The 54,981-nt window shown below is 55.4% G+C and carries 61 protein-coding genes, 1 pseudogene and 1 riboswitch (1 of these 63 only partly in view); of the genes and pseudogenes, 30 read left to right on the top strand and 32 right to left on the bottom strand.

The window, feature by feature from the left end; all coding sequences use genetic code 11:
• Positions 1-675: the 3' portion of a YitT family protein gene (locus tag AC27IT_RS14450; RefSeq protein WP_005830053.1), read on the top strand. It extends 207 nt beyond the left edge of the window; the window shows 675 of its 882 coding nt (coding positions 208-882); its start codon lies off the left edge, out of view; the stop codon is at positions 673-675.
• 71 nt (positions 676-746) lie between these two features.
• Here AC27IT_RS14450 and AC27IT_RS14445 read toward each other — a convergent pair whose 3' ends face one another.
• Together AC27IT_RS14445 and AC27IT_RS14440 are read right to left on the bottom strand one after the other, a co-directional pair.
• Positions 747-2,504, bottom strand: coding sequence for a sensor histidine kinase (locus tag AC27IT_RS14445; RefSeq protein ID WP_340673591.1), 1,758 nt, complete (start codon positions 2,502-2,504; stop codon positions 747-749).
• Positions 2,501-3,223: a response regulator transcription factor gene (locus tag AC27IT_RS14440; RefSeq protein WP_005830049.1), complete on the bottom strand. Its 723-nt coding sequence runs from the start codon at positions 3,221-3,223 to the stop codon at positions 2,501-2,503. Before AC27IT_RS14440 ends, AC27IT_RS14445 begins: the two co-directional genes overlap by 4 nt.
• 137 nt (positions 3,224-3,360) lie before the next feature.
• Between AC27IT_RS14440 and AC27IT_RS14435 the strand changes: the two genes are divergently transcribed.
• Genes AC27IT_RS14435 through AC27IT_RS14425 form a run of 3 tightly spaced genes read left to right on the top strand, consistent with a single transcriptional unit; the run spans position 3,361 to position 5,127 of the window.
• Entirely contained in the window at positions 3,361-4,044 is a 684-nt protein-coding gene (locus AC27IT_RS14435; protein ID WP_007779505.1) for an ABC transporter permease, read from the top strand.
• The gene (locus AC27IT_RS14430; RefSeq protein WP_005830045.1) at positions 4,044-4,961 is read left to right on the top strand and encodes an ABC transporter ATP-binding protein; all 918 of its coding nucleotides are present in this window, start codon (positions 4,044-4,046) and stop codon (positions 4,959-4,961) included. Before AC27IT_RS14435 ends, AC27IT_RS14430 begins: the two co-directional genes overlap by 1 nt.
• Positions 4,954-5,127, top strand: coding sequence for a hypothetical protein (locus AC27IT_RS14425; RefSeq protein WP_309478855.1), 174 nt, complete (start codon positions 4,954-4,956; stop codon positions 5,125-5,127). Before AC27IT_RS14430 ends, AC27IT_RS14425 begins: the two co-directional genes overlap by 8 nt.
• 313 nt (positions 5,128-5,440) lie before the next feature.
• Here AC27IT_RS14425 and AC27IT_RS14420 read toward each other — a convergent pair whose 3' ends face one another.
• Positions 5,441-6,154: an HAD family hydrolase gene (locus AC27IT_RS14420; protein ID WP_487091878.1), complete on the bottom strand. Its 714-nt coding sequence runs from the start codon at positions 6,152-6,154 to the stop codon at positions 5,441-5,443.
• A gap of 139 nt (positions 6,155-6,293) precedes the next feature.
• Between AC27IT_RS14420 and AC27IT_RS14415 the strand changes: the two genes are divergently transcribed.
• Positions 6,294-6,794, top strand: a complete 501-nt coding sequence (locus tag AC27IT_RS14415) for a hypothetical protein (protein WP_025845431.1) — start codon at positions 6,294-6,296, stop codon at positions 6,792-6,794.
• A 59-nt stretch (positions 6,795-6,853) separates the two neighbouring features.
• On the opposite strand, the gene AC27IT_RS14410 is transcribed toward AC27IT_RS14415, so the two are convergent.
• Entirely contained in the window at positions 6,854-7,264 is a 411-nt protein-coding gene (locus AC27IT_RS14410; protein ID WP_005830039.1) for an acyl-CoA thioesterase, read from the bottom strand.
• Between the two features lie 153 nt (positions 7,265-7,417).
• Between AC27IT_RS14410 and AC27IT_RS14405 the strand changes: the two genes are divergently transcribed.
• The 3 genes from AC27IT_RS14405 to AC27IT_RS14395 all read left to right on the top strand — a co-directional run bounded on the left by AC27IT_RS14405 (position 7,418) and on the right by AC27IT_RS14395 (position 9,446).
• On the top strand, positions 7,418-7,873 hold the full coding sequence (locus AC27IT_RS14405) for a DinB family protein (protein WP_431809392.1): 456 nt from the start codon (positions 7,418-7,420) through the stop codon (positions 7,871-7,873).
• Positions 7,870-8,394 carry a GNAT family N-acetyltransferase gene (locus AC27IT_RS14400; protein WP_283858735.1) on the top strand — a complete coding sequence of 175 codons (525 nt, stop codon included), beginning with the start codon at positions 7,870-7,872 and terminating at the stop codon, positions 8,392-8,394. The genes AC27IT_RS14405 and AC27IT_RS14400 overlap by 4 nt, the downstream gene beginning before the upstream one ends.
• Positions 8,395-8,537: 143 nt before the next feature.
• A complete protein-coding gene (locus AC27IT_RS14395) occupies positions 8,538-9,446 on the top strand; it encodes a DMT family transporter (protein WP_283858734.1) in 909 nt (302 codons plus the stop codon).
• A gap of 188 nt (positions 9,447-9,634) precedes the next feature.
• Here the strand turns inward: AC27IT_RS14395 and AC27IT_RS14390 are convergent, their stop codons facing one another.
• From AC27IT_RS14390 to AC27IT_RS14360, 7 genes are all read right to left on the bottom strand, one after another.
• A complete protein-coding gene (locus AC27IT_RS14390) occupies positions 9,635-10,651 on the bottom strand; it encodes a S66 family peptidase (protein ID WP_005830033.1) in 1,017 nt (338 codons plus the stop codon).
• 579 nt (positions 10,652-11,230) lie between these two features.
• Complete coding sequence (locus AC27IT_RS14385) at positions 11,231-11,626, bottom strand: hypothetical protein (RefSeq protein ID WP_487091862.1); 396 nt, start codon at positions 11,624-11,626, stop codon at positions 11,231-11,233.
• A 152-nt stretch (positions 11,627-11,778) separates the two neighbouring features.
• Positions 11,779-13,230 (bottom strand): sensor histidine kinase, encoded by a 1,452-nt coding sequence (locus AC27IT_RS14380; RefSeq protein WP_007779486.1) that lies wholly within the window; start codon positions 13,228-13,230, stop codon positions 11,779-11,781.
• Positions 13,230-13,925 carry a response regulator transcription factor gene (locus AC27IT_RS14375; protein ID WP_005830029.1) on the bottom strand — a complete coding sequence of 232 codons (696 nt, stop codon included), beginning with the start codon at positions 13,923-13,925 and terminating at the stop codon, positions 13,230-13,232. The genes AC27IT_RS14380 and AC27IT_RS14375 overlap by 1 nt, the downstream gene beginning before the upstream one ends.
• 222 nt (positions 13,926-14,147) lie before the next feature.
• Positions 14,148-15,503 (bottom strand): branched-chain amino acid transport system II carrier protein, encoded by a 1,356-nt coding sequence (gene brnQ, locus AC27IT_RS14370; RefSeq protein ID WP_005830027.1) that lies wholly within the window; start codon positions 15,501-15,503, stop codon positions 14,148-14,150.
• A gap of 117 nt (positions 15,504-15,620) precedes the next feature.
• Entirely contained in the window at positions 15,621-16,550 is a 930-nt protein-coding gene (locus AC27IT_RS14365) for a DNA-3-methyladenine glycosylase family protein (protein WP_283858733.1), read from the bottom strand.
• Positions 16,551-16,651: 101 nt separating this feature from the next.
• On the bottom strand, positions 16,652-17,572 hold the full coding sequence (locus AC27IT_RS14360) for a proline dehydrogenase family protein (protein ID WP_005830024.1): 921 nt from the start codon (positions 17,570-17,572) through the stop codon (positions 16,652-16,654).
• Between the two features lie 237 nt (positions 17,573-17,809).
• Between AC27IT_RS14360 and AC27IT_RS14355 the strand changes: the two genes are divergently transcribed.
• The 3 genes from AC27IT_RS14355 to AC27IT_RS14345 are packed head-to-tail and all read left to right on the top strand — an operon-like array spanning position 17,810 to position 21,980.
• Positions 17,810-19,540 carry a sigma-54 interaction domain-containing protein gene (locus tag AC27IT_RS14355; protein WP_283858732.1) on the top strand — a complete coding sequence of 577 codons (1,731 nt, stop codon included), beginning with the start codon at positions 17,810-17,812 and terminating at the stop codon, positions 19,538-19,540.
• The gene (locus AC27IT_RS14350; RefSeq protein WP_025845416.1) at positions 19,531-20,673 is read left to right on the top strand and encodes a winged helix-turn-helix domain-containing protein; all 1,143 of its coding nucleotides are present in this window, start codon (positions 19,531-19,533) and stop codon (positions 20,671-20,673) included. The genes AC27IT_RS14355 and AC27IT_RS14350 overlap by 10 nt, the downstream gene beginning before the upstream one ends.
• A gap of 59 nt (positions 20,674-20,732) precedes the next feature.
• On the top strand, positions 20,733-21,980 hold the full coding sequence (locus tag AC27IT_RS14345; RefSeq protein ID WP_025845414.1) for an MFS transporter: 1,248 nt from the start codon (positions 20,733-20,735) through the stop codon (positions 21,978-21,980).
• Here AC27IT_RS14345 and AC27IT_RS14340 read toward each other — a convergent pair.
• Both AC27IT_RS14340 and AC27IT_RS14335 read right to left on the bottom strand, forming a co-directional pair.
• Complete coding sequence (locus AC27IT_RS14340; RefSeq protein ID WP_005830018.1) at positions 21,952-22,398, bottom strand: PQQ-dependent sugar dehydrogenase; 447 nt, start codon at positions 22,396-22,398, stop codon at positions 21,952-21,954. The genes AC27IT_RS14345 and AC27IT_RS14340 overlap by 29 nt on opposite strands.
• Before the next feature lie 443 nt (positions 22,399-22,841).
• Entirely contained in the window at positions 22,842-23,462 is a 621-nt protein-coding gene (locus AC27IT_RS14335) for a PilZ domain-containing protein (protein ID WP_005830015.1), read from the bottom strand.
• A gap of 118 nt (positions 23,463-23,580) precedes the next feature.
• Between AC27IT_RS14335 and AC27IT_RS14330 the strand changes: the two genes are divergently transcribed.
• Entirely contained in the window at positions 23,581-23,754 is a 174-nt protein-coding gene (locus AC27IT_RS14330; RefSeq protein WP_005830013.1) for a DUF5325 family protein, read from the top strand.
• Positions 23,755-23,765: 11 nt separating this feature from the next.
• On the opposite strand, the gene AC27IT_RS14325 is transcribed toward AC27IT_RS14330, so the two are convergent.
• Positions 23,766-24,821 (bottom strand): tetraprenyl-beta-curcumene synthase family protein, encoded by a 1,056-nt coding sequence (locus AC27IT_RS14325; protein ID WP_025845411.1) that lies wholly within the window; start codon positions 24,819-24,821, stop codon positions 23,766-23,768.
• A 62-nt stretch (positions 24,822-24,883) separates the two neighbouring features.
• The gene (locus AC27IT_RS14320; RefSeq protein ID WP_005830010.1) at positions 24,884-25,816 is read right to left on the bottom strand and encodes a response regulator; all 933 of its coding nucleotides are present in this window, start codon (positions 25,814-25,816) and stop codon (positions 24,884-24,886) included.
• 344 nt (positions 25,817-26,160) lie between these two features.
• On the opposite strand from AC27IT_RS14320, the gene AC27IT_RS14315 reads away from it, so the two are divergent.
• From AC27IT_RS14315 to AC27IT_RS14305, 3 genes are read left to right on the top strand one after another with little or no spacing between them, the layout of a single operon-like run.
• Positions 26,161-27,108, top strand: a complete 948-nt coding sequence (locus AC27IT_RS14315) for a TAXI family TRAP transporter solute-binding subunit (RefSeq protein WP_005830008.1) — start codon at positions 26,161-26,163, stop codon at positions 27,106-27,108.
• Positions 27,109-27,114: 6 nt separating this feature from the next.
• Positions 27,115-27,648: a DUF1850 domain-containing protein gene (locus AC27IT_RS14310; protein WP_005830006.1), complete on the top strand. Its 534-nt coding sequence runs from the start codon at positions 27,115-27,117 to the stop codon at positions 27,646-27,648.
• On the top strand, positions 27,645-29,588 hold the full coding sequence (locus tag AC27IT_RS14305) for a TRAP transporter permease (RefSeq protein WP_025845407.1): 1,944 nt from the start codon (positions 27,645-27,647) through the stop codon (positions 29,586-29,588). Before AC27IT_RS14310 ends, AC27IT_RS14305 begins: the two co-directional genes overlap by 4 nt.
• Positions 29,589-29,688: 100 nt before the next feature.
• Here AC27IT_RS14305 and AC27IT_RS14300 read toward each other — a convergent pair whose 3' ends face one another.
• Positions 29,689-30,600, bottom strand: coding sequence for a CvfB family protein (locus AC27IT_RS14300; RefSeq protein WP_005830003.1), 912 nt, complete (start codon positions 30,598-30,600; stop codon positions 29,689-29,691).
• A gap of 191 nt (positions 30,601-30,791) precedes the next feature.
• Here AC27IT_RS14300 and AC27IT_RS14295 point away from each other — a divergent pair, with 191 nt between their 5' ends.
• Positions 30,792-31,571 (top strand): undecaprenyl-diphosphate phosphatase, encoded by a 780-nt coding sequence (locus AC27IT_RS14295; protein ID WP_005830002.1) that lies wholly within the window; start codon positions 30,792-30,794, stop codon positions 31,569-31,571.
• A gap of 51 nt (positions 31,572-31,622) precedes the next feature.
• Here the strand turns inward: AC27IT_RS14295 and AC27IT_RS14290 are convergent, their stop codons facing one another.
• Together AC27IT_RS14290 and AC27IT_RS14285 are read right to left on the bottom strand one after the other, a co-directional pair.
• Positions 31,623-31,829, bottom strand: a complete 207-nt coding sequence (locus AC27IT_RS14290) for a hypothetical protein (protein WP_005830001.1) — start codon at positions 31,827-31,829, stop codon at positions 31,623-31,625.
• 80 nt (positions 31,830-31,909) lie between these two features.
• Positions 31,910-32,248 carry a toprim domain-containing protein gene (locus tag AC27IT_RS14285; RefSeq protein WP_005829999.1) on the bottom strand — a complete coding sequence of 113 codons (339 nt, stop codon included), beginning with the start codon at positions 32,246-32,248 and terminating at the stop codon, positions 31,910-31,912.
• Between the two features lie 154 nt (positions 32,249-32,402).
• On the opposite strand from AC27IT_RS14285, the gene AC27IT_RS14280 reads away from it, so the two are divergent.
• The 6 genes from AC27IT_RS14280 to AC27IT_RS14255 all read left to right on the top strand — a co-directional run bounded on the left by AC27IT_RS14280 (position 32,403) and on the right by AC27IT_RS14255 (position 37,788).
• Complete coding sequence (locus AC27IT_RS14280; RefSeq protein ID WP_007783398.1) at positions 32,403-32,561, top strand: hypothetical protein; 159 nt, start codon at positions 32,403-32,405, stop codon at positions 32,559-32,561.
• Positions 32,562-32,724: 163 nt separating this feature from the next.
• A complete protein-coding gene (locus AC27IT_RS14275; protein ID WP_007783400.1) occupies positions 32,725-33,972 on the top strand; it encodes an MFS transporter in 1,248 nt (415 codons plus the stop codon).
• A 123-nt stretch (positions 33,973-34,095) separates the two neighbouring features.
• Entirely contained in the window at positions 34,096-35,430 is a 1,335-nt protein-coding gene (locus AC27IT_RS14270; RefSeq protein WP_007783402.1) for an ammonium transporter, read from the top strand.
• A gap of 22 nt (positions 35,431-35,452) precedes the next feature.
• Complete coding sequence (locus tag AC27IT_RS14265) at positions 35,453-36,493, top strand: DUF294 nucleotidyltransferase-like domain-containing protein (RefSeq protein ID WP_007783404.1); 1,041 nt, start codon at positions 35,453-35,455, stop codon at positions 36,491-36,493.
• Positions 36,494-36,505: 12 nt separating this feature from the next.
• A complete protein-coding gene (locus tag AC27IT_RS14260; RefSeq protein ID WP_005829991.1) occupies positions 36,506-37,240 on the top strand; it encodes an exonuclease domain-containing protein in 735 nt (244 codons plus the stop codon).
• A gap of 44 nt (positions 37,241-37,284) precedes the next feature.
• Entirely contained in the window at positions 37,285-37,788 is a 504-nt protein-coding gene (locus AC27IT_RS14255; protein ID WP_007783406.1) for a GNAT family N-acetyltransferase, read from the top strand.
• Positions 37,789-37,933: 145 nt separating this feature from the next.
• On the opposite strand, the gene AC27IT_RS14250 is transcribed toward AC27IT_RS14255, so the two are convergent.
• The 10 genes and pseudogenes from AC27IT_RS14250 to AC27IT_RS14205 all read right to left on the bottom strand — a co-directional run.
• On the bottom strand, positions 37,934-38,419 hold the full coding sequence (locus AC27IT_RS14250; RefSeq protein WP_025845401.1) for a YbaK/EbsC family protein: 486 nt from the start codon (positions 38,417-38,419) through the stop codon (positions 37,934-37,936).
• Positions 38,420-38,477: 58 nt separating this feature from the next.
• A complete protein-coding gene (locus AC27IT_RS14245) occupies positions 38,478-39,197 on the bottom strand; it encodes an MOSC domain-containing protein (protein WP_026558228.1) in 720 nt (239 codons plus the stop codon).
• 24 nt (positions 39,198-39,221) lie between these two features.
• Positions 39,222-40,019 carry an NAD kinase gene (locus AC27IT_RS14240; RefSeq protein ID WP_007783411.1) on the bottom strand — a complete coding sequence of 266 codons (798 nt, stop codon included), beginning with the start codon at positions 40,017-40,019 and terminating at the stop codon, positions 39,222-39,224.
• A gap of 104 nt (positions 40,020-40,123) precedes the next feature.
• Positions 40,124-40,573: an NUDIX domain-containing protein gene (locus tag AC27IT_RS14235; protein WP_005829984.1), complete on the bottom strand. Its 450-nt coding sequence runs from the start codon at positions 40,571-40,573 to the stop codon at positions 40,124-40,126.
• Between the two features lie 78 nt (positions 40,574-40,651).
• Positions 40,652-41,263 carry a hypothetical protein gene (locus tag AC27IT_RS14230; protein WP_487091861.1) on the bottom strand — a complete coding sequence of 204 codons (612 nt, stop codon included), beginning with the start codon at positions 41,261-41,263 and terminating at the stop codon, positions 40,652-40,654.
• A gap of 77 nt (positions 41,264-41,340) precedes the next feature.
• A complete protein-coding gene (locus tag AC27IT_RS14225; protein ID WP_005829981.1) occupies positions 41,341-41,739 on the bottom strand; it encodes a YugN family protein in 399 nt (132 codons plus the stop codon).
• A gap of 149 nt (positions 41,740-41,888) precedes the next feature.
• A complete protein-coding gene (locus tag AC27IT_RS14220) occupies positions 41,889-42,737 on the bottom strand; it encodes an LSm family protein (protein WP_487091860.1) in 849 nt (282 codons plus the stop codon).
• A gap of 80 nt (positions 42,738-42,817) precedes the next feature.
• Positions 42,818-43,954: a glycine oxidase ThiO gene (thiO, locus tag AC27IT_RS14215; protein WP_005829978.1), complete on the bottom strand. Its 1,137-nt coding sequence runs from the start codon at positions 43,952-43,954 to the stop codon at positions 42,818-42,820.
• Between the two features lie 156 nt (positions 43,955-44,110).
• Positions 44,111-44,226, bottom strand: a riboswitch (TPP riboswitch).
• Between the two features lie 79 nt (positions 44,227-44,305).
• Positions 44,306-44,524 carry an excisionase family DNA-binding protein gene (locus tag AC27IT_RS14210; protein WP_307723519.1) on the bottom strand — a complete coding sequence of 73 codons (219 nt, stop codon included), beginning with the start codon at positions 44,522-44,524 and terminating at the stop codon, positions 44,306-44,308.
• Between the two features lie 21 nt (positions 44,525-44,545).
• Positions 44,546-45,895 (bottom strand): annotated as a pseudogene (locus AC27IT_RS14205) (glucose-6-phosphate isomerase); the annotation flags it as partial.
• Between the two features lie 197 nt (positions 45,896-46,092).
• Here AC27IT_RS14205 and AC27IT_RS14200 point away from each other — a divergent pair.
• Genes AC27IT_RS14200 through AC27IT_RS14190 form a run of 3 tightly spaced genes read left to right on the top strand, consistent with a single transcriptional unit; the run spans position 46,093 to position 49,317 of the window.
• A complete protein-coding gene (locus tag AC27IT_RS14200) occupies positions 46,093-47,370 on the top strand; it encodes an efflux RND transporter periplasmic adaptor subunit (protein ID WP_005829973.1) in 1,278 nt (425 codons plus the stop codon).
• Between the two features lie 40 nt (positions 47,371-47,410).
• Positions 47,411-48,130 carry an ABC transporter ATP-binding protein gene (locus AC27IT_RS14195; RefSeq protein ID WP_327920758.1) on the top strand — a complete coding sequence of 240 codons (720 nt, stop codon included), beginning with the start codon at positions 47,411-47,413 and terminating at the stop codon, positions 48,128-48,130.
• Positions 48,127-49,317, top strand: coding sequence for an ABC transporter permease (locus AC27IT_RS14190; protein ID WP_487091859.1), 1,191 nt, complete (start codon positions 48,127-48,129; stop codon positions 49,315-49,317). The genes AC27IT_RS14195 and AC27IT_RS14190 overlap by 4 nt, the downstream gene beginning before the upstream one ends.
• Positions 49,318-49,368: 51 nt before the next feature.
• Here the strand turns inward: AC27IT_RS14190 and AC27IT_RS14185 are convergent, their stop codons facing one another.
• The 3 genes from AC27IT_RS14185 to AC27IT_RS14175 are packed head-to-tail and all read right to left on the bottom strand — an operon-like array spanning position 49,369 to position 50,018.
• A complete protein-coding gene (locus AC27IT_RS14185) occupies positions 49,369-49,545 on the bottom strand; it encodes a hypothetical protein (RefSeq protein WP_007783427.1) in 177 nt (58 codons plus the stop codon).
• Positions 49,546-49,596: 51 nt separating this feature from the next.
• Positions 49,597-49,746 carry a hypothetical protein gene (locus tag AC27IT_RS14180; RefSeq protein WP_155808584.1) on the bottom strand — a complete coding sequence of 50 codons (150 nt, stop codon included), beginning with the start codon at positions 49,744-49,746 and terminating at the stop codon, positions 49,597-49,599.
• A complete protein-coding gene (locus AC27IT_RS14175; RefSeq protein WP_007783428.1) occupies positions 49,743-50,018 on the bottom strand; it encodes a YqkE family protein in 276 nt (91 codons plus the stop codon). Before AC27IT_RS14175 ends, AC27IT_RS14180 begins: the two co-directional genes overlap by 4 nt.
• A 97-nt stretch (positions 50,019-50,115) precedes the next feature.
• Between AC27IT_RS14175 and sspK the strand changes: the two genes are divergently transcribed.
• Complete coding sequence (sspK, locus tag AC27IT_RS14170) at positions 50,116-50,247, top strand: small acid-soluble spore protein K (RefSeq protein WP_007783429.1); 132 nt, start codon at positions 50,116-50,118, stop codon at positions 50,245-50,247.
• A gap of 27 nt (positions 50,248-50,274) precedes the next feature.
• Here sspK and AC27IT_RS14165 read toward each other — a convergent pair whose 3' ends face one another.
• A complete protein-coding gene (locus AC27IT_RS14165; RefSeq protein WP_327944560.1) occupies positions 50,275-51,111 on the bottom strand; it encodes a glycosyltransferase family 2 protein in 837 nt (278 codons plus the stop codon).
• 173 nt (positions 51,112-51,284) lie between these two features.
• Between AC27IT_RS14165 and AC27IT_RS14160 the strand changes: the two genes are divergently transcribed.
• From AC27IT_RS14160 to AC27IT_RS14145, 4 genes are all read left to right on the top strand, one after another.
• A complete protein-coding gene (locus tag AC27IT_RS14160) occupies positions 51,285-51,638 on the top strand; it encodes a DUF3905 domain-containing protein (RefSeq protein WP_026558224.1) in 354 nt (117 codons plus the stop codon).
• A 108-nt stretch (positions 51,639-51,746) separates the two neighbouring features.
• Positions 51,747-52,049: an iron-sulfur cluster biosynthesis family protein gene (locus AC27IT_RS14155; RefSeq protein ID WP_005829958.1), complete on the top strand. Its 303-nt coding sequence runs from the start codon at positions 51,747-51,749 to the stop codon at positions 52,047-52,049.
• Positions 52,050-52,112: 63 nt separating this feature from the next.
• Complete coding sequence (locus tag AC27IT_RS14150) at positions 52,113-53,228, top strand: site-2 protease family protein (protein ID WP_005829956.1); 1,116 nt, start codon at positions 52,113-52,115, stop codon at positions 53,226-53,228.
• A gap of 235 nt (positions 53,229-53,463) precedes the next feature.
• Positions 53,464-54,804 (top strand): hemolysin family protein, encoded by a 1,341-nt coding sequence (locus AC27IT_RS14145; protein ID WP_487091858.1) that lies wholly within the window; start codon positions 53,464-53,466, stop codon positions 54,802-54,804.
• The last annotated feature ends 177 nt before the right edge of the window (positions 54,805-54,981 follow it).

The raw sequence follows: 54,981 nt of genomic DNA, 5'->3' as shown, positions 1-54,981 counted from the left end.
TTCTTGCTTAATCTGCCTTTTCTCATAATCGGATATAAGCAAATCGGAAAGACGTTCGCTATTTCCACGCTGTTTGGGGTCAGTGTCATGTCCGTGGGTACGATGCTGTTGCACGAAGTCCCTGGCTTGACGGATGATCCGCTGTTGGCAGCCGTGTTTGGCGGCATTATTTTGGGAATTGGCGTAGGGCTCGTCCTGCGTTACGGCGGCTCTCTGGATGGTACGGAAATCATTGCGGTACTGTTTAACAAAAAGTCTCCGTTCTCCGTTGGTGAGATCGTCATGTTTATCAACCTATTCATTTTGAGCAGTGCCGGATTCGTATTCGGTTGGGATCGCGCGATGTACTCGCTGATCGCCTATTACATTGCTTTCAAAATGATCGATCTGACCATCGAAGGCTTCCAGGAATCCAAGTCGGTCTGGATTATTAGCGACAATCACAAGGCATTGGGAGACGCCATCGTTGCCCGTCTGGGACGCGGTGTCACCTATTTGAAAGGTGAGGGTGGCTACACCGGCGATGACAAGAAAGTCATTTTCTGCATCATCACCCGTCTGGAAGAGGCCAAGCTGAAGCTGATCGTGGAAGAAATCGACCCGAGTGCCTTCCTCGCAGTCGGCAACATCCACGACGTGCGCGGCGGACAATTCAAGAAAAACGCCATTCACTAGGCAAATAAAAAAGGTGTCGTCTGCACGGGCAGCGGCACCTTTTTTGTATTCGCGCTCCGACTTAGAACAGCTCACTGTCCGGCTGGCTGGCACGGAAAGGTCATGACAACCTCCGTTCCTTTTCCCGGCTGGCTTTTGACGTCGATTTGCCCTCCGTGCGCGATGACGAGCTGCTTCGCAATCGCCATTCCCAATCCTGTCCCGCTCGTGTCCTCCTCGGTATGGCCTCCGCGGTAATAGCGCTCGAACAAATTTGCCAACGTTTTTTCATCCATCCCCGGGCCGTTGTCCGCAATCCGGACAACAAAGCTGTCTGGTGCTGCCAGGCTAACCTCTACGCGCACAGCCGTCCCTTTCGGCGTATGCCGGATCGCATTCGTCAAGATGTTGATGATGATTCGCGAAAACCATTTCGGATCGACCATCGCGACTATTTTTTCCTCGCGCGCCTCAAACCCGATATCGTGCCCGGCTGCGTCCGGCTCGTTGACCAGGTCAGCCGTAATGCGACGGATCGCCTCCACGACCGGGACGGGTTCCTTGACCATGGACAGCGCATGGTTTTTCAGGCGGTACGTCAGGTTCAAGTCTTCAATCAGGCCGTTCATGTAGTCTGCCTTTTCCCGGATCGTCCGGCCAAACTGGCTGACTTCCCCTCTGCCCCACTCGTACTGCTCCGACTCCAGCATCGTCGCATAGCCGAAAATCGAGCTGAGCGGCGTCTTCAGGTCGTGGGAAAGCCCGGATATCCATTCCTCGCGCGTCCTCTCCACGTCCTTTTGCCGTTCCTTATTCGCCTGCAGCGTATGGCTGAGCTTCGCCAGCGCGTCAAAAATGTCCTGAAAGACGGCAAACGACTTCTTGCGCTTCCCTTTTCGCGTCGTCCCGACACGCCGTCCGTTTTTTCCTGTCGGCTCTGCATAGCGCCCCTGCGCCAGATTGCCCAGCCAGTTCACCATGTGCAACAGCGGCTTCCCGATGCGCAGCGCATACCAACTGCCTGCGAACAGCACGGACACGATCAGGATAATCCCCACCTGCCAAAAGGTGTCCGCGATCATGCTGTCGACAGACTCTGCGGCAGCTCCGGGACGGTACCACGGATTCGCCATACCGACTACGTACGTAAGCCCGCTCTCCTTGTCGTAACGGCTGACGGTAAAGTCCGGAGTATTTCTGTTTTCGTTTTCCATCTGCAACAGTTGGATCAAGTCGAGTTGCTCGGCCATCTGTGGCGCGTTGTACTGTCCGCTGAGCCGCCCTTGCCGATCATAGACGGCGTACCACGCCTTTTCCCGGGAAAAGCTCTGCGCCAGCTCGGCCGGGACAGCCGCACCGTTGGCAGGCTTCGCTGCGAGCAGTTTTGCCATCAAGGCATTTTCCGGCGCGGGTGCTCCGTACAACACGATTGCTTTTTTGTTTGTGTTTGCCTCCGGCAGATCCACTACCCAATGCTTCACGTGGTAGAGAGCGCTCTCGTCATTTTGCGCCTGCGCGATCCACTCTCCAGGCTCGTACTCCTGCGGAACATTGTCCGGCGTGCGGTACGCGTACAGCAGCTTGCCGTTGCGGTCGATGATTTGCAGCCAGCCGTTGTGGCTGTCGACACTTTTTCGTACCCGGTCGTTGACGCTGACTTTTCCCTGCTCGTATTCAAGCTGCATTTGCAGGTCGGAAGCCACCAGGCGCGACAAGTCTGCCTCCATCTCCTCGTTCATCAGCCGAATGCCCAAAAGAACCAGCGACACGATCAGGCACAGGAGCAGCACCAGCAAAAAGCCGAAAAACTGGCGGACGTATTGCAGAATCAGTTTTTTGCGCAGGTTCATGCCTGTCTCCCTGGCGTCACCAGCTTGTAGCCCAACCCTCTTACAGTAAGCAAATACTTGGGCTGTCCCGGATTTTCCTCGATTCGCTGGCGGAGCTTGTGGATGTGCACCATCACTGTATTTTCATCAAACAATCCGTACTCGTCCTTCCAGACGTGATCGTATATTTGCTCTTTGGTGAACACGCGGTTTGGATGCTGGCAAAAAAACACGAGCAAGGAAAACACCTGCGCCGGGCAGTCCACCTGCTCGCCGCCTACGATCAGCTCGGCAGCATCCGCATTGACCTGGAAACGGCCGAAGTCGTAAATTTTTGGCTCCGGGGGTGCGGCAGGAGCGGCCATTCCCATTGTCCGGCGCAGGTGGGCCTTCATCCGGGCGACGACCTCAAGCGGGTGAAACGGCTTCGTAATATAATCGTCAGCCCCGTGGGCAAAGCCGCTCAGCTTGTCAAAATCCGTTCCTTTCGCCGTCAGGAAAAAAATCGGCGCCTTCGTGCGCTGGCGAACGGCGGAGCATAGCTCGAAGCCGTTTTTGTCCGGCAGCATCACATCGAGAATCAGCAAATCATAGCGGCGCTCCTCTACCAATCGCAACGCCTGCTCTGCTCGCGTGCACGTATCTATGTAAACGAAGCCTTCTTTTTGCAGCACCGTTTTCAGCATGTGCAAAATCGCTTCCTCGTCGTCTACCAGCAAGATTTTCGCTTCTTTTTCCACGTTCTCACTCCCTTTTTCTCCTTCATCATATCACGGGCGAGGGGCGGCTACGAAAAAGATAAGGTAATGGTAAGGTTGCGGTTTCGTACAGGAAAGATTCGTCGCTTATGCTGAAAGGGAAAGGAGCGATCACGCTTATGTGGGCTATTTGCAGGCACGAATATGTTCGATTGTTTAAAAGCATCAAGTCATTGATTACGATCGCCTTTATCGTCGGCGTATCGTATTGGGTTTCCGATCTGGTCAATCGGGCGGCGGCTTTTGTCCCGGCACAGGATCTGGCGCAGGGGCACGCCCTCGGTATTTTTACACTGATTATGCTCCTTGGACCGCTGTTCGTATTCAGCTTGTCCCATGACGTCATCAACCGCGAGCTGGCGGGGCGGACGATGCGGTTTCTCGTCACGCGCACGTCCCGGAACCAGATTGTCCTCGGGAAATTTCTCGGGGTCGTCTGCTTCTGGCTGAGCTGTCTTGCGATTACGTTCGGCGTGGTGCTGGTCACTGTCCATACGTTTGACGGCAAAACCTTTTGGCAGTGCCTGTCGCTGCTCGTCTATTGCATCTCGCTGGCGCTTTTGCTCTCGCTTGTGGTCCCTCGGCCGAGCTACACAATGTTTCTCGGCATCGTCGCAGCGATGCTTCTGCCTGGACTCGGATTGTGGAGCACCTTCTCCGACCATCCGGCCGCTCAGTGGATCGCCTATTTGACCCCGTTTGTGTTTATGGAAAAAGGCGGCGCCTGGATCGGGTTTATCTGGCTCTATGCCGCTCTGTTTCTCGGCGCTTCCATGTACTTGTTCCAAAGGAGGGATTGTTGATGGCCGTCATTGAAACGCTGCAATTGAGCAAACGCTTCGGCGATCGCACCGTTGTCGATCAGGTGAGCTTATCCGTGCGAGGCGGAGAAATTTTCGGGTTTCTGGGGAGAAACGGGGCGGGGAAGTCTACGTTTATCAACATGCTGACAGGCATCATCCGCCCGAGCTCGGGCCGTATCCGGATGTTCGGCCACGATGTCCAGACGGAAGACTGGAAGCGACGCATTGGCGTGTTGCCCGATTATTCCACCTTTTACGACTCTCTGTCTGCTGCGGATCACCTGCGCTATTTCGCCCGCGTCAAAAAAGTTGGACTGACGCATGAGGACTGCATGCGCATCCTCGACGCCGTAGAGCTTGGCGAACACGCTGCGCGCAAAGCCAAAACGTTTTCCTTCGGGATGAAAAAGAAGCTGGGCATTGCCCAGGCAATGGTCGGCGACCCGGAGATTTTGTTCCTCGACGAGCCGACCTCCGGCGTTGACGTCGAGTCAGCCCTGCACATTCAGGAGCTGCTGTTGCGCTTGCATCAGCAAGGCAAAACGATTTTCATGACCTCGCACAACTTGCACGAGGTAGAGAAAATTTGCACCCGCATCGCGATTATGAAAAGCGGCAAGATCGCTTCAGAAGGCAGCCTCACCGAACTGCAGGCAGCCCAGCAAGCCTGGCGGCAGGTCCAGGTGCGCCACTCCGCCTTTTCCGCAGAAGAACAAGCCGCGCTGCGCGCCTTTGTCGAGTCGCTGGGCCGCAACATCCGTTGGGGAGAAGGCCGCTTCCAGCTTCAGGTAGATGAGGAGCAAAAGGTGGCCGCATTGGTGCGCGCCCTCGTGCAAGCGCGTGTGGACATTTACGGCGTGAACGTCGATGTGCCCTCTCTGGAAAAAATATTTATGCAGGAGGATGGGGATGTCTAGTGGATTTTTTACGTTGATTCTGGCGACAGTGTTGGCGTATCGGCTGATATTTGGAAATGGCGAGTGGACTGTTTCGATGTATATCGTCTGCGGGCTGCTCGCGGTCAATCTGGCCTGGGCGGCAAAGCGGTGGAGCGAGCGGAAAGCTGCGCGGCGAGGGGAATAGAAAAAGACAGCTCTTGACCCGGCTGTAGCGAAAACACGCGCAAGCTGCGGTTGGCAGGGTGGCGATTTCGTTGGCGGAAGGAAAGAGCTGTCTTTTTGGGGGAGGTTGTTGATGGGGGGTGTAAATGCTGGCTACGAGTGAGTATAGCTACTGTTGTGGGCCGTCGATCTGTCGTAAGTTTTACTACAGGCTACTGCTGCAGCCCGTCGCTGCTGTCGCAAGTTTACTACTGGCTACTGCTGTGGCTGGCGCTGCTGGCACAAGTTTACTACTGGCTACTGCTGCGGTCCGACGCTACTGTCACAACTCCACACTACAAATACGCTGGCAACTGCTCCAGCCGTTCGATAACGGCCAGCGGCTGATGAGCAGAAGTGGCCTTTTTCCCACGTGGATTCAGCCAGACAGCGGAAAACCCCGCATCAATAGCTCCTGCCACATCCGCTTCCCATGTATCGCCAACAAACAGCACCTCGCTGCTCGCCACGTCGAATCGCTCTTGCGCCGCCGCATAAATCCGCGGGTCCGGCTTATGGTAGCCGAGCAGCTCGGAAATCACCACCCGCTCTTGCGGGAAGTAAGCAGACAGCCCCAAACGCTCCAGCTTGATAAACGCCATGTCTACCGGACCATTGGTGACGATGCCAAGCTTATGCTCCTCTGCCAGCTTCGCGATGACAGCCTGCACAGCCGGATCAGGCTGGACGGCCTCGAGGCAAGCCGCCTGGTAAGTCCGCTGGAAATCGTCAGCCTCTTCTACTGCGATCATGCGGTTTAAGTCGGCCATGGCCCTCTGCAGGCGCAACTGGCGATACTGCGTAAAATCGTACTTTTTCGCTATAACATCCACCCACAGATCGTCTCCGTGGCGGCGCAACGCCGCAAGCAGCTCCGCGCCGTCCAGGTCAGTCGTGAGTGCATGTGTGGCAATCGTCTGCTGCATCCCTTTTTCCCAGCAAGCAGAAAAATCAAACAGCGTATCGTCGAGATCAAACAATATCGTGCTGAATCGAGACAAGATGGTCACTTCCTCTTCCCTGTTTTCCTCCATTTTTCCTCTAAAAAATATCTGCGTGAGCCGCTGTCTTTTGCTAAGATCATTGTAACGGATTATCGGCGTCACCATAACAATTTTGGCACATTTTACGAAAAAGGAGGCTGACGGTATGTCAGAAGAAAAAATCGACCAACTGCTGGAAGGAATGAATGAGCTTCGTTTGGTTACGCGCGCCATTTTGGACAGGCAGGACGAGACAGACGCCAAGCTGGAAGCTTTAACGATGGAGGTGCATCAGCTTAAAGGTGAGGTCGCTGAGCTGAAGCATGATGTAGCTGTGCTCAAGCAGGACGTGGCTGAGTTGAAGCATGATGTAGCTGTGCTCAAGCAGGACGTGGCTGAGCTGAAGCATGATGTAGCTGTGCTCAAGCAGGACGTGGCTGAGTTGAAGCATGAGGTGGCCGTACTCAAGCAGGATGTTGCCGAGTTAAAGCAAGATGTCAACGTGCTCAAACAGGACGTGGCTGAACTAAAACAAGACGTCGCCCTGCTCAAACAGGACATGGCAGATGTCAAAGACGGCCAGGACCGCCACGAACGCGTGCTGGAAACGCTTGCCCTGCGTGCGCTGGAGTGGAATGCGTTTCGCCTCGACCAACTGCGCAAGTAAGCGTGCAGGCAAGGCAGGAGGCAAGTGACCATCGTCCATTGCCCCCATTGCATCGAAGGTTATGTGGCTGCCAGCTCTTTTTCCAACGCGGCTTTCAATTCATCCGGCAGCGCGACCGACCGTCTCGTGTTCGCATCGATCATGACCATTGTGACATCGGCGTCTGCGGCCAGCACGTCCTCGCTGTTGTACAGCTCATGGCGAATCACGAAGCTTTTTTCTCCAACCCGCAGCGCAGTCGTAAGCGCGTACACCTCTTCGCGCATATGCAACTCTTTTCGATAGTTGATATTGATATTGACAACCACAGGCATTACGGCCCGCCGCTTCAATTCATCGAGCGTAAATCCCAGTTGCCAGATCCAGTCAAACCTCGCCCACTCCATGTACTCCAAATATTTGGCATTGTTCACATGACCGATGACATCAATATCCGTAGATTGCACGGTAAACGCAAAGCGATGGGCCATCTCTCTCACTCCTTGGACTGTTTCTTCCAGTATAACGAATATCAGTAACTGAGTGAATATTCATTCAAAATATTCCGAACGATTCTGCTGGTCTTTCCCTCTGTTTCTCCTATAATAAAAGAAAAGAACAAGCGATCTGGAAAGGATGGTTGGATGTTTGAGCAGGAACTGCTGCCTTCGCTGCAAACGGCCCGCTCCCGTTACATGGACGCGCTGGCCAATCTGCAGGCTGACGAGCTTCCCTTAAAGCTCGCCCCGGGCTCTAATTCCATCGGCTTTTTGATTCGCCATATCGCCGAAGTCGAGTATCGGTTCTGTCTGATGTTTTTTCAGCGTCCACTCCCTTCCGACGTCTCGTTGAGCACCATCGGCCCGGTCAAAGACGAAGGGAACTTCACCGATCTGGCTGCGCTTCTCGCCATCTGTGAAGCCTCGTACCGCCATCTGGTCGACTCTCTCGCTGCGCTGCCGCCCGAAGCATGGGATGTTCCGTGCGAAGCTCCAATCGGCATCCTGACTCCCCGTCAGGCACTCGGACGCCTGATCTACCACATGGGCTATCACGGCGGACAGATCGGGCTGATTCGCAAATACGGAGGGACCAAATGACACTGAAGCTCACCGGGGAAAGGCTCGCCATCCGCGAATTGCAGCGCGCAGAGCTGCCGTTTGTGCTGGAGTTGTACAACAGCAACCCCGGGTACAACCTGCTGCGCCACAACGTCAGCACCATGACTCTCAGCGAGCTGGAAGCGGAGTACGATTCGACGCTTGCCATTCCCCAGGGATATTGGCTGCTTTTGGCCGTAGAAGGGACACCCGTTGGCGTGATGCACGTCGTCCTCGCAAGCGATAGCGAGCCGAAAAGCTGGATCAGCCTGCTCGTCTTGCACGCTTCCTGGCAGAAAAAAGGACTGGGTAAAGAAGCGGTGAAGCTGTTCGAGAGCTTCTGCGCCGTACACGGCACCCGGCACATCCATCATGGAGTCATCGCGCATAATGAGTCCGCTCTGCGCTTTTGGGGCAGGCTCGGCTACGAACAGTATCGCCAGGTGGAAGCGCCCGTTGGACTGCTGACGCAGCCAGTGCTTTTGGTCGCAAAATGGCTTGACTCCCCATCTGAGCCATAAGGAGGTGAACCGCAATGAAGCGTCGCCTGTTCGAATGTGATGTACCTGTCCTCGCCTAGTCGGTGAGGAAGCGGTTTTTCTAACGGCCTCCCGGCTAACAAGCCTGACTGTACCATTCAGATTCATTCCGGGAGGGACTATTCATGTCGCATTCACAATGGAAGCAATCGTTACTCGGCGCCATTTGCCTGACTCTCGCTGCCGCAATTTGGGGTGGCGTCTACGTCGTGAGCAAAGTCGTGCTGGACGTCATTCCGCCGTTTACGCTTTTGATCTTGCGCTTCGGCATCGCGCTGATCGTTTTGGGGGCTTTCGCTCTCGCTCGCAGAGAAACCGTCCTGAAAAAAGATTATCCGCTGCTGATGACCATTGCCTTTGTCGGGGTCACCATCTCAATCGCGGCGCAATTTCTCGGCACGAAGCTCTCGACCGCGCATATGGGCGCGCTGATTACTTCCGCTTCCCCTGCTTTTATCGCCATTTTCGCGGTTTGGCTGCTCAAAGAGAAAATCCACTTCAATCAGGCAACAGGCATTTTGCTTGCAACCGTGGGCGTCATCATCGTCATCGGCGTGCCGGACCAGGCGGACGCCCAGTCGTCTCTGACAGGCAACCTGATTCTGCTCGTGGCAGCGGTAAGCTGGGGGCTTTACACCGTCCTCAGCAAAAAAGCGACGCAGCGTTATTCCTCTCTGCTCGTCACAACGTACGTGGCCTTGTTTGGTCTCGTCTTCACCAGCCCTGTCATGGTCTGGGAACTGTCTGTCACGCCTGTCTCCTGGCAGTTTGGCTGGGAGATTTGGGCCGGTGTGCTGTACATCGGACTCATCTCGACAGCCGGGGCGTTTTACCTGTGGAACAAAGGCTTCGAACTGATGCAGGCGGGCAGTGGGGCAGGTTTCTTCTTCGTCCAGCCGATCGTCGGCGCATTTCTGGGCTGGCTTCTGCTGCACGAGCACCTGGGCGTCAGCTTTTTCGTCGGAGCGGCCTTTATTTTTCTCGGCGTAGCCCTGTCGAATCTGCACAAGCGCGAATCGTCGGAAAGCAATTGACGTTTTCAGACGGGTAAGACCGTTACGAGCTTGAGTAAACATGGCTTCATCCATTTTTACGCGAAGCCCTTCGTCCCCCTTGTCCCTACACAGCGCGAACGAACGTTTACAAACTCGTATCGCCTACTCGAAAAAAGGACAGCAGACTTCCTGCTGTCCTTCTCTATATGCCACTATCTAGCCCACCACTACGGACAAAAAGTCTGCGTCACCCGCGGCCTTTCCCCGGTCATGTCGATCTCGGCGCGCGCTCCGTTTACAAACGTCATCTGCGGAGGCACATGCCCACAGTCGATGTCGTACAGGATCGGTACCCGCAGCTCTGCGGCCAGCTCCTGATATACATCTTCTGCTGTATAGCCGTCTACGGGTTGATTCGCTGCGCTGCGCCCAAACATGATCCCGGCGCAATGCTCGAACCAGCCTGCCAACTTCATCTGTACAAGCGACCTGCGCAAATCGGCAGTCGACAGCTCGCAATTTTCCAGGTACCAGACGATCGGTTCGTTCTGAATCCGCTCTCGTTGAAACCGCCGGACATCTCCGTAAGGCGTCCCGACGACGTGGCGGATGACGTCAATGCAGCCGCCAAGCAGCCGTCCTGTCAGTTTTAGCGGTGCGGCTTCAGTCGATTTCCAGCGGGTCGGCTCTGTGAGGTGAAAAACAACCGGAGTGGGCTTGTCATGCTGCCATTGCGCCTGGTAGAGAGCCGATGCCTCCTGCACAACCTGCTCGCCTGCCCCAGTCGAAAGCACCGCCTCCCACTTGGCTGTCGTCTCATCCATGGACGTTCCGCGCAAATCGATCAGGTTGGCTCCGTGCGCGGTTGCCAGGCCCGTTTTCAGTGTAATGACAAAAAGCAGCAGGCTGACATCGGAGTAGCCGAGCACCCATTTGGCAGGTAAGGCTTCGAAATCAAGGTACTCAAGAATTTCAATCAGCAGCTCGCCGCCCCACGGCGGGATAATCAGATCAATGCTGTCGTCGCGGAGCAATGCGTTAAACTCGGCCGCACGGACTTTTGCCTCCGCAGACTTGGCTTTTTGCTGCGTCCAGGCTGTGTCCTTGCACACGGTCTGGTAGCCGCGCTCCTCCATCCGCCTGCAGGCGAGCTTGAGCAGCTCATGCAATTCGCCCGGCACCCCTGAGGACGGAGCAGTAACCCCGATCGTACTTCCTTTTTTCAAAGACGGATATGTAATCACGACAGTTTCCTCCCGCCAAACCGTTTTTTGTCTTGCTTGTCAGCCGCGCTATTGCAAAAGCGCATTGCTCGATGAGAAGCCAGAGAGTAGGCATGGGCCTACGCCAACATCACTTGAGCTTGCGTTGCCTAACTTGGGCTTGCGTAACCTTACTTGGACTCACGTTGCCTGACTCGGGCTTGCGTAACCTGACAGGCGTTTACGTTGCCTGACTTGGGCTAGCGTAGCCTGACTAGAGCTTGTGGGCCTGCGAAACATGACATGACCCGCCAAACATAACCCGGGCAACGTAGCAAAACCCGGCCTTCCCCAACATTCCATGCATTTGAAACCGAAAATCACGAAGCTTACATCCCATGCGCTCACAGCACCAACGCATTCCCCGCCCCCTGTTGAAAACTACCCCCACTTTACAATAAATTCAACAAAAATTCCAATTGCAACATCTTTTCACACAAACGCCCCGATCAGAAAAAAGCAAAAAAAAGACGGCCTATAGCCGCCAAATATATATAAAACGGGAGGGAAGTAGAGGAGTTTCAACAAACGTTAACAAACGTGTTTCCAGTTGGCGAATCGTTACTGCTTGCTCGCGTCAGTCGAAGTCGACTGATCGGCAGATCCGCTGTTTTCCGTTCCAGTCGAACCAGTTGTGCCAGACGATGCGTCAGACTTGCTGTCTGAACTGCTGTCACTGGCTGGTGCATCAGCGCTTGCCGGGGCATCAGAAGAGGTGCCTGTGCTGTCCGAACCGCCTGTGGTATCGGAGCTGTTTGCCGATGCATCTGGCGTCGATTGATCTTGCGAAACCGAGCTGTCGGTTGATTGTCCATTATCAGAAGAAGCCGGTGTCGTTTGGCTTGTGCCCTCTTGCTGCGTCGCTGGTTCAGGCGTCCCTGTTGTGCTGGAGCAGGCTACCAGGCTTCCAGACAGGAGCAATGCGACAGTTGCAATGGAAAACCATTTTTTATTCATGTTCATTCTCCTTTCATCCTTGGCTTTCGTGACCTTCTCGCCGTCACAAGTACATCGTAACGGGCAAAGATAACCATTCTGTAAGGAGAATAGGAGAATTTCATGATCCAATTATGAAAAAAGTATGACCATGACGCCAGCCAAGCTTTGGGTCATGACGATTGTTTCGCGGGCGGCGCCGTCATTTTCGGCAGCAGGATGGTAAATGTGCTTCCTTGTCCCGGCACGCTTTCCACGCTGCACTTGCCATCGTGCAGCTCGACCAACTCTTTGACGATGGCAAGGCCAAGACCTGTGCCTTTGTTGTTTTTCGAGCGGCCGCGATCCACCTTGAAAAACCGCTCCCAAATCCGGTTCAGATCGTCTGCGCCAATGCCCATGCCCGTATCCTGCACCTGGATGCACACCCATGGGTCCTGCAGTTTGGCCGTCATCCGGATTTCGCCTGCTGCCGTGAACTTGAGCGCATTTTTCACCAGGTTTTTCAAAATTTGCGCCACCCGATCCTTGTCCGCATAAATGCGCGGCAGTTCCTCCTCGACCTCGACTGTGAGCTGAAGCCCTTTTTCCTCGGCCTCCTGGCGGAAGGAAAAAGCGACCCGATTCATCACCTCTGCGACATCGACAGGGAACTTCGCGAGATTGACCTCGTTGTTTTCCAGCTTCATCAAATCCATCAGGTCATCGACCAGCCGATTGACCTGCATCGTCTCCGAATACATGACGGCGTAATATTTTTGCCGGGCCTCTTCGTCCTCTACCAGCCCGTCCTGCAGCGCCTCCAAAAAGCCTTGTATCGCTGTGAGCGGCGTGCGCAGCTCGTGGGACACATTGGCGAGAAAATCGTTGCGCACCTGCTCCAGATGGTGCCGTTCCTGCTCCACCTTTTCCAGCTTTTCTGCCATCGTGTTGATCGTCTGCGCCAAATCGGCAATTTCATCGTGCGTGTCTACCTGGACACGCTCCGCGTAGTTGCCCCTGCCGATCTCCGCCGCCGTCCGCTCGATCGTGCGCAGCGGCCGCGAGATCGACCAGGACAGGTAGGAAACCATCGCGGTAGACAGCACAACGCCAAACAGCGTCGCCCACAAAATCGACTCGCGCATTTGTCCGAATGTTTTTTCGATCCCTTCGATGGGAGCGTGCAGGATGATTCCTCCGTACACATTTTCGCCCTCGCCCCATGGAACGGAAACCGAGAGCATCGGGTCTTCCAGCCCTTCGATTTTCAGCTCGGAAATCGCATTTTTGCCTTTTAGCACGTTGTCGGCAATCGAAACTGCCACCGACTTTCCGGTGAACACCTCGTCCTTCATGGAGGTCGCGACAATTTTTCCTTCTTTATTGAACAGCCAGATTCGCGTGTCGAACGACTCATCGAGCATCGCCAGCTTGTCCAGGAGCGCCTTGTTCACTTTATTGCTGTTGTGAATCGCGACGTTGACCTTCTTCGCCATCCGCAACAGCTCTTCTTCCTTGGAGTTGTAAATATACTCCCGTGCGAAAAACGACAGCAAAATGCCGGAAATGCCCAGACCGACCAGAACAGTCGCCAAAAAGCTGAACAGCAGGCGGCGGAAAATGCTTTTGGAAGTACCGAGCATCAGGATTCCACCCCAAACTTGTAGCCGATCCCCCATACCGTGTGGATGCACTCGTAAGGAAGCTTATCCAGGCGTTGTCTGATCTTTTTGATATGAACATCAATCGTCCGGACATCTCCGAAGTAGTCGAATCCCCATACCTGCTCCAGCAACTGCTCGCGCGACCAGACGCTGCCCGGCGATTTCACCAGTTGCACGAGCAAATCAAATTCCTTCGGGCGAAAGCTGACCTTTTCTCCCGCGACGATCACCTCGCGCTTGTCGAGATCGATCGTGAGCTGATCGAAGCTGAAAATGCGCGGCGCGTCTTCCTCCACCTTTGGCTTCGGCTGCAGGCGGCGCATGATCGCCCTGATTCGCGCTACCAGCTCGCGCGGGCTGAACGGCTTGGTTACATAGTCATCCGCTCCCAGCTCCAGGCCGAGCACGCGGTCAAATTCCTCATCTTTTGCGGTTAGCATAATAATCGGTGTATCCCATTTTTTGCGAATTTCCCGACAAGCCTCAAAGCCGTCCATTTGCGGCATCATTACATCGAGAATCAGCACATCCGGCTGTTCGGTCTCTACAAGAGCAAGAGCTTCCCTCCCATCCTTGGCGACGACAAGCTCAATCTGTTGTTTTTCAAAATAAAGGCGAATAATTTCGCGTACATTTGGATCGTCATCAGCAACGAGGACCTTCATCTGGGTCATGGCTAACAACCTCCCTTCCTTTGAACGGCATGGGAAAATAGTGCCGTTTTTGCGACGCTACAGCTTTTTCCCATGGTAACACAGATCGCAAAAGTTGTGGACGGATAGAAGTCCTAACTGGCAGGGAATAGCAGGAAGTCTGCAAGAAAAACACGCCAAAAAACGCGCCAAACCTCAAGCGAGGCGGCGCGTTTTTTCCTTGTTTTTATGAATCTGCCAATGTTACACCTTGCCGAGCTTTTGCTCCAGCACTTCCTGCTTTGCTTTTCGTTCAGGGCGCAAGCTGCCCCAGAGGAAGCCGAGCAACGCGCCAGCAATTGCCGGAAGCAGCCAGCCGATGCCTTCCTTGTGCAGCGGCAAATGGTCCAGGATCGGAGCGAGCGCTGCGATCTTGATGCCCGCCGTCGCGAGTCCATCCAGCAGGCTGATGACCGCCGTTGCGATGATAGCGCCGCGATAGACTGCGGAGTATCCTTTGAACCATTGATGGAAAAAGGACACGAGCATCAGCACGATCGCCAGCGGGTAAATCGCCATCAGCACCGGAACGGAAATGGCAATCAGTTGCGTAAGCCCTACGTTAGCGACAGCCGCACTGAACACGCTCAAAATCACCGCCATCATCTTGTAGGAAGCGCCCGGAATACGCTCGGAGAAAAAGCGGCTGCATGCGGTAACCAGACCGACAGAGGTCGTCAGGCAAGCGAGCGTGACCGCCCCGCCAAGCAGCAGCGTGCCGAGCGGACCAAACAGATGCAGGACTGCGCCAGTCAAAATTTGTCCGCCGTTAGCGGACTGTCCCAGCGAGTGGCTCGTTGCTCCCATATAGCCGAGCGCCAAATAGACAAGCCCCAGGCCGATTGCCGCAATCACCGCTGCCTTGATCGTCGACCAGGTCAGCTTTCTCGGATCGGTAATGCCTTTTTCCCGCACGGCGGCAGTCACGACGATCCCGAACACCATCGCGGCGAGCGCATCCAAGGTCAGGTAGCCTTCGACAAACCCTTTGAAAAACGCTGCGTGCTGGTAGTCGCCTGTCGGCGGTCCAACCTCGCCAATCGGCTGAGCCAGGGATGTGAAAAACATGACGCCGATAATGACAAGCAGGGCAGGAGTCAATACTTTGCCGATCCGGTCGACCAGCTTGCTCGGATTGAGCGCCAGCCAGAAAGTGAGGGCAAAGTAAACAATCGTTGTAACGAACAGAGGAAGCGAGCTGTCCTTCATCGTCTCAGACAAAAACGGCAGGACACCCATTTCATACGTAACGGTACCCGTGCGCGGAATCGCCATGAACGGCCCGATCGACAAGTACACGATAAACGTAAACACCGTGGCAAAAACGGGATGCACTCTCCCCGCCAACGTTTGCAAATTGCCGCCGCCCAACCCGACGGCGATGACGCCAAGAAGCGGCAAGCCTACGCCCGTGACGATAAAACCGAGCATCGCGATCCACACATTTTCACCCGCTGCCTGTCCCAGCGCTGGCGGGAAAATCATGTTTCCTGCTCCGAAGAACAGGGCAAAAAGCATAAGACCGACAGTAATGATTTCTCTCGTTGAAAGCTCTCTCATGTTGTCCCTCTCTATATTTATTATTTTAATAAAATTTCCATTAGTATAACTTAATATTTCTTCACTTTTCAACAGTCGATTTGTTGAAAAGTAAAGAATTTTTGGCAAACAAGGGAGCTACTCCTCCCAAACCTCTTTTCGCTTCACCGCTCCCACCGCTTCCCAAATGTAGAGAGAGTAAATGCTGCGCCATGGCGCCCAGCGCTCTCCTATCCGGCGAATTTCTCGCTCGTCCGGCTTGTTGTCCATTTTGTACACGAGCGCGATCCCGTTGCGCAGCCCGATGTCCGCTGCCGGCAGCAAATTAGGGCGGCCCATTCCGAACATCAGCAGGCACTCGACCGTCCAGCGGCCAATGCCGCGCAGGGTAGTCAAATGCGCGATAATCTCCTCGTCCTCCATCGCCCACAGCCGCTCCAAATCAACCTTTCCGTCCACAATCGCACGCGCGTAGTCAATGATATACTCGGCTTTTCGCTGGCTGAACTGCAACGGGCGCAAGTCTTCGGTCGACAGCCGCGCGACGTCCTCCGCAGTCGGAAACGCGAGAAATTTCACGCCTTGCTCGTCTGCCACCTCTTCGCCAGCCAGCGTCAGCAAACGCTGGGTCAGATTCGCCGCAAAGGTTAAATTAATTTGCTGACCAATTATCGTCTTGACCATCGACTGAAACAGATCAGAGTCGTGCATCAGCCGCAGGCCGGAAAAGCGATCGACAAGCACAGCCAGCTCCGGCTCTTCTCTCATCTGCTCGTAAATCGGCAAAAGGTCGAGGTCTGCGCTGAAAACGTGACGAATCGTCCGTTCCAGCTCGCGCTGCTCCGCCGCAGACAAGGCAGAGGCCGTCTCGATTTTCAGGGCAGGCTGTTCAAGCTCGCCGACAAATTGTACGCGCGTCAACACCGGGCGCGTCCCGACCCGAAAAATGCGCCGCAGCATGTTGTGTTCCGGCTGTACTTCCAGTTGCGGATCAGGATGGGTTTGCAGGCGCTGCAGCAGACGCTCGAAAGAATACGGAGGTGTCAGTGGAATGGTGAATGTACGCACGAAAAACGGCCCCTTTCTCCCTAAAGGAAAATTCTTGCTCCATCCTAACACAAAACACCTCCGAAAGCTCTTTCGGAGGTGTCTTCTTTAGCATGCCCGCCTTACTTCGTAAACATTCCTTTGAGCACGAACTTCACGTTTGCCGGGCTTTCTGCCAGACGACGCATGAAGTAGCCGTACCAGTCGTTGCCGTATGGGACGTAGACGCGCATTTTGTACCCTTCACGAGCGAGGTCGATTTGGGATTGGGTGCGAATGCCGTACAACATCTGGAATTCAAACTGGGTGCGCGGAATGTTGTATTCTTTTTCCAACTGCTTCACATAGGCGATAATGTTGTCGTCGTGGGTTGCCACCGCAGCGTATCCGCCGTTCAGCAAATGCTGCTTGATGATTTTTTTGTAGTTTTCGTCTACATCGGCCTTGTTCGGGTACGCTACTTCCGGCGACTCCTTGTAAGCGCCTTTTACCAGACGGAAGTTCACTTTTTTGTCCTTCAGGCTGTCGATGTCGTCGGATGCCTTGTACAAATACGCCTGAATCACGGTTCCCACGTTTTCGTATTCTTCCAGCAGCTCGTTCAAAATTTCCATCGTTACATGGTTGTGCGCGTAGTCTTCCATGTCGATCCGCACGAAAATGTTGCCGTTTTTCTTCGCCGAGTCGAGAATGCGGCGCATGTTGGTCATGCACAGCTCACGGCTGATGTCCAGGCCGAGCGAGGTCATTTTCAGCGACAGGTTGCAGTCTACGCCGGACTGGTGAATCGCTTCCAACGTTTTGATGCAGTAGTCAGCAGACTCGTTTGCTTCTTCCAGGCTGAAAACAAATTCCCCCAGATGGTCGAGCGTGCACACAAGACCTTGCTGGTTCAGTTTGCGAACGGCGGCGATGGCTTCTGCAATCGTGACACCGGATACAAAGCGGCCGGCCCCGAAGCGCAGGCCCCATTTTTTAGCAGCCGCGTTCAGTGCTTTGTTTTTGGATAAAAATAAGAAAAAATCTTTCATGGCTTGTTCCATCGTTGACTGTCTCCTCCTCAACGTACTCTGCGTCATTTGTACTAGCATGAACCATGCCAACGCATCCTGGTAAGCTATATTTGACTCTGCCAATGGTTACGGAACACGAATGCTGTACATACTTTTCAACACATATGTACATTTCGTGTCTATCCTTGTACACTTCTGATTAGATACGATTCGCAGCAGGCAAGAGCCAGTTCCTTTTACCTGTTAGTGTGGATAGGAAGTGACGATTTGAAACCTCTCTTTTCAATGGATAGTGTTGTCTCTGACTTGGCCGCTCCCGTGAATCCTGTCGATGTCAAAATACGCGAAGGCGAAAAAGAAGGTGTGTGGCAAGAAGGCGAGCGTGCCGTAAAGGTGCTTGCCGTCCCCCGGACAGCTACGCTTGAGCAATGCCTGGGGCAAATCCGTCAGGCGCTCGCTTCCGCCCATTTGCCCACGCTGGCAGTTGTCGATGAAGCAGGACGTGCAACAGGGATTGTTTTGCCCCAGCAACTGCTGGAGGCATTTGCCAACCTGGCCCAAAACCAGTCTGTTTTGCTCAGCACCTTGATGGATACGATGAGCGAAGCGATTACGATTGTGGACTCCAACAACATCGTCCAGTACTGGAACCGGGCAGCGGAAACGATTTATGAGATCGACCGGGAGCAAGTGCTGGGCACTTCACTCGACGAGCATTTTGCCAGCGAGTCCATCCGGCTCCTCGACGCCTTGCGCCAAGGCACGTCAGTCCAACGGGTTTACCACATTCCCCGTCCAGACAGCCACGTCCTGATTAACGCCGCCCCGATTCGCCAGGGGGGGCAGATCATCGGGGCGATCTCCATCGAGCAAGATATTACGGAGCTTGTCCGCCTGAATGAAGAGTTGGCGCACACGACCGCACACTTGCACAATCTGCAGCAGGAAATGAGCAGGTTCCAGGCGGCCGACGACCCTTTTTACGCGATCAAAGGGCATTCTGCCCCCATCCAGTCTGCCATCAGTTCGGCCAAAAAAGTCGCGCAGACCGATGCCACCGTGCTGATCTACGGCGAGAGCGGCGTAGGCAAAGAATTGTTTGCCAAAGCGATCCACCAGGCCAGTCGGCGGCGGGAAAAGCCGTTTGTCGCGATTAACTGCGGAGCGATTCCGGCTGCCTTGTTCGAAAGCGAGCTGTTCGGCTATCAGGGCGGAGCTTTTACGGGGGCGGAGAAAAAAGGCAAGCCCGGCAAGCTGGAGCTGGCGCATGGCGGCACGCTTTTCCTCGACGAAATCGGCGAGCTGCCCCTGGAGTTGCAGGTCAAGCTGCTTCGCGCCCTGCAAGAGCGGCAGTTTTACCGCGTAGGCGGAACCGAGCCGATCACCGTCAATACCCGGATCATCGCAGCGACCAACCGCCAGCTTGAGCAGATGGTGGCCGACGGACGATTCCGCGAAGACCTGTACTATCGGCTCAACGTGTTTTCGCTGGAGATTCCTCCGCTGCGTGCGCGGCGCGAAGATTTGCCGGAGCTGGTGCAAATTTTCATCCACGAGTATTCCGTCGCGCACGAGCAAGCCGTCCCCCGCATCCCGTCCGAAGTCATGCAGGCGCTGTACGACTACAGTTGGCCCGGAAACATCCGGCAATTGCGCAATGTCATCGAACGGCTGTCGATCCTGCAAGAAAACGGCGTCATCTCGCCGGAGCATTTGCCAAGCGTCATCCGCTCCCAGCCCGAACCGATTGCCCCTGCTTCCTTCGCCTCGCTGGGCGGTGCGTACACAGCGCCTGCTGCGTTGCATCCGGCCCCGGCCACTCCGCTTGCCCTGCACCATCCGGCAGGACCAACGGAAAAAGAACGGGTCATCGCCGCTCTGGAGCGCACGTACGGCAACAAAAAGGCGGCTGCCGAGCTGCTCGGCATTTCGCGCGGCACTCTTTACAATAAGATGAAGAAATACGGTCTTGATGGGGAGTCGTTCAGATGGAATTGATCGCCTGGGAGGATGACAAGCTGGAAGTTCGCTACGGCGGGGAAGGCATTGTGCTTTTGCCGAAGGAATACGCTTTGCTGAAATATTTGTACACGTGGAAAAACCGGAGCTTTTCCCGGGAAAGCCTGCTCGACGCCGTATGGCCGCTGGAGGACCCGACTGACCGCACGATTGACGACCACATTTACCGGCTGCGCAAAAAGCTGCAAAAATGGTCACACCTGTTCACGATCGACACAGTGCGGGGAGTCGGCTACCGGCTGAGCTGGAAGCAGCATCAGCCGCCCCAGTTGCATGCCTGGAAGCAGGACTTTTCGGAAAGTATCCGCACGATGCTGTCCGCCTATCACGGCATGGGGATGGGCGCGGCCCTGCAAACTCTCGCGGCCAACCAGGAAGTGCTCGGCTTTCAGTTGGACCCTTTTTACGCCATCTACATCCGCTTTGTCACGGGCGACTTTGCCTGGTTTGTCGCAGACGATGACACGCCCCTGTCGGAAAAGCTGTTTTATCTTTTTCACCTGTATCACATGACCGAAATGGATGCAGAGCAAACCGCCAAGCTGTTCCAGACCATCGTCAAACATCAGGCGTCCATGCCGCAAATTTTTCAGGATGAACTGCAAATCAACGCAGTCGCCCTGTATGCCAACATGGGGGAGTGGGAGCTGGCGCAAAAGCAGGTCGCGCACGCCCGGACGATCGTCGAGCAGATGGATTCGGACAGCTTTACCTTGTTTTTGCTGGCGGGCGAAACATGGCTTGCGCTGCTGTCCGGATCGGTCGAAAAAGCCGAGGGGCTGCTGCAGCAAGCATTTGCCATCCTGCACAGGCTGCCGATGCAGCGTGAGGTGGGCAGCTTCAAGCTGCTGCAAGGGCTTTGCCAGTATCGCCAGCAGGAGATCGCCAAAGCGCGGCGGCTGGTGGATGAAGGAGTCGAAGTCATCCGGGCCACCCAGTTTGTCCCGCACCTGATCTACGCGGTGCACAACATCCTGCTGTTTTTCCGCCACGTCCCTTGCGATGCCAAATGGCAGAGCCGCTACGAAAAAATGTGGCACGACTTGGCTGTGCAGTACCAGTTCGAGCATTTGAAAAAGTCGGTCGTCCACAAGCTTTCTGCCCTCTTATGATACGCCTCTGACAAATCCCTTTTATCATCGAATCAGTTCGAAGCGATGGAGGGATTTTTTTGCTTACCGAAAACAAGACGTTTCGCACGCTGCTTTTCGCTTACGGGCTGTCTACGCTAGGGGACTGGTTCGACTTTATCGCGGTCGCCATCTTCCTGGGCTACGTCTGGCATGCCGATCCGATGACGATGGCGCTTTTGCCGATTGCGTATGCGGCTCCCGGCATTTTGCTCGGACAATTCGCCGGGGTGCTGGCCGATCGTGTCCATAAAGTACGCATGATGATCGCGGCAAATCTGATTCAGGCGAGCCTCACCCTGCTGTTGCTCGCCATGCCTGATCCGCTCTGGTTTCTGCTCGTCATCGCCTTGCGCTCCTGCGCTTCCGTCTTCAACGATCCGGCTCAGCAAACCTTGACGCGGCAAATCGTCGCACCGGAGCAACTGCTTCAGGCGACCTCGCTGAACGGAGCCGTTTTCCAAAGCGGCAAGCTGATCGGTCCACTGATCGGCGGGATGGTCGCCGCCATGGTGACACCAGCGCTCTGCCTCATCATCAATGCCGTGAGCTACCTGCTCTCCGCCGTCTTGCTTTTGACCATTCGCCACGTGGAGAAAAAGCTCCCCCGCCCCGCTTCGTGGGAAAAAACGATTCCGTTTCGCCTCGCCTGGCAGGAAGGCTGGGCCGTGTTTTTGCAAAACCGCGTCTTGCTGTTTAGCTCGCTTTTTTCCTTGCTGGCGATGATGGCGATTCAGCTTGCGGACGCGCAGTTGCCTGTCGTGTTCAGGGAAAAAGTGCCGGGGCATCCGGAGGTCGTCGGGTATTCCGTCAGTGTGATCGGGCTTGGGGCCTTGGTCACGATCACCTGGTTGCATCGGCGCAAAACGATTCGCTCGTTCGGCTGGGTGCTTGGGGGCGGCGTGCTTTTGATCGGCGCGTGCTTTGCCTGGATCGGCCTGTTCCAGCCGGGCGGCGGCATCCACTGGCTGCTGGCGGCTTCGCTGCTCGCTGGCATCGGTACGGGACTGACTTCGGTCGGCACCAACTACCTCGTGCAAAAAGAAACGCCCACGCACGCACTCGGCCGAGTCAGGGGCATTATTGATTCGCTGTCCAGCGCGACGTTTATTGTGGCGCCGTTACTGGGCGGCGCACTGATGACCTGGCTCGGGCCGGCGCAAGCCTTTTTGTGGGTCGGCTCGCTGGTCGGGGCTGTCGGCGGCGGGGCGATTCTTTTGCAGCGCTGGATTTGGGGAAAGCGCGACGCAGACACTGCCGCTACGGCTGCTGCAAAACAAGCCGGATGATCCGGTCATCCCCGTCTCTCGGCTCGCCGCGCCCATCGCGGTTGTTGGTCAAAAGGTAGAGCGATCCATCCGGGCCTTCCACAACATCGCGCAGGCGTCCTAGCTCATTGGCAAAAATCGTGGACGCCTCTGTGACGGCATCGGCGCGGCCAGGGTCCAGCTTCACGCGCAATAGTTGCTGACCGCGCAAGTTCGCAATGAGCAACTGCCCTGCCCACGGCCCTTTGCGGACAAAAGCCATGCCAGACGGTGCCCATGTCTCGTCTTTGCTTTGCCAAATCGGAGTTCGCATCCCTTGCTGCTCCTGATCGCCCGTGATCGCGGGCCAGCCGTAGTTTCCTTTTGGCTCGATCCGGTTCAGTTCATCGTGCGCCGACGGGCCGTGCTCGGAGCTGTACCACCTCGCGATTCTTTTCATGCCATCCCTCCTTTGGGTTTGATCCAGTGCGAATCAGGCAGCATTTTCGCTCGGATTCGTTCGTCCGGCGCTTGTCCAGCCCGGGCAAAAGAGCCTCGCCAGCAAACAAACTGCCTGTGATGGCCGAACCGCTTTGCGTACATCGGCTCCCACATGGACAAGAGAACTTGTTCCGTGCCAACAGCCGCCCGCTCCCATGCAGCACGATGACGGCAAGCAAATGAACGGACACTTCAAAACGGACAAAAGACTGAAAGATCAGAATGAAAATGACGTTATACAGACAAAGCTTCGCGAGCCAACGTTTTTGTTCCTCTTTTTGCTGAACAAAAAACCTGCCCCCTAAATCCGAAGACGCCCCCATCGCCACTACCCCAATCATTTCTAACGAAGCGGCCTGATTGCAAAAAAAAATTGGTCCCGTTGACCAATTCGCGAAAAAATTATTCGATTTTCACTTGCCTGCGTTCCTCGATTTGCCTGTGCAAAATGTACTTGCGCAAATTGTGGAAGTGCCGGGCCGTGATTGCTTTGATCGTGCAGCCGTAAAAGTAGTGGGGGCCTTCAATCCGTTCGTGAATGACTTGCAGCTCTGCCTTTACTACCCCGTCCGGCCTGTTTCGTCCGTACAGCTCAAAAGAAAACACAATGGCCTGGTCGATCGGGACGGGCTTGTCTGCCCGAAACGCCAGTCCTCCAAGGCTCAAGTTCACCAAATAGGCCATTTGACTGTACACGGAAAAAAACGAATCCGGCTCCTGAGTCGGATATTGCACCCAGCCTTTTACCTCCATGTCGAAGCGGGGATAGCGCCTACGCTGCTCGCGGAACTCGCTGATCGTAGGCGAATGGAACAAAAACAGCCGATTTTTGTCCTTCGCCACCACGACGGCATCAAAATTGCTGATGGTTTCATAATCAGCGGTCAACAAGCAAGGAATCTGATCGCCGACAGTCACTTCCAGGTGACGGGGGAAAACCGCTTCGATCAAGTCTCCTTCTTCATATGTCACATGGCCTTCCACCAATTGATTCCCTTTTCTAATTTGTATAATGCTTTCCATCTACGTTCTCCACCACTTCGTACAGTAATTTACTAGGTTTTCCGGAATCTTTCCCTAGATGCTTTTCGCGGAAAATAAGGTATAATGGGAACATTGACAGATAGGAGGTTACAAACCGATGAATCGTTATCAAATGGTAACACTGGCTTTGGCATTTTGCGTAACCGCCTGTCTCATCGGAGTTGGCATTTCCATCGGGGAAAAAAGCCCCCTCGGCATCCTTGGTTGTATCGTTGTTGCCTTCTCATTGATGGGATTTGGCTTTTCGTACAAGCGCAAGCATATGCGCTAACCTCTTCTCCGTTATCGCCGTACAAGCAGGCTGTTCACGTAAAACAGAACAGATGGCAAACCTTTTGCCTGTTTCAGCAGTTGTCTAGCGATAGTATAAATGTGTGGCTGACTGCGGTTTACTTTGCGATCAGCCAGATAAAATGCGACCAGCCCGTCCACGATCATACGGTGAAATGCAGGATTTGGCAAGCGTTTAACGCTTGCCTTTGCTTGTTTAATGAAAAATTGCAAGCGCTCCGTCGCCACCTGCTCGGAATCGTAGTAGCTTACGAAGTTCAAGTCCCCGCCCAGTCTGTCTTCCTCCAAATCAATCAAGTAATCCAGCAGTATATGTAATCCGCAAAGCCACGGAAAATAAGCCTCGCTGACCGTGTTGATCGTCTCCTCGCTGACATCGTCCTCTGTCGCCAGGCAAAACAGGGCAAAAATCCCGATCGTCGAGCCTGTTACCGCCGCAAACTCCTGCCATTGCAAATAGTCGTATCGCTCCTTGTACTCATCCCACCAGGCCAAAAGCTCGCCCTCGCGCAAATGCTGGGCGATGTGCTTGTGCACTTGCAGATCGCTGTACAAACAGGAAAAGACGAGCACTTGCGGCTGAATCTTGCTGTAAGCGGGCAACTGTGCTGCATACCGCTGACAGGTTTGCACCAATCCGGCCAAAAAGCCCCCGTCATCCTTGTCCTCGCGGTATTGGTAGTAATCGCGCAACGGCGCTCCAGGTGTCAGCGCATCCTGCATCGAGAAATGCAGTTGCCGAAAGTCTTTTGGGTCCAGTGAAGTGCTGCGATCGCACAAATTGTCCAGATAGTCGCTGATCGTCTGGTAAGCGACGATCAACGGCACGATCGTCTCCACGTACGGGATGACCTGCGCGGCGTAGACGCATCCTCCCTGGCAATGAAATTTTTTGGAGTTCATGCTGTCCTGCGCCTGCTTCCTGAGCTCCGGGTTGGGAATCGCCTGGGCTCGCTCGTACCAGGCTGCAAACTCCCGCTCCAGAACAGGCTGAACATGACGATAGACCCGATATAGTAACTGCCATGGATTGCGTAGTTCGCTCACATGCTTCCCTCCCAAAACAACAATAGAAATATCTTACCACATTTGCATGCGCACTCCAAAAGTCACCCTTGCAATACCCCTAGCCTTCTTTTTGCTTCCATGTAGAGGACGTAGATGAATTTTTTCGTGTGAATGCGGGTGGGAGGAATCGACATTTCCACCTGGTTTTCCAGCTCGCGCATGCGCTTGCGGACTTCCGTGAAATCAAAAAACAGGGCCGCGTAGCTTTCAAACTTCGGGTGGCCAAAATCGGTCAGCCCGAGAGAGGCGAGGTGCGTCAAAGCTTGATAGATCACTCTTCGCACTCGCTGCTCGGCTGCTTTGCTCTCTTTCTGGATCAAGGCAGCCGCTCCTGTTCCCAGCTTGCGCTCCGCCACGGCGGCGAACATGTCGCGCAGCGAAGGGAGCTTCGCCTCGGTGCCGTTGTCCTTTTCGAAGCGATGCAAAATTTCCATCATCGCCAGCAAATCTTTGCTCCCTTTTTCGCTGATGACGCCAAGCTCGGTCAAAAGAAAGGTGGCCGAAGACAAAATGCTCCGCTCCGAATAGGCGTGCTCGACAGGCCGCGTGAAAGCCGTCTGCGCAGACAATACATGCAGGGTGCGCTGGATGCCCTCGATGGATTGCTGCAGCAAGATTCGCTCCCGCACCTTTTGCAATACGCTGATGACCTCCAGCCGATTCACAGGCTTCGTCACGTAGTATTCAATCCCGAGCGAATACGCCTCCGCGATCAGCTCTTTCGACTCGATCTGCGAGATCATGACGATTTTTCCTGTGTAGCGGTTCAACTGCCGGATCGTCTCGATGCCATCCCGCTTGGGCATCAGCATGTCGATCAGTAAAATGTCCACCTGCTTCCAACTCAAAAAATCATGGTCAACGAGGGAGCCGTCCTCCGCTTCCCCGCACACCTCTCCCAAATCGGCATCTTCAACGATTTGAGCGAGCATGAATCGCACAGCAGCATCGTCGTCCACGATGAAGTAGCGCATCCGTCCACCCCTTTTTCGAATCAGACTCGCGACTGGCAAACCGTCGCGGGTATTTTTCTTGTGCATGGCCGATGATGCAGCGTATTAACGTGAAAGAGCGAAAGTCGATACAAAAACACCGTACGAAAAACCAGGACTGACAAAGATGGCGGCAAGCATAATTTTTCAAAATAAAAAGATAATTACCCTGATCCAATCTGTTCTGCACAAGACGAAGATGGGGAAGCACTGCCTTTCCTATTTTACTATATTTTTCTATAGGTTATTGTAGTTTTTTCTAGTCGTCCCCTTACAATTCGTAATGAACGATATATACATAATTTTCTGACAAGGGGGAATTGTTTTTGAAAAAGCGTTCTGTTCTCTTCTCGCTCATCTTGCTTCTCTCCATGGCCTGGATGACCGCATGTGGCGGCGGCAGCCAGCAACTGGTGATCGCGACAGGCGGCACAGGCGGCACGTACTATCCGCTCGGCGGCGGAATGGCCGACCATATCACGAAAAACGCCGGCGTGACAGCCACAGCGCAGGCTACGGGCGCCTCTGCCGAGAACATCCGGCTGCTTCGCGACAAAAAAGCGGATATCGCCTTTACGCAAAACGACATCGCCGAATACGCCGCAGCGGGAACGAACATGTTTCAGCAAGATGGCAAAATAGATTCGTTCCAGGCTTTGGGCGCTCTGTACGACGAGACGATCCAGATCGTCGTCTCGGCTGACAGCAACATCAAAAGCGTAGCCGATCTGAAAGGAAAGCGCGTCTCTGTCGGCGCTCCGGGCAGCGGTACGGAGATCAACGCCCAGCAAATTTTGGAGGCGTACGGGCTGACATTCGACGATACGCAGTTGCAGCGGCTCTCGTTTGCCGACTCGGCCAAGGCGATCCAGGACGGCAAGCTCGACGCCGCGTTCCAGACTGCCGGGACTCCAACTGCCGCCATCACCGAGCTGGCTGCCACGACAGGCGTGAAAATCATTCCGATCGACAACGACAAGATCGACGCGATTATCGCCAAATACCCTTACTACGTCAAAACAACCGTTCCTGCGAATACGTACCAGACCGTTCCCGAGGAAGTCACGACCGTGTCCGTCAAATCCATGCTGCTGATCCGCTCCGATCTCGACGAAGACCTCGTGTACAAGGTGACAAAGGCGATTTTCGATAACACCGACAAGCTCGGCCACGCCAAGGCCAAGGAGATCAAGCTCGACAGCGTGCTCAGCGGCGTCAGCATTCCGATCCATCCCGGGGCAAAAAAGTACTTTGACGAAAAAGGCGTGAAGTAACAGCGTATGGCTGCAATCCGGTCTGCGGCTTTTGGAGAGAGGCGGAATCTGTTCCGCCTTTTCTCCTTCCTGGCTTTGCTTTTGCTCGTCATCGTCGCTGTCATCCCGCTTTTTCCCGTCTTGGTGGTGCGCGACAGCACGAGCAACGAAGTTCTCTGGAGCCACCGCATCGCGCAGGACGGCTCCTTCGGCATTCGCTGGACTCATTCTATTCATCGTTCTACCGTCGAAGAGCGCTATCGTCTGGAAGCCGGGCAGATTGTCCTCGTTAAGCTCCGCTTTCACGACTACGGCATTGGCATGGAAAACGAACTTGCCGCAGGCGAGGAGCTGGCGCTCGCAGACGGACAGTTCGAAGTGCGCAACATGCACCGCGCCTTCCCCGCGCTCCATCTGTTTATCGGACAGGTTCGGGCGAATCATACGTTGCTTTTCGCCGGACAAGAGCTGCCGCTTCGCTCGATTGGCAAGCCCGGAGAGGCTGTCGTCATTCAGGCGGAAAAGCGATCCATTTTAAGCGAGTTAGGAGGTTACGAATGAGTACAACGAACATCAACCAGCAGGAAGTGGAAAAACTCATCGCGCAATACGACAAGGAATCCGCCACACGCCAGCTCGCCGGGCCGATGAAATGGATCACCTTTTGCCTGTTGGTCCTCTTTTCCCTCTACCAGCTTTCCAGCACGCTTTTCCTCGTCCTCCCGCCGCAAATCCATCGGCCGATCCATCTGGCGTTTGGACTTTGTCTCGTCTACCTGCTCTACTCAGGAACCGCCAAGGGCGACAAAGGAAAGGTCGGGCTCGTCAACATCGTTCTCGCTCTCCTGGGCGTAGCCGTCACGATGTACTGGGTGTTTGATTATGAGGGACTGGTCACGCGGACGGGCAACTACACGACATTGGACATGGCTGTAGGCGGAATCGCCATCCTGCTCGTGCTGGAAGCGGCGCGCCGCGTGGTCGGCATCCCGATCACCCTGATCGCCGTCATTTTTCTCGTCTACACGTATCTCGGCCCGTACATGCCGGGCTTTTTGCAGCATCGCGGCAGCGACCTCGACCGGATTATCGGCCACAGCTACTACACGTTGGAAGGGATATTGGGCACGCCGCTCGCCGTCTCGTCGACGTTCATTTTCCTGTTCGTGCTGTTCGGCGCGTTTCTGGAAAAGACAGGGGTAGGCGAGTATTTCAACGATTTGTCGCTCGTCATTGCCGGCAGACGAATCGGCGGCCCGGCCAAGGTAGCGGTGTTTTCCAGCGCCTTGCAAGGGACGATCAGCGGCAGCTCCGTCGCCAATGTCGTCACCTCTGGCGCCTTCACCATCCCGATGATGAAGCGGCTCGGCTACCGCTCGGAATTTGCCGCAGCCGTCGAAGCGTCCTCTTCCACAGGCGGACAGATTATGCCGCCCGTCATGGGGGCCGCCGCCTTTCTGATGGCGGAGTTCATCGGCGTGCCGTACCTGGAGATTGCCAAATCCGCGGCTTTGCCCGCGATCCTGTTTTTCGTGGGCATCTGGATCATGACGCACTTCGAAGCGAAGCGGCTCGGCCTGCGCGGCTTGACACAGGAAGAGCTGCCCGACAAAAAAGCCGTGCTGAAAAAAATGTATCTACTCCTGCCGATCGCCATTATCATCGCCGCCTTGATGATGAATATTTCCGCCGAAAACTCCGCCATCATCGGAATCGTCTCAACCGTCGCAGTCGGCGCTTTTCGCAAAGAGACGCGCATGTCGGTTGCCGACATCCTCGAAGCGCTCGCCTCTGGCGCCCGCGTCGCTCTCGGCGTCGTGGCGGCGACGGCTTGCGCGGGAATCATCGTCGGTACGATCACTCTGACGGGCATCGGGCTCAAGCTGGCGAACGGACTGATCGACCTGGCAGGCGGGCAATTGTTCCTCACGCTGTTTTTCACGATGATCGCTTCCTTGATCTTGGGCATGGGGACGCCGACTACCGCGAATTACATCATCACCTCAACCATTGCCGCTCCCGCGCTGATCCAGTTGGGCGTGCCCGCGATCGCCGCCCATATGTTCACGTTTTACTTCGGGATCGTGGCTGACATTACGCCGCCTGTCGCGCTGGCCGCCTTCGCCGCATCGGGCATCGCCAAGTCCAAGCCGATTCTCACCGGAGTGGAGTCCACCCGACTTGCCATCGCCGCCTTCATGGCTCCTTATATTTTCGTCGTCTCGCCTGCGCTTTTGCTGATTGATACGACTTTTACCGAGTCGCTCTGGGTGATGTTTACTTCTACCGTCGGCATGATCGGGGTCGGGGCAGGGCTGATCGGATACTGGATGGCAAAAATGAATCTGCTGGAGCGGCTGCTCGCGGTCGCCGGAGGTGTGCTTGCCGTCATTCCCGGCCTCGCGACTGACATTCCTGGCTTCATCCTGCTCGCGCTCGGTTTTTGCTTCTCCTACTACAAAAGCCGCAAGCAAAAGCAGCAGGTGCAAGTCACTCCCTAGCCGGACGGCTTTCGCGCATGCTTCCCATGCTAAATTGAAAAATCCCTCCCGGCGCGTCCCCTCTGCTTGCAGCAAGCAAAGGGCGCGGGGGAGGGATTTGTTATTTTTCGTCGTCGCGGCGGATGATTTTCGTCCAGCCGTCAACCTGTTCCACGCGGCGCTCCTTCATGAGCTTGCCGAGCGCCCGTTTGAAGCTGGACTTGCTCATCTGGAATTTTTCGCGGATGATATCGGCTTCCGTACTGTCCGTGTAAGGCATGGCCCCGTCACGATTAATCAAATAGCGCAAGAGCTTGTCCGCATCCTCGCCGTACTGCACTTCCTTGCGCTCCTTCATCGAGCCGTTCAGCCGCCCGTCTTCGCGCACGTAGCTGATGCGGCAGCGAATCGTCTGGCCCAAGCGCAGGCGGCCTACCATCTCGTCGCGGTGGATAAACAAAATATGGTCGTCCTCTGTCAGCAAAAACGCCCCTGCTGCAATGACCTTGTAGACGGTACCTTCCACCTGCTTGTTTCGCATGCTTTCGTCAGCGGGCACGGCGATTTTCGTCACTTCCGCTTCGGTTACAGGCTTGGCGAGCAGCCGTCCGAGCTTGTCCTGCTTCAATGTCACCAATATTTGATCGCGCGGGCGCGGCCATTCATCGGCGAGCTTTGGCAGGTCATCGACAAACAGCAGCAAATCTTTTTTGATCCCGTTGTCCAAAAACACGCCCATCCGCGGCGATACATCCACGACCTCCAGCCAGCCGTACTCTCCCATGCTGACATAAGGCATGTCCATCGTCGCTGCCAGCCGATTTTCGTGGTCGTGGTACAAAAACACTTCTACTTCATCGTCTACATGCAGACGCTCATGCGCTTCCTTTTCATGCAAAAACACTTCATCGTTGCCCTCGCGCAAAAAATAGCCGATCTCCGTTTTGCGCGCCACTGTCATGGTAAGCGTCATGCCCGCCTGCAGGCTTCCCGTCGCAGCCAACTGCGGCTCGCGTTTTTTCTTTTTGTGCATGGTTGTTTCTTCCTCACTCTCTTCCTATATGCACACTAACTATACCCATCCCGGCCGGGAAAATACCACAACTTTTTTTTGCTCAGGCCGCCCCCAAAAGGCAAGTCTTGTCTCCGTGAACATACATATGACAGTAAGGCCCGGCTTGTACCCGGTTTCATTTTGCCAACAGACAGGAGTGACCTATGTCCATGCTCGTTCTCTTGGAACATATTTTCCTCGGAATCGTCCAGGGATTGACGGAGTTTTTGCCGATCTCCAGTACAGGCCATCTCGTCTTGTTCAGAAAGCTGTTCGGCATGCAGGAAGTCGGTCTGCTCTTCGACACGATGCTGCATTTCGGGACGCTGATCGCTGTCGTGATTGTATTTTGGCCGCAGATTCGCTACATCGTCTTAAACCCGTTTTCCAAGCTGACGAAGCTGCTCGTCGTCGGCACGATTCCTACGGCGGCGATCGGGCTTTTGTTCGAAGACTACTTCGAGGAGATTTCGCGCACCGGAATCACCATCGGCTGGGAGTTTCTCGCCACGGGCGCCATTTTGTGGGCCGTTGAATCCATGCGACGGGGCGAGCGCAAATTCGACGACATTCGCTACACGGATGCGCTCATCATCGGCACGCTGCAAGGGGCTGCGATCTTGCCCGCGATTTCCCGTTCGGGGCTGACGATCGCCGGAGCGCTCATGCGCGGAATCGACCGCGCCGACGCCGCGCGCTTTTCTTTTTTGATTTCCTTGCCTGCCATCCTGGGGGCATGCGTGCTGCAAACAGCCAAGCTGGCGGCTGCCCCGCTCGATACCGCGCTGCTCATCCCGATGCTCGTCGGAACGATGTGTGCCGGACTGGCCGGGTACGTCGCCATTCGCTGGATGCTGAAAATTATCAGCACAGGCTCGATGAAGGGTTTCGCTGTCTACGTCTGGGTATTGGGCGCTTTGATTCTCGCCCTCCAGTTTTTCGGCTGGTAGTCAGGAGAAAAGTGGAAAAAGGAAAAAGCCGGCTGCGCCAAAGCCGGCTTTTCATCTGCTTTCTTCCTTGTCAGGGTAACGGCTGGCGACCAGTTTGCCTACGAGCAAAATAATGCCGTAGAAGGCGGTAGCCAAGAGGGACGTCGCCAGCCAGGTCGCTGTACCCAGCGCGAGATAGAGCAGCGCATGAGCAATGAAAATGCCCAGCAGCCACATCAGGATGTTCATGCGATTTAAAAAGGTCATCAAGCCGCGCAATTGCCTTGCACCTCCACCAATCCATCTACTACTGTTATAGCCGATGGCGAGGTGTTTTATCCCCTGACGGCTTTCCAGCATCAGGAATCGAGGTTTACCACGGCAAATCCGGCCCGCTCCAATATTTCAGCCAACACAGGCAACGGCGTGCTCGCCACTTCCCTGTACATTTTCGGGGTGTAGAGATGCACAGCGTGCGGGAAATCGTCGGACAAGCTCGCCCGCAGTTTTTTGCCGCTGTCATCTTCATCGGTAAACAGGTACACTTCGTCTGCCGATTCCGCTTGCGCCAAAAGCTGTTCGCCTTTTTCCTGGCTGTAGGAGCCGTATGTGCAGTAGATGGTCACAGGCTCTGCCAGTACGCGGAGCAGTTGCTCCTTGTCTGTCTTCCCTTCCACGATAATGACACATCCTCCCATGCCATCCCCTCCTTTTTTACACAAACCTCTTTTCTCTATAGTATATCTTACGCTTCCACATAGACAGCCGCTCTGCGGGAAAATGTGGGACGATTACTTCTGCCGCTGGCTAGGCATCGTAAAACAGAAGCCAGATGATGAAGGGGGAAGCACCATGTCCAAGTTCAAAAGCGCGAAAAACTTGAACCAGAAAGGTTTGGCTGTAGCCGGACTGACCAGCAGCACCGTTGCGGACGACACGCATACCGACAACAACCAAGGCTCTTCCCGACAACAGCAGCACAACGAGCAAAACAACAGCACCCAAGGGTAAATTTTTTCAGCGGCTTCTTTCCGGAAGCCGTTTTTCATGAACGGAGCGCGCCTCTGGTTGAAACGGACAGCCAATCGTCTGATCGCTTCTTTACTTTCCCTCTCCGCCTTGCTACGCTTAGATCAAAATCTTTTGACTACGTACCATGACGGAGAGATTACACGTGGACTCATCCTCGGTCTTATGGAAAAACCGCTCGTTTTTGAAGCTGTGGCTGGCGCAATTGACAGCCAACGTCGGAGATCAATGCTACAGCTTCGCCCTGCTCTGGTATTTGCTGCAGGCGACCAAGTCGGGAACGGCACTCAGCCTGCTAGCGATCCCGGAAATGGTGGCCGGACTGCTTTTTTACCTGATCGGCGGCGTGCTTGCGGATCGGTACAGCCCCCGCCTGCTGATGGTCGGCGCTGACGTCGCCCGCATATTTGTAGCGATCGGCGTCGGGATCATGGCTGCTATGGGCATCGAGCAGTTTGCCTTTTTTCTCGTGGCGCAATTTTTGCTCGGGCTGTTTTCCAGCCTGTTTCAGCCCGCACGCACAGTTGCGCTCAAGTCTGTCGTTTCGGTTGAACAACTGGGGCGGGCAAACGCGATTTTGGACACGACCTTTCGCACCGTCCGGATTGCAGCGCCGATGACGATCGGGCTGATTGCCGCAGCCGTGCCGCTCTCCACCCTGTTTTTCGTCAATGCCGCCAGCTACATGCTCTCTGTCGTTTTCCTGTATGCACTTCGCGTCTCCCTGCACGATCAGGCGACAGCCTCCGCAGCGAAAATGACTCCCGGCCAGTACGTGCGCGACATCGCGGAAGGGGTGCGGGAATTGCGCAAAAGCCGACTGCTGCTCCTGGTCTTGCTGTTTAGCAATATGGGCTTTCTCGTCTGGCAGGTGTGCTACAGTGTCGGCTTTCCTTTTCTCGCGGAACGCATCCAGCAAGGGGACGGGAGTACGCTGGCGATGCTGATGGGCTTTTACGGCGTGGGCAACCTGCTCGGCAGCCTGTACATGTCGCGGGCGTACTATACGCGCTACTTGCTGGTCATTCTCATCGGCTGGACGCTGCAAGCAGGCGGCTTTCTCCTGCTCGCCACAGGAGGCACGGTGCATTGGCTCGCTTTTCTCGGAGCAGCCGTAGCCGGGGTCGGCGGACCGTTCATCGGCATCCCGACCGTCACGGCGATCCAGATCAAGGCCGCCAGCAGCAGCACAGGCAAAATTTTTGCGATCAACATGCTGATCTTTACGTTCTTCTCGATGCTGTCGAGCAGCCTTGGCGCCATCTGGCTGGGAAGCTGGCCAGTAGAACAGCTCTTTTTCATCAGCGGGCTGTTTCTCGCCGCGATGTCTGCGACAGGATTTTTTATCGACCAACGAAATTCGCGCCAACAACACCAATCCGCCTCTGTGTAGACAGAAGGATTGGTGTTTTCTGTTTCTTTGTGAAAAAAGAATTGCATTCCGTTTTTACGTGTCATATAATCTGACATAAATAAAATGAATGTCAGAATACCTGACATAAAAGGAGTGGAATGAATGGAACCGACTCTCACTGATCTATCGTCCGCCATTGATGCCACATGGGTCATGGTCTCGGCCATTTTGGTCATTCTCATGCAAGTAGGGTTTGCCTTGCTTGAGGCCGGATCGACCCGGATGAAAAACGCAGGCCACGTCGCAGGCAAAACCGTCCTCACCTTCGGCATTTGCTCCATCGCCTTTTGGGCGTTCGGCTTCGGTCTGACTTTTGGCGACGGCAACTCCTTCATCGGCTTATCCGGCTTTTTCTTCGACGGCTTGCAAAAGGACGCTTTCTCCGCCTTCTCTGCCGCTACGGTTCCGATCTCGATTCTCTTCCTCTTCCAGCTCGCCTTCGCGGCGGTTTCGCTGGCGATCGCCTGGGGCGGTTTTGCCGAGCGTGCCAAGCTGTCCGTTTACTTTATTTTCAGCGTATTGTTTACCGTCCTCATCTATCCTGTCGTCGGCCACTGGGTCTGGGGTGGAGGCTGGCTCGCCCAGCTCGGCATGCAAGACTTCGCCGGCTCCACGGTTGTCCATCTGCAAGGCGCCATCGTCGCACTCGTCGCTACCGTTCTGTTGAAGCCGCGCATCGGCAAATACAACCGTGACGGCAGCTCCAATTTGATCCCCGGCCACAACCAGGTGTACTCCGTGCTCGGCGTGCTGTTTCTGTGGATCGGCTGGTTCGGCTTCAACGCAGGCTCCACGCTCGGCAGCACCTCCGGCTTTTTCGGCTATGTCGCCGTTACGACCAATCTCGCTACAGCAGCAGGCGCTGTCGCCGCCCTCGCCATTTCCTGGATCGTCATGGGCAAAGCTGACATCCCGAGCATGCTGAACGGCGTTCTGGCCGCTCTCGTCGCCATCACTGCTTCGTGCGCATTCGTCGAGCCGTGGGCTGCCGTCGTGATCGGCGCAGTGTCAGGTATTCTTACATTCTATACTTCCATCTGGTTCGATCGCATGGGAATTGACGATCCGGTCTTCGCCTTTTCCGTTCACGGCGTAGCCGGAATCTGGGGCACGCTGTCCACTGGCCTGTTCGCTACGCCGGAGCTTGCGGAAAAAGTCGGGGTAGGCGGCGCCGGACTGTTTTACGGCGGCGGGCTGCACCAGCTCGGTGTACAGGCGCTTGGCCTCGCAGGCTCCATGGCTTATGTGTTTGTTGTAGCGTACGTCATTTTGTCCATCCTGAAAGCGACTATCGGACTTCGAGTCACAGAAGAAGAAGAGGTGGTTGGCCTTGACCTTAGCGAACACGGGGGATACGGTTATCCCGAACTACTGCAGCCCGAGCGCATTCGACCCTCTGCGTCCCAGCAAAGCGGCACCTCTCACACTCTCACCTGAGCAGGTAGCGCGTATCCGGCAGGTGGAATCGTTCGCCGAGCTCGCGCAACTTCGCCAGCAATTGCTTGACCCAGATCCCTTGCGCCAATTGAACCGCGCAGGGGAGATGGCCCCTTTTTCAATCGTAGTGAACTTGATTCACGACAACCTTATCCGCCAGGGCGTTCTGCTTGCCGTAGACGCTCTGGCTAAAAGAGGTGTCGGCACGCCGCCCGTCCCGTTTGCCTTTTTGCAATTCGGCAGCGGCGGACGCTTCGAGCAGGCCATCATCAGCGACCAGGACAACGGGCTTGTCTACTCGATCCCCGAGCACCTCAACGAAAGCGAGCAGGAGCGGGTTCACGGCTATTTTCAACTGCTGGCCGCGACCATCGTTTCCGGCCTGGAGGAAGCAGGCTATCCGCCTTGCCAGGGCAATGTCACCTGCCTCTCTCCGAAGTGGCGCGGCAGCGTCGACCAATGGATCGACCAGTTGGACAGATGGATCTCTCACCCGGTCTGGGAAAACGCCCGCTATTTGCTGCTGGCAAGCGACGTGCGCGTCCTGTACGGAGAATCGGCCATTTTCGCCCCCGTCCTGGACCGCTTCCGGCAGCTTTTGGCCGGGAATACGTTTTTGCTCGATCGGCTGGTCAGCAACACTTTGCATTACCGCGTGCCGCTCGGCCTGTTCGGAAGGGTGCTGCCCGAGGTCACCGGGCGGTTTCGCGGAGCCATCAACATCAAGTACGGCGTCTATTTGCCAATCGTCAACTGCGTGCGGCATTTCGCCCTGGCGCACGGCATCTTCGTCAGCTCCACGCTTGAGCGGCTGGGCGAGCTGGCGGAAAAAGGCGTGTGGAGCAAAAGCTTTTGCGACGAAATAGCCGCGCATTTTCGGCTGATCCAGGGGCTGCGCCTGACCGCCCTCTTGCACTGGGAAGACGGCCATTACACGAGCAACAGCTACATCAAGCTCAGCAAGCTGTCGCCTGATTCCATCACACAGGTGCGTGAAGCGATGAAGCTCGCCATCCGCCTGCAAAAAATGACGGCGAAGCTCCCGTCCACCTTCAGGGGATAGGAGGAGACGCATTTGGCAAAATGGGACTTCATCGGCCGCTTGTGGAACATGAACCGCGGAATGGCAGGGGTGCCGGGCGACTGGAAGTGGGGGCTTGGCGACGACGACAAACAGCACCAGGCTTATCTTCGCTCCATCTCCAAGGAAGCAAGACACGTCGATTCCAGCGAAAACATCCCGCTTGCCGATCTGGAGGTGGTCGTCGTCGACCTGGAGACGACCGGCTTTTACCCCGATCACGGAGACGCGATCATCTCTATCGGCGCGGTGGCGATGCGCGGGGAAAAGCTGCTGCTCGGAGATTCGTTTTACACGCTGGTCAATCCGGGGCGCACGATCCCGCCCCACGTCCGCTCGCTGACCGGGATTACCGACGATATGACTGCGGACGCGCCCGATCTGTTGGAAGCTCTCTCGCGGTTTTTCCGCTTCGTCGGAGATCGTCCGCTCGTCGCCCATCACTCCCGGCATGAGCGCGAATTTTTTCGCTCCGCCCTCTGGAAAACGAGCCGACGACCGCTGACTCACCGGATGCTCGACACGATGCTTTTGATTCGGCTGTTGAGCAACCCGATCGGCAACGGCTCGCTGGACGCCCTCTGCGCCCAGCACGACATCCCGATCTCCCGCAGGCACCACGCCTACTGTGACGCCGTGGCCGCCGGGACGCTGTGGGCGAAGTATTTGACAAAAGCGCAGCAGGCCGGATACACCAATCTCCGGGATGTGTACGAGGCGCTGCGGTAGAACAGGCGAGGAATCGCTGTTTGATTTTGAAGGAGTCGGTATTCATGCTGCTGCAAATCAGGGAAGCTGTTTTGGACGATTTACCTGCCATGCTGGCGATTTACAACCATGCGATTGCCCATCTGGCTGCAACTTTCGACCTGGAGCCGCAGAGTTTGGCCCAGCGCGAAGTCTGGTTTCACAAGCACACTGAAGCTCATCCGCTGCTCGTCGCCGAAGCGGACGGGCAAGTGGTCGGCTATTGCTGCCTTTCTCCTTTTCGCGAAAAGCCGGCGTACAGCAAAACGGTCGAGCTGTCTGTCTACATTGATGCGCAGCAGCGGGGATGCGGTGTCGGTACGGCCTTGATGAGCGACATCTTGCAGCGGGCGGAACAGCTCGGCTACCACACGGTCATCAGCGGCATTACGGGTGGAAACGAGGCAAGTGTGCGGCTTCATGAAAAGTTCGGGTTTACGCTTGCGGGAAAATTCCGGGAGGTGGGCTTCAAATTCGGCGAGTGGCACGATGTGCATTTTTATCAATTGATGCTGGGAAAAGAAGCGTGAAGCTTCCCCTGCGCGAACGAACAAAAGCCGGCAATCCACGGTGTCATGCGGATTGTCGGCTTTGTTTTTGCAAAAAACGTTTCGCCATTTTCCGAAAAGCAGCAGAACTGCTTGTCTGCCTGCGGCCGGCAAAACGGTCATGTTTTTACGAGGCTGGTGCAGCAGCCGCATCGATCTCGACGGCTTTGGTCATGGCAAGCAATGCCGCGTAGGTGACGGGCAAAAGCGATTCGGCAACGCCCGCAGCCGTATAGACGACAGGGAAGCGCCGCAGGGAAGTATCGACGAAGACGGGCACTTCCTCCTGCAACGCAAACGGACAGACAGCGCCTACGCGATAGCCTGTCACCTTTTCCACTTCTTCGGCGGAGGCCATCTTCGCCTTGCCCGAGCCAAAAGCGGCCTTGACCTGCTTGGGATGGATCTTGACATCTCCCGCTGCGACAAACAGCGCAAACTGGTCGCCAGCTCGAAACAGGATCGACTTGGCGATTTGTCCCACCTCGCTGCCCAACGCTTCGGCGGCTGCCTCGGATGTAGGAAGCGGCTGCTCGAACAAAATCGGCTCGATTGCGGGATCGTACTGCTGCACAAAAGCCTTCACTTTTTCTACAGGACTCATCACGGTCATCTTTCGCACCTCCACTAGCCAGTTGCCGAGGCAAAAGCAGTTTGCCTCGCCTTTTTGCCTACTCCAGAATAAACACCTCGTCGCCCTGCGACACCGTACCTGTCGTCACCACAGAGGCGTACACGCCAAAATGGTTTTCGTGGCGCTTCACGCATGCTTTCAGCACAGCCGGGTTTTTCTGCAGCGTATCGGGGTCGATGTTCACGTACATGCAACGCTCGCAATGCTTGGTAACTTGCAGGGTAACATCGTTGATTTGCAGCTTTTTGCCCAGCCATTTGTCTTCTGCGAACGGTTCGTCGTCTTCGAGCTCGACGATGAGGTTTCCGCGAAAACGTCTCGGGTCAATCCAGTCGCTGCCGATCACCCGTGCCAGCTCGCGCAGGGAGGCGTCCGTCACCAAAAGAATGTGGTCCTCCCAGTTTTTCCCTCCCTCTGTCGGGAGACTGCGCATCGGTGTCACCGCTCTTTTCGCTGTCTCTGCGACATGGGCGAACAGCGACTCTCCCCACGTATGTACGCTGCCGTCACGCGCTTCAACTTGAACGTCGGGGTATGCTTCTTCGCCCGTCTTTTCCCCCATGCTGGCATGGTAGCCGAGCAGCGCCGGGACGACGTCTGCACTCAAATATTTTCCGCCGCGAGAGTCGTCCAGAAAGTAATAAGCCCGATCGCCGTACAGGCCGAAAGCGTCGACCTCCGACGTCGTCAGTTGCTCGCCCTGCATCGCTTTTACCGGATGGCGGAAAATGCTTTGCAGTGTTCCTAGCTTTTTCAATGATATCCCCTCCCCCAAGTCTCTCTATCCTTTGATAAACGAATTGCGCACCCTGCTCCAAAACGTCAGTCGCTTGTAGCGGGCGAATTTGACTTTGCCTTGCCCGACACGGCACATAATGGAGCGCACGCCTCTCCACACCGCCTGCTCGCGATCGAGGCCGATCATGATTTCCGGGTTCATGACAATCAGCTCTACTTCGTGATGCTTGGGCAAAACGAGCGAGCTGTTGATCGTCCGGTACGCCTGGTTGTTGATGGAGGCGATTTCGGACAGTTGGATCGCCTCGATGGACGGATGCACGATCGCTCCATCCACGGCTTTGTTGTAGGCTGTACTCCCCGATGGCGAAGACACGATCAACCCGTCGCCGCGAAACGTCTCCAACTCGTCCCCGTTAATGTAGACGCAAGCGACCAACGTCGAGAGGGACGCGTTGCGCAGGACCAGTTCGTTCAACGCCCATTTTTCGTATCGCTGGCCATCTGCTGTATCAATCCGGCACTGGACCGTCGGATACTCGACGATCGCCGGTTCGGCGTGCAGCAGCCGGTCGACGAACTCATCCAGCTCCTCCGGCCGCCAGTCGGCGTAAAAACCGAGGTGTCCCGTATGAATCCCGACATAGGCCGGCTCCATGCCGTATTGATGGACGGCCTCGAGCAGCGTCCCGTCCCCTCCGATTGAGAGCACCATGTCAGGCTTGGCCTCCGTTCCGTTCACAAACGTGTACGGCCTGCCTGCCTCGCGCAGCTTTTCCTTCAACAAATGTTCTACTTCCCGTGTATAATCGTCATTTCGCAGTACAGTCGCAATCTTCATGCTGGTCTGCCCTCACTTTTATCCTTCGAAGCGGTCAAGTACGCTCGTTTTGTTGATCTCACTATACCACATGGGAAAAGGAGATGCATGGAAACGGCCGAGTCTCACCATCGCTCTTCGCGGAAAGACTGGGCGCAAAATTCCGCCAATCGCTTTCGCGTCGAGGGGGTCATGTCGTCCGGGAGCTGGTCCCACAAAAAGTAGCGCATGTCCCGGACTTCATCGGCGTCGATCTTGCCTGTCCCGGGCTGGATTTGGCAGGCATGGAACAGGGCGATGTGGTCGCGCTTGCCTTCGCGTTCGCTGTAATACAGGTGACAGAGCCTGAGCTCGCCAGCCACGAGGCCGCATTCTTCCCGCAGCTCTCTGCGGGCTGCCTCCCAGAACGATTCTCCTTTTTCGACTCCGCCGCCGGGCAAGTACCAGCCGGGTACATAGGTGTGCCGAATGAGCAGGACGCCTTTTTGTTCGTCGGCCACGATGAGGCGCACTCCGAGAGTCAGCGGCTTGCGGATTTTCCAATACCATTTCGCTATCGCATGGTACCACGCCATGCTGTCGCCTCCTGTCTCCTGTCAGGACGTCGTTTTTCACGGGTGTCTCGGGTCGGTCATTCTGCTGTTAGGGAAATATTACCTGACTAATAGTGGAAAAACAAATCTTTTACAAAGGTTGTTGTTTGTTGTTTTTGGTGATGCGGGGAAAAAGTGAAAACATTGAAAAGAGCGTTTGCCCGTTGCTGTTGGCGAGGCGAGGGAAAAAGCAAAAACATTGAAAAGACCGTTTGCCGTTGCTTTTGGCGAAGGCGAGGCAAAAGCAAAATCATTAAAAAGCCCGTCTGTCGTTGCTTTTGGTGAGGCGAGGAAAGATGAGAAATCTCTGGAGCTTCTTGGGATACCCGCTGGGGGCTGGACTGCCCGGCTCCGGGGAAAAAGCAAAACCGCGTCCAAAGTGGTCGATTCAGGATGTGTCTCAGAGTGGACGCTTAACAAGCGTGTTTTGCTTTTTCCCCTCCACCTCGGTCGGTATCCCAAAGAGCTTTCGCGGATTTCTCCTCTTTCCTCGTCAGCGGCTTGCTTGGGTGGGCGTGGGTTTTTTAAAACGTTTGTAAAGAGTTTTTCAAAGATGGGGTTCAGGTTGGCAAAAAGTGCTGTCCGATCCGGGGCGCTCAGGCAAGGCTGGGCTTTCCTCAATCTGTACAATGTTTTTCTGCTAACAGAACCGAACTGAAAAAGCAATTTCATTGAAAATCCATTCCTCGCTGCTGCTTTCATCGAAGCGAAGCAAAACAAAAAAGCAGGCCTGCTCCAAGGCCCGCTTTTCATCCGAGACGATTTTCCAGTTCTTTGACGATGGCCTCGGCCTTGCGAATCCAGCGGGGGTCGATCTCGGCATCTTTGTCGAGCGGCTCCTGGAACTGGTTCATCACGGCTGAAGCGACGGGGGCGTAGTAGCCGATATCTTCCTCTACGCCTGTGTTGTAGACGTGGCGCAAAACAAACGGTTCGCCCAGTTCCAGCCACGCGTCGGGGCTGTCGAGCTCGCCCTGCAAGACTTTTACCGGGAGGCGGAGGTACACGGTGTTCCTGTCGTCAAGGGTGCGGTCGAAATAGCCGTGTTCGTAATCCCAATTCGCCAGTGTAAAATGCGGCTCGAGCGACTCGCGGAAATAGCCGAACGTCGCCTTCGTCCCTGGTAAGCTGCTTTGAATTTTCTTCATTTGTATCCCCTGCCTTCGTCACATACTACTGGTAGTGTGCGCCAAAACGGCGGGTTGTACTCACAGGCGAGGGCAGGCAAAACGAGCAACAAGCCTCGCTGCCGGAATTGCGGATGGCAAGAGGCTTGGTAACTCTATGCTTTCAGGTTTTAGAGCAGCGCGATCGTCAAAAGCGTAAACAAGGCGAGCGGAATGATTCTTTTGCCTCTTCGACACGGACGGCGGCGTTTTTTCCTCGGCACGACGACTGCAGCCGGAGGTGGTGGCGGCGGTGGATACGGGTAACACGGCTGAGGCGGGTAGGGCGGGAACGGTGGGAACGGCGCCATGTACGGATTGAAGCCGGAATAAGGGCTGACGAAAGGAGCGCCCTCTCCAAACGGACTCACCTGGCCGTACGGAAAGCTCGGACTGCCAAACGGACTTACTTGCCCATATGGCTGGCCCGGACTGCCGAACGGACTTACCTGCCCATACGGTTGACCCGGACTGCCGAACGGGCTTACCTGCCCATACGGCTGATTCGGGCTGCCGAACGGACTTACCTGCCCATACGGCTGGTTCGGGCTGCCGAATGGGCTGATCGGAGCGTATGGATAGCAATCGTCCGCGTAAGGGCTGACTTGACCAGCAGGAGGCCGATTCGGCTGGCTGCTGCTGCCAAGCGGACTGACATCGCCAAACGGCTGGTATCCGCCATATGGATAGCCGTAGGGAGTCCAGTCCGGGTACATGCCCCAGTCTCCATGCGATTTGCGGCTGGCTACCTCTTCGAACTCGTAGTCGTCTTCCTCTGCATCGAGATCGTCCACTTCCACATATACATTCTGATCGTCAAAGTCCACGATCACGCCTTCAAAAATCTGGCCGTCAATCGCTTCAATGCGCACCTTTTTCTCGACGTGTTCTTTGCATATGTTGTGCACATTTTCACGCATATCCTTTATCAGACTGACCGTCTGGACGTCAGCCTGGTACAGGTTTTTTTCAGACTGCATGGAAACTCCTCCCCTTCTGGTGTTTCTTTATTACCATATACAGGTGCCCATGGGGAGGTGTACCGGGTTTGCAGTTCGGACTAGCCCATTTTGTTCGACGTTTCGTCTGTTTTTGCCAAAAAGCGGGATGGCAAAAACGGCGTCAGACGCTCTGTCTCGCCTTTTTCCAGGTAGTCGGCCATCCATTTCGCGGTAGCCGGGGACAGCAAGATGCCGTTGCGGAAGTGCCCTCCGGCAATCGAAAGCCCGTCCCAGCCGGGCACGGGACCAAGCAGCGGCTTGCCATCTGCGGTAGCTGGCCGCAGTCCGCCCCACGCCTCCAGAAAAGCAGCGCCGTGTAAGGCCGGGACGTACGGCATGACTCCGTTCAGGATGCTGGCCAAGCCCGCCATTGTAACTTCGCGCTGAAAGCCGCTTTCGTCTTCTGTCGCGCCGATGACGATTTTCCCGTCCTTCTTCGGCGTGATGTAGCCGGAGGTGCCAAAAATGACGGTGCGAAGCGGGATGCCTGCGGAGGATACCGCCGCGATCTGGCCGCGAACCGGGCGAACGGGAATCGAAACGCCGAGCATTTCCAGCATGATGCCCGCCCACGCGCCTGACGTGATGATCGTTTGCTCCGCCCGCAGCGGTCCAAGCGAACTCTCCACGCCGACTACCCGGCCGCCTTTTACCGCGATGCCGCTCACGACACAGCCTGCGTGCAACGCGACGCCTTGCAGCCGGCATGCTGTCACCAGAGCGCGCAGCAGCATGCGGTTGTTGATATGCCCTTCGTACGGAGAGTAGATGGCTGCCTGCGCCTGCTCGGTCAAAAGCGGCTCCACCTCAGCCAGTTGCTGCCGCTCCGTCAAAAGGTGGACGCTGTGCCCCGCTTCTTTTTGCCAATGGTACTTCGCCAAAAGCTGTGCCTGCTCGTCATCGTTGAGCGCGACCGTCAGCAGCCCTTCCAGGCTGAGCTGGACGTCCCCTCCGGTAAACTCTTCCAGCTCGGCCGCCCACTGCGGGTAATAGGCCAGCGAAGTCATGCCCAGATCGAGCATCGGGCCTGGGGCCGTAAACTCCTTCAACGGCGCGAGCATCCCCGCCGCCGCAGAAGACGCCTGTCCGCCCCATTCTCCCTGCTCGACCAGCGTGACGCTCCTTCCTCTTCGTGACAACTCATAAGCCAGACTTAATCCGATAATTCCTCCACCCACTACGAGACAATCGCTCAATTTTTCTCTCTCCTCGCTTGTTGTAATCTCTTCGGGGCCATTCGAAAGCGCCGTTGTAGCCAAAAGCCCCTGGCGCAGTCGACAAAATGAAAAAAACCACCTTCTCCTTCACAGGAAAAGGCGGGCTTCATACGCATCGTAACCAAATAAAAAAGCGCTGTTTGCCGGCAACCGTATCCCTGCGCCGGCATGATCCGGATCAGGTGCAATGGGTCGACGGTCGTTGCTTCCATCCTCTCAGCCCCGCATGAAGGACTCCCCGAGTTGCTTGATCTTTTATTTTCGTTCACCCACCAAGTATAGTCCTCTTGGGCGCGATCTGACAAGATGGTCTGCGCTTTCATCCTCAGCTTAATCCTCGTCTTTCACATCGTAGCTTTCCGGAACCGTCTCGTGACGCGCCGCTTCCTCGAACTCGCGAAGCTTGCGCATTTCCTCCAGATGGTGATTGAACTGCTCCTTGTTGATGATGTACTCGTTGCCGTCGTGGAGAGCGCGGATTTTGCCCTGATGAATTTTTTCCAAAATAAACGTTTCAGGAAGCTCCAAATACGCCGCTGTCTCCTCCACAGTCAAATACGTCTTGTTCTCGCGCAATCTTGCCTCCAGTTCCGCTTTCTGCTGCTCGAATCCAGGTTTTCCCAGAAGGGCGAACATGTTGGCCTTGTACGCCTCCACCCCGGGCTGATCGAACGGGTTGACCCCTAGCAAATAGCCGCTGATCCCGCACGCCTTTTCAAAAAAGTAGATCAGGGCGCCGAGATGGTACGCTGTCGCCTCTGGCATCTCCACAAGCAGGTTCGGTACGCCGCCATCTACATGGGCCAGTACCGTTCCCTCGAAAGCCTTTTTATTGACAAACCCCATCCGCTTGCCGGACAGGAAGTTCAACCCGTCCACATCGAGCGGGTCCTCCTGCACGGTCACGTCGACGGCGGGCTTGTTCACCGTAACAACCGTTTCAAACAACTGCCGCATGCCGTCCTGTATGTACTGCCCCAACGAGTGCAGGTCCGTGGAAAACTCGGCTGACGCGGGAAAAATTCCTTTGCCGTCTTTTCCTTCCGACTCCCCGAAAAGCTGCTTCCACCACTCCGCGAAAAAGCGGAACTGCGGCTCGTAGCTGACCAGAAGCTCCACGGTTTTACCTTTGCGGTACAGCGCATTGCGAATCGCCGCATACTGGTAGCACGGATTTTCGTACAAATCCATGACCATGTAGCGCTCGCTCGCGTCTTGCGCGCCCTTCATCAGCGCGTCCAGATCGGCCCCGCTCACTGCGATTGGCAACAGTCCGACTGCGGTCAGGACGGAAAAACGTCCGCCGATATCGTCCGGAATGACGAAGCTTTCGTACCCTTCGTCCTCCGCGAGTCTTTTTAAGGCGCCGCGCGTTTTGTCCGTCGTAATATAGATGCGCTTCTTCGCCTGCTCGCGGCCGTACTTGTTCTCCAGCCAGGTGCGCAGCAGCCGAAAAGCGATCGCGGGCTCTGTCGTCGTGCCCGACTTCGAGATGACATTGATGGACACGTCTTTTCCTTCGAGCACGTCCATCAGATGAGAGATATAAACCGGGCTGATATTGTTCCCGACAAAATAAATTTCCGGAAAACGCCGCTTCGACTTCGGCAGCAAATTGTAAAAGCTGTGGCCCAAAATGTCCAGTACAGCTTTCGCCCCTAAATATGAACCCCCGATTCCAATTACCAAAAGCACATCCGAATCAGCCTGGATACGCGCCGCCGCCTGGCGAATCCGCTCAAATTCAGCGCGGTCGTACCTCTGCGGCCAATCAACCCAACCGAGATAGTCTCTGCCTGGACCCGTTCTTTTGTGCAACATCTCATGCGCCTGCCCGATCGCCGGGGCAAGCTGCTCCCACTCATGCTGTCTCACAAAGGCGCGTGCATTAGAGTAATCAAATCGAATCGCTTGGTTCATGGCTCCCCTCCCAAGGAACGTCATCTATTTTCTTATCTTATCACGCCAAAAGCCAGAAAGTTGCTTTCCGTCAAAACATCACAAAATGTGAGCAAATCGTGAACAATTCGCCACAAGTGTTACCTTTTTCCAGACCTGGCGTAAGACTTCACCGAGCAAAGAAATAATACGGTTCCTAACAGCAAGGAGAAATGAACATGAAAAAACGGTGGTGGATCATCGGTTCCGTGGTCGTCCTGCTCGGTGCGGGCTTCGTCGGAATCAACATGATGGGCTCTCAGCAAGCCATGGGCATGCCGGTAAACATCGGGGCTCCGACCAAGTCAGTCCTGGAGAGCAAAATTTTGACCTCGGGGATCGTCACGGTAGAGGACAAGCAAAAGCAGTATGCCAACGTAACCGGAACCTTGCGCGAGTTTGTGGTGAAGGAAGGCGACAAGGTCAAGAAAGGCCAGGTCATCGCAAAAATCGACACCTCGGATGTCGACGGCAGACTGCTTGATCTGGAAGCGCAAATGGAAGTAGCCAAAGCCAATCTGGCAAAAGCCCAGATCGGGGCAGAGCCGGAAGAAGTGGCGCAGGAGCGCGAGCGGGTCAATCAGGCCCAGCGCGAATACGACGCAGCCAAACGCGAGTACGATCGGATCCAGCAACTGTTCGCTTCGGGGGCTTCCACGCAGCAAGAGTTGGACAAGGCCAAATCTGTTTTGGACAACGCCCAGTCTTCCCTGAATGTCACGAAGCAACAGTTTGCCCTCAAGCAAAAAGGGCCGCGCAAGGAAGACATCGCCGCCCAGCAGGCGCAAATCAACAAGCTGGCCGTAGAGCGCAGCCAGTTGGAAAAAGAGCGCGTGCAAAGCGTCCTCGTCGCGCCGATGGACGGAACAGTCATTGGCGTGGCGGCCGAGAACGGCCAATACGTCAGCAAAGGCACGGAAATTTTGACGCTGGCCAACCTGAACAACCTGCTCATTCAGGCTGATATTAACGAGTCGGACGTCGGCAAACTGAAAATCGGCCAGTCCGCGACGATTGAAGGAATTACGCTGGGCAAGCAACTGCTGAACGCCCAAATTACCCGGATCGCGCCGATCGCGACCACTACGCAAAGCAGTTCGGGCCAAGGCGAAAAAACGCGCGTCAAAGTCATCCTCAAGCCGCAGGGCGATTTGAGCGCACTGAAGCCAGGCTTCCACGTGGACATCAACATCATGGTGGAAAAAATCGAAAACGCCCTGCAAGTTCCCATCGAGTCCGTTCAGCAGGACGCCGATGGCAGCACCTTCGTATGGATCTCCGCTGACGGCATCGCCAAGAAGCAAAAAGTCGTTACAGGCACAGAAAATGAGCTGTTCTCCCACATCAAGTCGGGACTGTCAGGAGACGAACAAATCATTTTGGGACCTGTCGACGCTCTGAGCGAAGGAGCTGCGGTCATGCCGATGAGCGGCGGTGCTGCTGCGCTGGGCATGTAACGACTGGACGCGTTCCACGTAAAAAGGAGGTCAGCCGACAATGCTTCAGGTAGAAGGCTTGACGAAATCATACAAGACAGGCGATACTACCCTACCGATCCTGAAAGGCGTCTCCCTGCTAGTGGAAAAAGGCGAATTTGTCGCCATCATGGGACCATCGGGATCAGGGAAATCGACGTTCATGAACATGCTGGGCTGCTTGGATCGTCCGGACTCGGGGACGTACATTCTCGACGGCATCGAGGTCAGCAGCCTCAAGGACAAGCAGCTCGCCTATGTTCGCAATCAAAAAATCGGCTTCGTTTTTCAATCGTTCAATCTGCTCGCGCGCTCCACTTCTTTGCACAACGTGGAGCTGCCGATGATGTACGCCAACATCAGCCGCTCGGAAAGACGCAGTCGCGCCACCGAAGCGCTGAAGCGAGTCGGGCTTGCTGAGCGCATGAACCACAAGCCGACACAGCTTTCCGGCGGACAAAAGCAGCGGGTCGCCATCGCCAGAGCGCTGGTCAATCAACCCGCCATCCTGTTGGCCGACGAACCGACAGGGAACCTGGACAGCCGCTCCGGCGTCGAGATCATGGCGATGTTCCAGGAGCTGCACGCCCAGGGCGTCACGATCATTCTCGTCACGCACGAACTGGACATCGCCCAGCACGCCGAACGGATCGTCACCTTCAAGGACGGCGTCATCGTCCGCGACGAACGGGTCGAGGAACGCATTTTCTCTACCCCGTCTGACGAGGTGATTGTCACATGAATTTTATGGAGAGCTTTTACACCGCCCTGGAAGGCATCTGGGCGAACAAAATGCGTTCCTGCCTGACCATGCTCGGCATCATCATCGGCATCACCTCCGTCATCGCCGTAACGACACTTGGCGAAGGCGGACAAAAAGCGATTAACGACGAGATGGAAAAATTCGGCCAGAACACGTTCAACGTCTTCATCAACTGGGACACGAAAGAAGAGATAGCCGCAGACGACCTGACCATCGAGGACGCCGAGGTGCTCAGCCGAATCAGCCCGGCAATCGAGTACATCGTCCCGTACAACTCCCATACAATCGAACTGAAAGGCCCGAAAAAAGAAGAGCGGGTCAACCTGACCGCCAGCACCGCCGACTACTTTGCCATGCAGAAGACGATGAAAGTGGCCAAAGGACGCCTGTTCAACAGCGCGGATGACAAGGAGCAGCGCGCCGTCGTCGTGCTGGAGGACAAGCTCGGCGAGAAGCTGTTCGGCCAGATGAACCCGATCGGCCAGCGCGTGCGCTGGGGCAACAACTCGCTCGTCATCATCGGTACGTACACAGAGGAAAAGTTCAAGTTTGACATGGGAGCAGAGACGTTTGGCGCGGTTGTCCCCATCCGTTATTACCACAGCCTGCAGGAAGAGCCGTCCGTCCAGATGTTCATGGGCAAAGCCGTGGACAAGCCGTCTGTCGACCCTGCCATGCAGCAGGTCAAGCAGTATTTGACCCGCAAGCATCAAAAACAAGACCACTACATGGTGCGCAGCATGCAGGAATCGGTCGATCAGTTCAACCAGTTGACAGGCACATTGACACTGATCTTCAGCGTCATCGCCGGAATCTCGCTCGTCGTCGGCGGGGTCGGCGTCATGAACATCATGCTCGTTTCCGTCACAGAGCGCACGCGGGAAATCGGGATTCGCAAGGCTCTCGGGGCAAGGCGCAGCGACATTTTGATCCAGTTTCTGATCGAATCCGTCATCGTCTGCCTGATCGGCGGCTTGATCGGGGTCCTGTTCGGACTGGGCATCGCCGCCCTGATTGCGCAGTTTGCCAATCTGCCGCCGCTTCTGTCCTGGAACAGCGTGTTCATCGCCTTTGGCTTCTCCAGCGCAATCGGCATCTTTTTCGGCCTGTATCCGGCCAACAAGGCCGCCAAGCTGGACCCGATCGAAGCGCTTCGCTACGAATAATTTCAGCAACAAAAAACATGCACCTGTGCAGCTTGAGCCACAGGTGCATGTTTATGTTGGAAACGTATCAGTCATCAGCTTCAAAAGAAAAAAAAGCGCAATCCCGACACTCGCGACTGTCCACCAGAGCGTTTTGCTGTCCGTCTTGTCTGCCTTGTAGATACCGCTCAGCTTCCAGGTGCCTACAGCTACACAAAGGAGACTGAGCAGGAGCAGGATTGTCCCCATGGTCTCCCTCCTTTCCCCTCTCCTAGCTATATGGGGAAGGAGGGAAAAAAATCACTCCTTGGGCTGCTTTTTCCCTAACCGGCCAAGGACTTGCTGGCCGCGCTGCTTGATCGACTCATCCTTGAGCGCGAGTTGCCGTTTTTTCATCAGGCCGTTTTTCGACGTATCCGGCCTCTCCGTCTGCCGTCCATCGCGCATCAACTGTACTTGCCTCCGCCTTTTTTGTCGTAGTCGGCCAGCAGTTCCGCAAAGCTTTTGTTGCGCTCGCGCTCTTCCTGCTCGCGGCGCTTTTGCTCGGCCGCTTCCTTCGCCTTGCGCTCGCTTTCGGACTTCATTTCTTTTTCCAACTGCTTCAGCTTGGCCAATGCATCCGCATTCACCATATCCTTCAGGCTGCCGAGAGAAGATTTCGCTTCTGTCGCTGTATCCAGGTTTTGACGTTGTGGTTGCTGTTTTTGTTTTTTCTTCGCCATGTGAGCTGCCATCCTTTCCCTATCGAATTCACGCCCATTCTCCAGCGCCTTTTGGGTCATACTATTTTTACGCTTCGCATGAAGAGGAGGACGAGACATGGTACGCAATAAAGCAAAAGACTTTGGAAAAACCGCAGAAATTCGTGGCCCAAAAGCCCAGTCTGAAGCCGTCCGTTCCAACGGTTCCATTAATAGTGAACCACAAGAGCGGTTAAAAGAAAACCGTTAGGCACAAAGTAAACCGCCGGGGCTATGGTCATGCCCGGCGGTTTTTTTTCGTCGGCTGGCTGCTTGCGCCCAGTCTTTTTTGCACACACTCCTGCTTCAATAGCGTCAGCTTATCGTCCAACTGGAATTGGCAGCCATTTTTTAACAAACGTTTTCCGAGATCGCGCTCCATCTCAATCCGCGGCAGCTCGCGAAAAAGTCCTGCTTTTTGCAGGCTTTCCCGCCGCAGCGAGACGTGCTGGGTGTCAAACAGCGTCCACGGCGAGCGGTGCCGCGCCAGCTTCGCCCCGTATTTCTCCTGGGCGGCCAGCCGCTTCTGCGCGATTGGACAGGGCAAGCCGATGTGAAAAGGCAAGCCGTTTACAATCTGGCTCTCTTCCAGCAAAGGGACTGTTTCCACAAGCGTATGCGGCCGCTTCACATGCGGGTATTGCTCCAGCCAGAGCTGGCACTCCGCATGCTGTGTCGCGCTGAAGCCCGGCTCATACACCGAATAGATTCGTTTTCGATCCTGCCCGAGCAAGACCAGGTGGCTCGCTTTTTCATGTGCCTGCTGATGCACGCCGATGAAGCTGCGGGGTACGATCATCTGGGCAGCGAGGAAGACGATCAGCTCGCCGCGCGCCAACTGTATCCCTGTGTTCAGCAGGTGGGCAAGCGGTTTTTTGGCCCGAAACTGCACGTAGTGCATCGGAAAATGAGCGGTAAACCGGGACAGCTTTTCCCTCGTCGCATCCGTTGAGGTGTTGTCCAGCACGATCACCTCGAACTCCTCGAAGGCGCAGTATTGCAGGTTGAAGCCGAACAACGTGTACAACAGTTGATCGTCTGCGTTTTTGGCAGGAATAACGACACTGGTCAGCATCGAATCTCCCCCTTTTTGTAGCATATGCAGGTGGCGGCAACTTGGGCTGGGCTTGGGTCGCGGCCATGCTTGCGCGCTGCTCGCCGTATAAGGGAAATGCGACTGATGCATGCTAAAAGCGAGCATGCCTCGCTGGCAAACATACGGCTGTGTGGATAAAGGAGGTCCAACGAATGGACAACGACCAGAAAAACAACGAGAAGACGAAGGATATTTCCCTCGATGGAACCTTGCCGCATCAGATCAGCGCGCCTGACTTCAAAAAATCGTCCCGCACGATCCAGCGACCTTTTGTCAACGAGTTTGGTGTGGTGATCGGAGACAGCCAGTACGAATCCAAAGAATCCCCGTTGAACAACTGGAACACTGACACCGACCCTTCGATCATGGCAGGCGACCAATGGGTGCACCCGACCAACGACATCGGCTGGAACTCCTACGAAAACAAGGAGCTTTTGGAGGACAGACCCATAGGCAATGCCCGCTTCATGCATCCGACGAAAGACGTCAGCAAAGGCAAGGATTAACCGCTGTCCGTAAAAAAGACCGCCCATTCGGAAAAGACAGGCCAACCGAATGGGCGTTTTTGGTTTGTGTGTTACAATGGGCTTGAAACGATGGAAAGGAGCTTGCCCATGAGCATCACACTTGCGATAGAGCCCGCATTCTCTCTCGCCTACCAGCGCTATGCGGAATTTCGACCGGGCGATACGCTGCGGCTGTACGTACGGACAAGCGGACCCGGAACGGGCGGACTGTTTTATGCGATTGAAAAAGACGAGGCCATGCCTGGTGACGCCGTTTTCGAAGTGGAAGGCTTGCGCTTTGTGATCCGGCCGACCGATTTCTGGTTTTTCGACGGCGGACAGCTCGGCTTTGATCCTACATACGGAGAGTACGGCTTTCGCTTCGCGAATCCGCGCCTGGAAGGCCAGTAGAAACTTTCCCGGGCGTCGTCCGTATGAAAGAAAGACTGCCATGACGTATGGGAGGAGCTTTTGATGAAAAAAAGTCGTTCGGTCCTCTTGGCCATCGGTGCTTTTTTGCTGGCCAATTTCAAATGGTTAATCGGCATCCTGAAGTTTTCCAAATTCGGCACGACCTTGTTGTCAATGGTCATCAGCCTGTGGGCGTACGCCATGTTTTACGGCTGGAAGTTCGCCGTGGCGCTCGTCTACCTGATCTTCGTCCATGAAATGGGGCACGTCATCGCTGCCAAACGAAAAGGCATCGCGACTTCGCCAGCCGTCTTCATCCCGTTTGCGGGTGCTTTTATATCCATGAAAGACATGCCGCGCGATGCCAAAACAGAGGCCTATCTCGCTTACGGCGGACCGCTTGCCGGCATGATTGCCTTTTTGCCTGCCCTGCCGCTGTACTGGTGGACGCAGGACCCGTTCTGGGCATTGGTCATTTACCTCGGCGCCCTGCTCAACCTGTTCAATTTGCTGCCTGTCTCTCCGCTCGATGGCGGGCGGATCGTCTCTGTGCTGTCCACAAAAATCTGGTTCTTCGGGCTGGTCGGACTGGGGATCATGCTGTTTGCCAATCCGGGGCCTATCATGGTGCTCATCTTCATCATCGGCCTGATTACGTGGTGGAGTCGGCTGCGGGAAAGCTACCAGCACCAGGTGCTCCAGTACGAGCGGGACAAAATCGCCGACTTTTTGCAGAGCATCGCCCAGTGGCCCGAGCTGGAAACGACCTGGGACACGCGCGTTCGCCTGAACGAAGAGGTCACCGCGCTCAACCAGGCAGAGCCGGACAAAGGCTTCCTCGTCCCTTTTCTCCAGGACGAAAAACGCCTCATCCGCGACCGGAAACGGCTGGACAAGGTGTACATGAACAGAAAATGGGAACTGTTCAAGCAATGGGAGCGCGAGCCGATTCTCTTCATCGACTCGGACCCGCTGCGCCCTGCCCCTTCCGAATTGCTGCGCGAAGCAGAGCAAATGGCTCGTCAGCGGCTGACGGAAGTCGAAGAGCAAATGCATCGGCTGACGACGTACTATGTAGCACCGGCGGCAACCAAGTGGAAAGTGCTGGCTGCCTACCTCGGCCTGGCCGCTGTCCTGTCGGCCTTCTTCGTCTACGGACAGCAGATTTTGCACAGGTAGCGCGGGCTTTTTCGCCTCGGTCCCGCCTGCCTGGAGCGGACAGTTTGACCATCTGTGACCTTCTGCGGCCTTCTGTGGGCGCAAAATCGTGCGCTATGGATACCTGAAGGTCGCTCTTCCCCAGCAAGGGGTCAGAAACGGCTGCTACGGTGATTTATCGCTTTTGAGAGTTGTCGCCAAACAGAGTAAAATAGAAGCGTACATTCATAATATTCCAGAGAGGATGACTTTTTACTTGGACACCGTCCCGATAGTGCTCAACCTGCTGCTTGTCATATTTCTTGTTTTTCTCAACGGCTTTTTCGTCGCCGCTGAGTTCGCTCTCGTCAAGGTGCGGCAAACGCGCCTGACGCAAATGGTGAATGAAGGAAACAAACGCGCTGTTTACGCCCAAAAAGTAACGCAAAAGCTGGATGGCTACCTGTCTGCCTGTCAGGTCGGGATCACTCTCGCCTCGCTCGGACTGGGGTGGGTCGGGGAACCGGCTATCGCCCACATGATTGTCGAACCGCTGCTCGGTTCAACAGGGATACCTGACTATCTGATTTCTGCGATCTCTTTTGGGATAGCGTTTGCGATCATTACCTTCCTGCACATTGTCCTGGGTGAACTGGCGCCGAAATCATTGGCCATTCAAAAAGCAGAAGTGACTTCGCTGTGGGTTGCCGCGCCATTGATGTTTTTCTATAAATTGCTTTACCCGGCGATCTGGTTTTTGAACGGAACAGCCAACGCCCTGATGAAACGCTTTGGCCTCGAAGCTATTTCGGAGCATGAAGCGGCTCACACGGAAGAAGAAATTCGCATTCTCGTCAACCAGAGCCACCAAAGCGGCCATATCGACCAAACCGAGCTGGCGCTGGTGGAACACGTTTTCGACTTTTCCGAAACCCTTGCCCGGGAGACGATGATCCCGCGCATCGACATGGTTTGCTTATATAGCACGAACACCTTTGAAGAAAACCTGGAGATCATCCGCACCCAGCGACACACCCGTTTCCCTGTAGCGGATGATGACAAAGACAATATCATCGGCTTTGTCCACGCGACCGACTTTTACCTCGCGGCCCTGCAAGACGGGCATGTCGAGCTGGATTCGCTGCTCCGCCCGGTTCTGACTGTTCCGGAAACGATGGAAATCAGTACGGTCCTGCGCCTGATGCAGAAAAAACGCTCGCAGCTCGCGATTGTCATCGACGAGTACGGCGGTACAGCCGGACTGGTGACCATGGAGGATATTTTGGAAGAAATCGTCGGCGATATCCAGGACGAGTTCGACGAGGAAAGACCGGAGATCGAAAAGCTGGAAAACGGCCTCTCCGTATCCGGCATGCTGACGCTCGCTGACTTGAACGACCACCTTCCGTTCGAACTGGAATCGGAAGACGTGGACACGATCGGCGGCTGGCTGTACAGCCAACTGGAAGAAGATATCGCGGTGGGTGCTACGGTAGAATGGGAAGGCCATTTGTTCACCGTCAAGCAGATGGATAATCACCGCGTCACGCGCGTGCTGATTACACCGATCAAAAGCGATGAAGCACAGCAGCCGGAAGAGCTTTTGACCGTCTCCTGATCGCCTGCGCATCGCAATCAATAGCGAAAGCCCCTCACCTTGCAGCATAAGTGGTATTATCCCCTCATGGTAGACAGTGAAAAAAGACCTCATGGTATGATGAGATCAACACTGTTGACCGGAGGGGATTTTCTTATGCCGCCACGTAAAGGGCAAAAACAGCAGCAATATGACGAA

The organism is Brevibacillus sp. YAE8, from assembly GCF_057543335.1.
This window is presented reverse-complemented; position numbering and strand designations above follow the sequence as displayed.

Excerpts from the sequence above, each read along its gene's own strand:
- AC27IT_RS14185 (WP_007783427.1), bottom strand. The coding sequence starts at position 49,545 with ATGGGGACAATCCTGCTCCTGCTCAGTCTCCTTTGTGTAGCTGTAGGC.
- AC27IT_RS14380 (WP_007779486.1), bottom strand. The coding sequence starts at position 13,230 with ATGCTCGGTACTTCCAAAAGCATTTTCCGCCGCCTGCTGTTCAGCTTT.
- AC27IT_RS14195 (WP_327920758.1), top strand. The coding sequence starts at position 47,411 with ATGCTTCAGGTAGAAGGCTTGACGAAATCATACAAGACAGGCGATACT.
- AC27IT_RS14150 (WP_005829956.1), top strand. The coding sequence starts at position 52,113 with ATGAAAAAAAGTCGTTCGGTCCTCTTGGCCATCGGTGCTTTTTTGCTG.
- AC27IT_RS14220 (WP_487091860.1), bottom strand. The coding sequence starts at position 42,737 with ATGCAGTCTGAAAAAAACCTGTACCAGGCTGACGTCCAGACGGTCAGT.
- AC27IT_RS14330 (WP_005830013.1), top strand. The coding sequence starts at position 23,581 with ATGAATCGTTATCAAATGGTAACACTGGCTTTGGCATTTTGCGTAACC.
- AC27IT_RS14340 (WP_005830018.1), bottom strand. The coding sequence starts at position 22,398 with ATGAAAAGAATCGCGAGGTGGTACAGCTCCGAGCACGGCCCGTCGGCG.
- AC27IT_RS14400 (WP_283858735.1), top strand. The coding sequence starts at position 7,870 with ATGACACTGAAGCTCACCGGGGAAAGGCTCGCCATCCGCGAATTGCAG.
- brnQ (WP_005830027.1), bottom strand. The coding sequence starts at position 15,503 with ATGAGAGAGCTTTCAACGAGAGAAATCATTACTGTCGGTCTTATGCTT.
- AC27IT_RS14425 (WP_309478855.1), top strand. The coding sequence starts at position 4,954 with ATGTCTAGTGGATTTTTTACGTTGATTCTGGCGACAGTGTTGGCGTAT.
- AC27IT_RS14435 (WP_007779505.1), top strand. The coding sequence starts at position 3,361 with ATGTGGGCTATTTGCAGGCACGAATATGTTCGATTGTTTAAAAGCATC.
- AC27IT_RS14230 (WP_487091861.1), bottom strand. The coding sequence starts at position 41,263 with ATGAAATTGCTTTTTCAGTTCGGTTCTGTTAGCAGAAAAACATTGTAC.
- AC27IT_RS14225 (WP_005829981.1), bottom strand. The coding sequence starts at position 41,739 with ATGAAGAAAATTCAAAGCAGCTTACCAGGGACGAAGGCGACGTTCGGC.
- AC27IT_RS14445 (WP_340673591.1), bottom strand. The coding sequence starts at position 2,504 with ATGAACCTGCGCAAAAAACTGATTCTGCAATACGTCCGCCAGTTTTTC.
- AC27IT_RS14430 (WP_005830045.1), top strand. The coding sequence starts at position 4,044 with ATGGCCGTCATTGAAACGCTGCAATTGAGCAAACGCTTCGGCGATCGC.
- AC27IT_RS14240 (WP_007783411.1), bottom strand. The coding sequence starts at position 40,019 with ATGAAGATTGCGACTGTACTGCGAAATGACGATTATACACGGGAAGTA.
- AC27IT_RS14395 (WP_283858734.1), top strand. The coding sequence starts at position 8,538 with ATGTCGCATTCACAATGGAAGCAATCGTTACTCGGCGCCATTTGCCTG.
- AC27IT_RS14320 (WP_005830010.1), bottom strand. The coding sequence starts at position 25,816 with ATGCGCTACTTCATCGTGGACGACGATGCTGCTGTGCGATTCATGCTC.
- AC27IT_RS14360 (WP_005830024.1), bottom strand. The coding sequence starts at position 17,572 with ATGGAACAAGCCATGAAAGATTTTTTCTTATTTTTATCCAAAAACAAA.
- AC27IT_RS14415 (WP_025845431.1), top strand. The coding sequence starts at position 6,294 with ATGTCAGAAGAAAAAATCGACCAACTGCTGGAAGGAATGAATGAGCTT.
- AC27IT_RS14350 (WP_025845416.1), top strand. The coding sequence starts at position 19,531 with ATGGAATTGATCGCCTGGGAGGATGACAAGCTGGAAGTTCGCTACGGC.
- AC27IT_RS14385 (WP_487091862.1), bottom strand. The coding sequence starts at position 11,626 with ATGAATAAAAAATGGTTTTCCATTGCAACTGTCGCATTGCTCCTGTCT.
- AC27IT_RS14250 (WP_025845401.1), bottom strand. The coding sequence starts at position 38,419 with ATGACCGTGATGAGTCCTGTAGAAAAAGTGAAGGCTTTTGTGCAGCAG.
- AC27IT_RS14200 (WP_005829973.1), top strand. The coding sequence starts at position 46,093 with ATGAAAAAACGGTGGTGGATCATCGGTTCCGTGGTCGTCCTGCTCGGT.
- AC27IT_RS14375 (WP_005830029.1), bottom strand. The coding sequence starts at position 13,925 with ATGACCCAGATGAAGGTCCTCGTTGCTGATGACGATCCAAATGTACGC.
- AC27IT_RS14235 (WP_005829984.1), bottom strand. The coding sequence starts at position 40,573 with ATGGCGTGGTACCATGCGATAGCGAAATGGTATTGGAAAATCCGCAAG.
- AC27IT_RS14300 (WP_005830003.1), bottom strand. The coding sequence starts at position 30,600 with ATGCACAAAAAGAAAAAACGCGAGCCGCAGTTGGCTGCGACGGGAAGC.
- AC27IT_RS14405 (WP_431809392.1), top strand. The coding sequence starts at position 7,418 with ATGTTTGAGCAGGAACTGCTGCCTTCGCTGCAAACGGCCCGCTCCCGT.
- AC27IT_RS14175 (WP_007783428.1), bottom strand. The coding sequence starts at position 50,018 with ATGGCGAAGAAAAAACAAAAACAGCAACCACAACGTCAAAACCTGGAT.
- sspK (WP_007783429.1), top strand. The coding sequence starts at position 50,116 with ATGGTACGCAATAAAGCAAAAGACTTTGGAAAAACCGCAGAAATTCGT.
- AC27IT_RS14155 (WP_005829958.1), top strand. The coding sequence starts at position 51,747 with ATGAGCATCACACTTGCGATAGAGCCCGCATTCTCTCTCGCCTACCAG.
- AC27IT_RS14310 (WP_005830006.1), top strand. The coding sequence starts at position 27,115 with ATGGCTGCAATCCGGTCTGCGGCTTTTGGAGAGAGGCGGAATCTGTTC.
- AC27IT_RS14285 (WP_005829999.1), bottom strand. The coding sequence starts at position 32,248 with ATGGGAGGATGTGTCATTATCGTGGAAGGGAAGACAGACAAGGAGCAA.
- AC27IT_RS14335 (WP_005830015.1), bottom strand. The coding sequence starts at position 23,462 with ATGGAAAGCATTATACAAATTAGAAAAGGGAATCAATTGGTGGAAGGC.
- AC27IT_RS14410 (WP_005830039.1), bottom strand. The coding sequence starts at position 7,264 with ATGGCCCATCGCTTTGCGTTTACCGTGCAATCTACGGATATTGATGTC.
- AC27IT_RS14190 (WP_487091859.1), top strand. The coding sequence starts at position 48,127 with ATGAATTTTATGGAGAGCTTTTACACCGCCCTGGAAGGCATCTGGGCG.
- AC27IT_RS14160 (WP_026558224.1), top strand. The coding sequence starts at position 51,285 with ATGGACAACGACCAGAAAAACAACGAGAAGACGAAGGATATTTCCCTC.
- AC27IT_RS14270 (WP_007783402.1), top strand. The coding sequence starts at position 34,096 with ATGGAACCGACTCTCACTGATCTATCGTCCGCCATTGATGCCACATGG.
- AC27IT_RS14305 (WP_025845407.1), top strand. The coding sequence starts at position 27,645 with ATGAGTACAACGAACATCAACCAGCAGGAAGTGGAAAAACTCATCGCG.
- AC27IT_RS14280 (WP_007783398.1), top strand. The coding sequence starts at position 32,403 with ATGTCCAAGTTCAAAAGCGCGAAAAACTTGAACCAGAAAGGTTTGGCT.
- AC27IT_RS14255 (WP_007783406.1), top strand. The coding sequence starts at position 37,285 with ATGCTGCTGCAAATCAGGGAAGCTGTTTTGGACGATTTACCTGCCATG.
- AC27IT_RS14165 (WP_327944560.1), bottom strand. The coding sequence starts at position 51,111 with ATGCTGACCAGTGTCGTTATTCCTGCCAAAAACGCAGACGATCAACTG.
- AC27IT_RS14295 (WP_005830002.1), top strand. The coding sequence starts at position 30,792 with ATGCTCGTTCTCTTGGAACATATTTTCCTCGGAATCGTCCAGGGATTG.